Raw genomic sequence first — 57,671 nt, 5'->3', positions numbered from 1 at the left:
ACGATACGGGTTCTCGATAAAGTTGAACACCCGACGCACTTCGTTGGTAATGCGCGAATCGGCGGTCAGCAAAGAATAGTCAGTATACAGGCGCGCCGTTTTTTCATTGAAGTTCCCGGTACCGATGTGGGCGTAGCGCACCACCTCGTCACCTTCTTTACGCGAGATAAGGAACAGCTTGGCGTGAATTTTCAGGCCCGGCGCGGAGAAAATGACGTGAACACCCGCTTCGGTCAGACGCTTGGCCCAATGAATGTTGGCTTCTTCATCAAAGCGCGCCTGCAATTCCACCACTACGGTGACTTTTTTACTGTTATGCGCTGCATGGATCATCGCGTCGATGATGCGCGAGTCTTTTGCCACACGGTAGATGTTGATCTTTATCGCCAACACGCTCGGGTCGAAAGAGGCCTGACGCAACAGCTCAAGAACATGTTCAAAGGTGTGATACGGGTAATACAGCAGCACATCGCGCTCGCGGATTGCATCAAATCCGTTGCGAAACTTCTCGTTGTCGAACCAGATATGGCGTAAACGAGGAAGTGGTTTGTTCACCAGGTTAGCTTTGCCAACGTTGGGGAAGTTAATAAAGTCTTTGAAGTTATGGTAGCGCCCGCCGGGAACAATTGAGTCGTAGCGAGAAATCGTCAGTTTTTCACGCAGCACCTCGACCAGCGCATTGGGCATGTCGCGCTGATAGACAAAACGTACAGGCTCTGCGGTCAGACGCTGTTTCAGGCTGGATGACATCAGCTCCATCAGGCTCGATTCCATCTCGTGCACCAAATCGTATTCGGCGTCGCGGGTCATTTTCATCGAATAAGCGTTTAGCGCATCGTAATCAAAGAACCCTTTGAAAATGTCGTCCAGGCAGTAGCGTAAGATGTTGTCCAGCAGGATCATCGGTTTGCGACGCCGCGGGGTTTCCGGCGGCAGATTCACAAAGCGTGGAACCTTGTCGGAAGGGATTTCCAGCAGCGCGTAGCGGATCGAATCACCGCGAATAATTTCTACCGCCAGATAGGTGTAGTCATCTTTCAGGAACTGAACTAAATCCGTCTCGCGGTTAATCAGGATCGGCGTAATATGCTGGCGAAGATATTGCTTAAAGTAATGGCGTAACCAGCTCTGTTGATTAACCGATAGCTGACGTTCGTTGATTAAGAAAATCTGGTTGCGCGCCATCTCCAGCAGCAACTCGTTGTACAGGCCGTCGAATTCCTGATCGGCTTTTAATACGCGGGCCTGGATTTTGCCTAACAGATGGCGGGAGTGAGAGTTTGAACCCTGTTCTTCGCTAATAATGATTCGGCGCTTCAGTTCGGCAAAACGAACCTTGTAAAACTCGTCGAGGTTATTGGAATAGATGCCTAAGAAACGCATCCGTTCGATCAACGGGTTTGACTTATCAGCAGCTTCCTGGAGTACACGTTCATTGAACGCTAACCAACTGAGTTCTTTCTCGATGTATAGCTTTTCCTGACCCATTACCACTTTTACTCCGTTTCATTCACGGGACACTACCGATTTATTATGGCGAGCATTGCTCTCAGATGTCCAACTGTGCCAGAAAAATATGACAATAAACCGTCTGATAGCAAAGAGAAAGGGGGAGCGTAGATGAATACCGGAGATGTTAACCGGAAAAGGTAATCATGCCTGTAGACCGGATGGTGAGATCCGGCTTACAGGCTGGTTTTTATTATTCGTCGGCGGCGTAGCCTTGTGGCGGCAGACGAACGCCGTCCAGCCATGCTGCGTTATCACGCATCTTCAGGCGACCATCGGTAAACCAGCTTACTACCAGTGGGTAAATGGTATGTTCCTGGGCCTGGACCCGGGCCGTGACATCATCTTCGCTGTCGCCTTCAAATACCGGAACCTTGGCCTGGAGAATAACCGGTCCGCCGTCCAGTTCATCGGTGACAAAATGGACGGAAGTTCCATGCTCTTCATCACCGTTTTCCAGAACCTGACGGTGCGTGTGCAGGCCGGGATATTTCGGCAATAAAGACGGATGGATATTCAGCAATCGCTCAGAATAGTGAGCGACAAACGCCGGGCTGAGAATGCGCATATAACCGGCCAACACGACGACATCGGGCGCATAGGCGTCAATCTCTTGAATCAGCTGGCGGTCGAATGCTTCGCGACTGGCAAACTGGGCGGCTTCCAGCGAGTGCGCCGGAATATTCGCTTCGCGTGCGCGCTCAAGGCCGAACGCATCGGCCTTGTTACTGAATACTGCACGTATGGTGCCATTGATTTTTTTCTGTTCGCAGGCGTCTATTATCGCCTGCAAATTGCTTCCGTTGCCGGAAATGAGCACCACAATGTTTTTCATTCAATGACCACACGCTGTTCGGAATCAGAAGCTTTGATGATACCGATTTTCCATGCGTTTTCACCTTTCTCATTGAGCAAAGCAAGGGCTTTGTCCACTTCCGGAGCTGGCAGGGCGATTACCATACCTACGCCGCAGTTAAAGGTGCGATACATCTCATGCTGGCTGACGTTACCCGCCGTTTGCAGCCAGTTGAAAACAGCTGGCCACTGCCATGACGATTCGTCGATCACCGCCTGCGTGTTGTCCGGAAGAACGCGTGGAATATTTTCCCAGAAGCCGCCGCCGGTCAGGTGGGCGATGGCATGCACATCAACCTTCTCAATCAGTTCCAGAATGGATTTTACGTAAATGCGGGTCGGGGCCAGCAAGTGATCGGCCAGCGACTTGCCTTCAAGCTCGGTGGTTTCCGGGTCACAACCGCTGACTTCAACAATTTTACGCACCAGAGAGTAACCGTTGGAGTGCGGGCCGCTGGAGCCGAGCGCAATCAATACGTCGCCGTCAGCCACTTTTGAACCGTCGATAATCTCTGATTTCTCGACGACGCCAACGCAGAAGCCTGCCACGTCGTAATCTTCGCCGTGGTACATCCCCGGCATTTCAGCCGTTTCCCCGCCAACCAGCGCGCAGCCAGACTGCAGACAACCTTCGGCAATACCGTTAATGACGCTGGCTGCGGTATCCACATCCAGTTTGCCGGTCGCATAGTAGTCGAGGAAAAACAGCGGCTCAGCGCCCTGAACGACGAGGTCGTTGACGCACATTGCGACGAGGTCAATACCGATAGTGTCGTGGCGTTTCAGATCCATCGCCAGACGCAGTTTTGTGCCAACGCCATCAGTGCCGGAAACCAGTACTGGTTCACGATATTTTTGCGGCAATGCGCACAGCGCACCGAAGCCACCCAGACCACCCATAACTTCCGGACGACGAGTTTTCTTTACTACGCCTTTGATTCGATCAACCAGAGCATTACCTGCATCAATATCAACACCGGCATCTTTGTAGCTAAGAGAGGTTTTATCGGTCACTGCCTGCTTCCCCACATGTTTACTTGCAGTAAAAGTTAAATTCGGCGCAATTCTAACAGGGAAAGCAAACGTTTGCGAGCCTGCTCTGCATCAAGTTTTATCTGCTGATTTTTTCAGCATTTTACAATCATTTATCTATTTGTTTGAACTGCGCCACGAAAATGAAACCGGGTACAGTCTTGTGCTTGAAACCTGCCAGCCGAATGCACAGTATCGTACTGAAACCGGTTTCTGTTTTCTGTTGCGGACCTCATCTACAGCGTTTTGCGCAGAGTCATCACGATAGGGGAAGGGTATGTCAGGATTTAAAGCAGATTTCATGTGGGGTGGTGCCGTAGCCGCTCATCAACTGGAAGGTGGCTGGCAGGCGGGTGGAAAAGGCGTCAGCGTTGCCGATGTCATGACGGCGGGGGCGCACGGCGTGGCGCGAGAAATCACCGACGGTGTGATCGCCGGTAAAAACTACCCTAACCATGACGCCATCGATTTTTATCATCGCTATAAAGACGACATTAAGCTGTTTGCCGAAATGGGATTTAAATGTTTTCGCACCTCTATCGCCTGGACGCGTATTTTCCCCTTAGGCGACGAAGCGCAACCCAATGAAGCTGGCCTGCAGTTCTATGATGACCTGTTTGACGAATGCCTGAAATATGGCATTGAGCCGGTGATTACGTTGTCGCATTTCGAGATGCCTTACCATCTGGTGACGGAATATGGCGGCTGGCGCAACCGTAAGCTTATCGATTTCTTTGTCCGTTTTGCCAGGGTGGTTTTCACTCGTTACCAGCACAAAGTAAAGTACTGGATGACGTTTAATGAGATTAACAACCAGGCAAATTATCACGAAGATTTCGCGCCCTTTACTAACTCTGGTCTGAAATACCAGCCCGGTGAAGACCGCGAGCCGGTCATGTACCAGGCGGCGCACTATGAACTGGTGGCAAGCGCGTTGGCGGTAAAGGCCGCACGTGAGATTAACCCGGAATTGCAACTAGGGTGCATGATCGCCATGTGTCCTATCTATCCGCTGACCTGCGCGCCAGACGATATGATGATGGCGATGAACGCCATGCACCGCCGTTACTGGTTTACCGACGTCCATGTGCGCGGTAAATACCCGCAGCATCTTCTCAACTACTTTGCCCGACGCGGTTTTGAGCTGGATATCACCGAGGAAGACTGTCAGGCGTTGACCGAGGGCTGCGTGGATTACATCGGCTTTAGCTACTATATGTCTTTCGCGACGCAGGCAACGGCGGACAACCCTGAGCTGGATTACGACGAGTCGAAAAGCCTGGTTTCCAACCCGTACGTACAGAAGTCGGACTGGGGCTGGCAGATTGATCCCGTCGGTCTGCGCTATTCGCTGAACTGGTTCTGGGATCATTATCAGTTGCCGCTATTTATTGTGGAGAATGGATTTGGCGCCATCGACGTGCGTGAGAACGATGGTGCGGTGAACGACCAGTACCGTATCGACTACCTTGCCGCTCACATACGTGAGATGAAAAAAGCGGTGGTGGAAGATGGCGTGGATTTGATGGGATATACCCCGTGGGGCTGTATTGATTTAGTCTCGGCCGGGACGGGGGAAATGAAAAAACGCTACGGGTTTATCTACGTTGATAAAAATAATGACGGTAGCGGGACATTAACTCGCTCTCCGAAAAAATCTTTTTCATGGTATCAAAACGTCATCCAGACCAATGCTGAATACCTTTAAAATTCATAGCATTGATAACAAGCCCCGCCATGAGTGCGGGGCTTGTTTTATACTCATCATCCAGACGTAAATGACTTTGGTTGATCCATATCAAGCGCATGCAGTGTTGCGACAGAGACTAAAAGCGGTATAATCCGGCGATTTTTTTGTGGTTGCCACTCGTCTGAGGAAAGGAGAAGAGTATGAAGATCGTGGAAGTCAAACACCCACTCGTCAAACACAAGCTGGGACTGATGCGTGAAAACGACATCAGCACTAAACGCTTTCGTGAACTCGCCTCGGAAGTTGGCAGCCTGCTGACTTATGAAGCAACCGCAGGTCTGGAAACCGAAAAGGTGACCATTGAAGGCTGGAATGGCCCGGTTGAAGTTGACCAAATTAAAGGTAAGAAAATCACCGTTGTGCCAATCCTGCGTGCGGGCCTGGGCATGATGGAAGGCGTTCTGGAAAACGTTCCAAGCGCGCGTATCAGCGTGGTCGGTATGTACCGCAATGAAGAGACGCTGGAGCCGGTTCCGTATTTCCAGAAGCTGGTTTCTAACATCGATGAGCGTATGGCGCTGATCGTTGACCCGATGCTGGCGACCGGCGGTTCCGTTATCGCTACCATCGACCTGCTGAAAAACGCAGGCTGCACCAGCATTAAGGTGCTGGTCCTGGTTGCGGCACCAGAAGGTATCGCGGCACTGGAAAAAGCGCACCCGGATGTTGAGCTGTACACAGCCTCCATCGATCAGGGACTGAACGAGCACGGATACATTATTCCGGGGCTTGGTGATGCCGGCGATAAGATTTTTGGTACCAAGTAAACGAATAAGTGAAAAAAAGCCGACTTTAAGAGTCGGCTTTTTTTTGAATATAACAACCCAATGCGAATAACAAACAACACTCAGAGGAAAACACTATGACGCGCCGTGCTATCGGGGTGAGTGAAAGACCGCCGCTTTTACAGACAATCCCGCTTAGTTTGCAGCACCTGTTCGCCATGTTTGGCGCAACGGTACTGGTGCCAGTCCTGTTCCACATCAACCCGGCTACCGTTTTGCTGTTTAATGGCATTGGTACGTTGCTGTATCTCTTTATTTGTAAAGGAAAAATCCCAGCCTATCTGGGGTCCAGCTTTGCATTTATTTCTCCGGTACTGCTGCTGCTGCCGTTAGGATATGAAGTGGCACTGGGTGGTTTCATTATGTGCGGCGTCCTGTTCTGCCTGGTTTCTTTCATCGTTAAGAAAGCAGGTACCGGCTGGCTGGATGTGATGTTCCCGCCTGCGGCGATGGGCGCAATCGTTGCCGTTATCGGTCTGGAGCTGGCTGGCGTCGCTGCGGGCATGGCGGGGTTACTGCCTGCTGAGGGGCAATTACCGGATTCAAAAACCATCATCATCTCGATGGTGACGCTGGCGGTTACGGTATTTGGCTCCGTACTGTTCCGCGGTTTTATGGCGATTATCCCGATTCTGATTGGGGTGCTGGCCGGTTATGCGCTCTCTTTCGTGATGGGCGTCGTGGACACTACGCCGATTGCGCAGGCCCACTGGTTCGCGCTGCCAACGTTCTATACGCCGCGCTTTGAATGGGTTGCCATTCTGACCATCCTGCCAGCAGCGCTGGTGGTCATCGCTGAACACGTCGGGCACCTGGTGGTAACGGCGAATATCGTGAAAAAAGATTTGATTCGCGACCCAGGCCTGCATCGTTCTATGTTTGCTAACGGTCTGTCTACGGTTATCTCCGGTTTCTTCGGCTCAACGCCGAACACCACGTACGGCGAAAATATTGGCGTAATGGCGATTACCCGCGTTTACAGTACCTGGGTTATCGGCGGCGCGGCGATTTTTGCCATTCTGCTCTCCAGCGTGGGTAAACTGGCGGCGGCGATCCAAATCATCCCACTGCCTGTCATGGGGGGCGTATCACTGCTGCTGTACGGCGTGATTGGCGCTTCCGGTATTCGCGTATTGATCGAGTCGAAAGTTGACTACAACAAAGCGCAAAACCTGATCCTGACCTCGGTTATTTTGATCATCGGCGTAAGTGGCGCGAAAGTTCACATTGGCGCCGCAGAGCTGAAAGGCATGGCGCTGGCGACCATTGTTGGCGTCTGCCTGAGCCTGATTTTCAAAGTTATCAGCCTGCTGCGCCCGGAAGAAGTCGTGCTTGACGCAGAAGATGCCGACAGTCCGCAACAGTAAATCTCTGACCGGGCGGCGGTGCTGCCCGGTTCTATCACGACGTATTTCTGTGTTAAACTCAACGCGATTTTATGAAATCCTGGGTTGAGGTATCTCTGAACACACCGGCACAGCTCTCTTTGCCACTTTATCTTCCTGACGACGAAACTTTTGCAAGTTTCTGGCCGGGGGATAACTCCTCTTTACTGGCTGCACTGCAAAACGTGCTGCGTCAGGAACATAGCGGGTATATTTATCTCTGGTCGCGCGAAGGCGCTGGCCGTAGTCATTTGCTGCATGCAGCCTGTGCGGAACTGTCCGCGCGCGGTGATGCAGTAGGTTACGTGCCGCTCGATAAACGCACCTGGTTTGTCCCTGAAGTGCTCGACGGGATGGAGCATTTATCGCTGGTATGCATCGATAACATCGAATGTGTGGCCGGGGATTCGCTGTGGGAAATGGCGATCTTTGATCTCTACAACCGCATCCTGGAGTCGGGGAAAACGCGCCTGCTGATCACCGGCGATCGCCCGCCAAGACAGCTGAATCTGGGGTTGCCGGATCTCGCCTCGCGCCTGGACTGGGGACAAATCTACAAGCTGCAGCCGCTTTCCGATGAAGATAAGCTGCAGGCGTTGCAATTACGCGCCAGACTTCGTGGATTTGAACTGCCGGAAGATGTGGGACGCTTTCTGCTTAAGCGTCTGGATCGGGAAATGCGTACGCTGTTTATGACGTTGGATCAGTTAGATCACGCATCGATCACCGCCCAGCGCAAACTCACCATTCCGTTCGTAAAAGAGATACTGAAGCTGTAAGCGCCGCAGCCGAAAAGACTGCGGCAGGTTGCAGGTTAACCGATGATTTCCAGTACCTGCTCTGGCGGACGACCAATCCGCGCCTGGCCTTTGGCGACCACAATTGGGCGCTCCATCAGTTTCGGGTTTTCCACCATTGCCTGAATTAGCGCATCTTCACTCAGATTTTTGTCCGCCAGGTTAAGCGATTTATAGAGATCCTCTTTCTGGCGCATCAGTTCACGTGCGCTGGACATGCTGAGCATCTGCAGCAGTTCACGCAGGGTTGCGGCATCAGCCGGCGTTTCCAGATACAACACCACCTCCGGGTCCACGCCGTTGGACTTCAGTAATTCCAGCGTTTCGCGGCTCTTGGAGCAGCGTGGGTTATGGTAGATTTTGATCGCGTCTGACATTTTTCTTCCTGTTACATTTTCGTGTACGGTTTAAAGCGCTCTTGCAACTGGCGTAGCTGGTCAATACGGGCATCGTATCTGGCCTGCTGCTGGCTACCCAGTTTCACCTGAGAGCTTGCGCTGCTGAGCATCGAAATCGCCTGATCCAGACGCCCTGCAAGGGCATACCCTTCGGCGCGCGCCGCCAGTTCCTGATCGCGGTTGTTCAGGTTGGCTTCCGTTTGCGCTAACAGATCCCAGCCGTTGGGATCGTCCTTATGGTTAAACGTATAGCGATTCAGGATGGTTGCCGCCTCTTTGGCTTGTCCTCCTTGTAAATACGCATTCGCCAGGTTGAGCTGCAGTACCGGGTTAGTGCGCAGGTCGCGGGCGTTTTTCAACCGATTAATAGCGTCGCTGGTTTTCTTCTGACCGAGATCGATATCCGTAGCCAGGTCGAGATACCAGGCATTGTTTGGATCTGCCGCCAGCAGCGGTTGCAGCGCTTTACGCGCCTCGTCGTATTTACTGGCTTCCATTGCCTGCAATGCCCGACCATACTGCGCCGCACGTTGCTCACGCACGTTGCCTTTCGACCAGTTACTCAGCAGGTCGTCGGTCAGTTGGTTGCGACCAGAATTGTACATGCCCAGGGTTCGCGCCTTAGCCAGATAAAAATCTTCTGATGACTGGACGACCACCGGGCGCATTTGGTTGGCGCGGTTACGGGCATCCGACAGACGGCTTTCTGGCAGGGGGTGGGTCAGCAAAATTTCCGGTGGACGCGAAGAGTAACGGGCCTGATCGAGCAGTTTTTCCAGAAACGTCGGCATGGCCTGGGGATCGAAACCCGAGCGTTGCAGCACCTGAATACCGATGCGGTCGGCTTCCTGTTCGTTTTGCTGCGTAAAGCTAATCATTCCCTGGCGCGTACCCGCCAGCGTACCGGTCAGCGCCGCCATACCCGCCTGGGGGCTGGCCATCGCTAATAAAATGGAGCCTAACGCACCGACCCACGTTAGCGGCGCGCTGCGTTTCTGATCTTCCATAGCACGCGCCAGGTGACGCTGCGTAACGTGGGAAATTTCGTGCGCCATAACCGATGCCAGCTGGCTTTCGTTATCGGAATAGCGGAATAACGCGGAGTGCAGGACAACGTTGCCGCCAAAGAAAGCAAAGGCGTTGATTTCATCGTTGTTAATCAAAAAGAAGGTGAAGGGCGTTTTTACCGAGTCGGCGTGCGAGACCAGACGCATCCCCAGCGCATTAATGTATTGGGTGAGCAACGGATCGTTAATTAATGGCGCACTGCCGCGCAGCTGGCGTACGTAATAATCGCCCATCTGCATTTCCTGTCCTATGGAAAGCGTGCTCCCTGCCGAGGTTCCCATATCAGGCAGGGTGTCCGCAGTATCAGCAAATGCGGGCGCGACCTGACCGATGGTCAGTGCGGCAATGAGGGTAGCAACCAGGTTTTTTTTCAACTGCCTGAACATAACCTCTGTCCTGTATTCTTTTTTGAGATAGCCATTTGACCAATGCCGTGAAGTATCGTTCACACTCCGCAAGCTTAGGGAGTGTAACTGCGAAACCTGACGATGAACACCCAGGAAAAATGTCTTTTCACTTTGCGTAATCAGCCATAAAAAGCGAAGTCTTTTTTGTGACATTTCGATACAATTCGGGATCGCAATCCCGCTATTGGGTTCATGGAAGGGTTTTATGCTCGAAATGTTGATGCAATGGTATCGCCGCCGCTTTAGCGACCCCGAAGCCATCGCCTTGCTGATTATTCTGGTTGCCGGTTTTGGCATCCTGTTCTTCTTTAGCGGTCTTCTGGCGCCGCTGTTGGTCGCCATTGTGCTGGCTTACCTGCTTGAATGGCCGACCGTACGGCTGGAACATATAGGTTGTTCACGGCGTTGGGCAACATCGATCGTGCTGGTGGTGTTTGTCGGTATTTTGCTGCTGATGGCGTTTGTGGTGATGCCCGTTGCATGGCAGCAGGGGATCTACCTGATCCGCGATATGCCCGGCATGCTCAATAAATTGTCTGATTTTGCCGCCACCTTGCCACGACGTTATCCGGCGCTGATGGATGCGGGCATTATTGATGCGATGGCGGAGAATATGCGCTCGCGAATGCTCACCATGGGTGATTCGGTGGTGAAATATTCGCTGGCCTCACTGGTCGGTTTGCTGACGCTGGCGGTTTACCTGGTTCTCGTCCCATTGATGGTGTTCTTTCTGATCAAAGATAAAGGACAGATGCTGAACGCCGTGCGCCGGGTGCTGCCGCGTAATCGCGGGCTGGCGGGGCAGGTATGGAAAGAGATGAATCAGCAAATCACCAACTATATCCGCGGAAAGGTGCTGGAAATGGTGGTGGTCGGCGTGGCGACCTGGCTAGGCTTTCTACTGTTTGGTCTCAACTATTCGCTGCTACTGGCGGTGCTGGTAGGGTTCTCTGTGCTGATCCCGTATATCGGCGCTTTTGTCGTGACGATTCCGGTAGTCGGTGTGGCGCTGTTCCAGTTTGGCCTTGGCACCGAGTTCTGGAGCTGTTTTGCCGTGTACCTGATTATCCAGGCGTTGGACGGTAATCTGTTGGTGCCGGTGCTGTTCTCCGAGGCGGTAAATCTGCATCCGCTGGTGATTATTCTGTCGGTGGTGATCTTCGGCGGCCTGTGGGGATTCTGGGGCGTATTCTTTGCGATTCCTCTGGCAACGTTAATCAAAGCGGTAATGCATGCCTGGCCGGATGGTCAGGCCGTTGATGAACCCTAATCCGCATGCTCTGGCGATGCAATGTCGCCGGAGCTGAACTTGTCGGACCTCTATCCACACTTTCTGAATATTCTCCTCGGCTGTCGTTTTTCTCCGCATTTGTCTTTAACTTGACCTGCGTGATGTCTTTTAGTCACACAAGGAATAAGGCCAACTGGAGAACAAAATGGGTCACAACACACACACGCAGCAAAAGGTGGGATGGGGCGGTTATCTCGCTTTTTTTATTACGATTATTCTTTTTTCCGGCATGTTTGCGAAAAGTACCGAATGGTGGCGGGTCTTTGACTTCACCGTCCTCAACGGCGCATTTGGGCAGATTAATGCGGCGGGCGACACGGCAGTCTCTTTTCGCGGCGCGGGCGGTATGGGCGCCAAAGATGGCTTCTTATTCGCGCTTGAGCTTGCGCCTTCCGTCATTCTTTCGCTCGGGATAATTTCCGTCACTGAAGGGCTGGGAGGTTTACGTGCGGCGCAACAGCTGATGACGCCTGTCTTGCGCCCGTTACTCGGTATTCCAGGGATTTGTTCGCTGGCGTTGATTGCGAATTTGCAAAATACCGATGCCGCCGCCGGGATGACCAAAGAAATGGCGGAAGAGGGCATTATCACTGAACAGGAACGTGCCATTTTTGCCTGCTGGCAAACCAGCGGCAGCGCTTGTATTACCAACTATTTTTCCTCTGGCGCTGCGCTGTTTACGGTGGTTACCGTTCCGGTAATTACGCCGCTTGCGGTGATCCTTGTCTTCAAATTTGTGGGTGCGAACCTGCTGCGTTTATGGATTGCGCAGCTGGAAAATCGCCGTATGCAGCAGGAGGCGTGAGATGACAACGCAGGTACGTAAAAACGTCATGGATATGTTTATCGATGGCGCACGGCGCGGATTTACTATTGCAACGACCAGCCTGTTGCCTAACGTGGTGATGGCGTTTGTAATTATTCAGGCGCTGAAGGTGACAGGGCTGCTCGAAGTTGTCGGGCGGGTATGTGAGCCGGTTATGGCGCTGTGGGGCTTGCCGGGGGAATCTGCCACCGTGCTGCTGGCGGCGGTGATGAGTATGGGAGGCGGCGTCGGCGTTTGCGCCAGCCTGGTTGTCGCCGGTACGCTTTCGGGACATGATGCCACGGTATTGTTACCGGCTATCTACCTGATGGGCAATCCGGTGCAAAATGTGGGACGCTGTCTGGGGACCGCGGGGGTTCATCCCCGTTACTACCCGCTGATTATTGCGGTATGCGTAATTAATGCGCTGCTCTCTATTTGGGTTATGCAGGTTATTGCCTGACAAGGAAGGTTATGAATTGTTCCATTCTTAATTTGACGTTGTTCCAGCAGGGACACGTGTACGCGCCGGAAGATTTAGGGCGCCAGGACATACTGGTGTCCGGCAGCAAAATTGTTGCCATCGCGCCGTTGATTTCCCCTGAAGATTTTCCCGGCTGCACGTGCATCAATCTTGATGGCGCGATTGTGTGTCCGGGGTTTATCGATCAACACGTCCATCTGATTGGCGGCGGTGGAGAAGCGGGGCCGCACACCCGCACGCCGGAAGCGCGCTTGTCGCGGCTGGTTGAAGCTGGCGTCACCTCGGTGGTGGGATTACTGGGTACTGATGGTATTACCCGTCACCCGGAATCGCTGCTGGCGAAAACCCGCGCGCTGGAATTTGAAGGCATTAGCGCGTGGATGCTGACCGGGGCGTATTCTCTACCTTCCCCGACTATTACCGGCAGCATCGATCGCGACGTGGCGCTGATCGATAAAATTATTGGCGTGAAATGCGCGGTTTCGGACCACCGTTCTTCCGCTCCGGATTCTTCGGCGCTGGCAAACATGGCGGCGCAAGCTCGCGTGGGTGGATTGTTAGGACGAAAACCGGGAATCAGCGTCTTCCATATGGGCGACAGCCCGCGCATGCTGGAGCCGTTGTACCAGATCCTCGACTGTTGCGATGTGCCGATTACCAAACTGCTGCCGACCCACGTTAATCGTGCACAACCGTTGTTCCAGGCGGCGTTGGAGTATGCCCGCAAAGGCGGTTATATCGACATTACCAGCAGTATTGATGAGCCCGTCGACCCGGCCACGGCAATCGCCACGGCGCTTAGCCAGAACGTGCCGCTGTCGCGTATTACGCTGAGCTCAGACGGCAACGGCAGCCAGCCGGAATTTGATGAGTACGGTAACCTCACCGGCATCGGTGTCGCAGGGTTTGAATCGCTGGCAGAAACGGTGCGCCAGTTGGTGAAGGTTCATGCCATACCGCTGGAGCAGGCGCTGTGTCCGCTGACGCGCACGGTCGCAGAGTTTTTGGGACTGGAGCATAAGGGGCGTCTGGCGGTGGGATGTGATGCAGACATTCTGGTGCTCAACGACGCGCTGGAGGTTCATCACCTGTGGGCGAAGGGAAAAGCCTTGGTCAGGGAGAAAAAAGCCTGCGTAAAAGGGACGTTTGAATAAACGAGGTTGATGCCGGATAGCGGCGTAAATGCCTTATCCGGCCTGCGGGGTTGCGGGGAAACAGGCCTGATAAGACGCGTAGCGTCGCCATCAGGCTTTATCCGGCAAAACGTAAATCAAGCGTTCTCTTTCAGCCAGTTCATTACCACATCGTGGTGGTTACTGGTTTTGAAGTCATCAAACACATGCTCAATTTTCCCTTCAGCATCAATCAGGAAGCTGATGCGGTGGATGCCATCGTAGGTTTTGCCCATAAACGATTTCTCACCCCAGACGCCGAACTGCTCGCAAACCTGATGATCTTCGTCGGACAGGAGCGTGAAGTTAAGGACTTCTTTTTCCGCGAATCGGGAAAGCTTCTCTGGTTTATCGGTGCTGATTCCCAGCACTTCAACACCTGCTTTTTTTAACTCATCCATGTTATCGCGCAGGCCGCAGGCCTGAACGGTACAGCCGGGTGTCATGGCTTTTGGGTAAAAATAAACCAGAACACGCTGTCCCTGGAAGTCGGTTAAATTTACTTGTTCTCCGTCTTGATCCGGCAAGCTAAATTTCGGTGCGATATCACCGGCTTTCAGTGGGTTCATTACTTAACTCCATCCTGTTCATCATGCTGTGAGTAATTGACGACGTTAATACTGCCTTGCGCATTGAGTTCTGTACAGAGTGCTTTAAACGCATCTTCAATATTTGCCGCATCATGTGACGCAGGACTATGTGCGGTGATTTGAATAAACAGCTGTGCCGCCTTTCCGTTCTCAGCCGGTTGCGTGCGTGACACCAGTTCCGCAATATTCATTTGGTGGCTGTCAAACAGGGCGGTAAAGCGTTCAATCAAATGTGGAGAATCAGGGACATCGACTTGAACCCATACCGTCGCGGGCATCGCCGGACGGGGGCGCGCGGTCGTGCGCTTCATCACGATCAGTAAATCCAGCTCTGCACCTTTCAATGGTAAGGTTGATTCAATCAGGGTGATGGCATTCCAGGTGCCCGACAGCAACATGATAAACGTGAACTCGTCACCCAGCATGGCCAACCGGCTGTCTTCGATATTACAGCCGCAACTGCTGACATGACGCGTGATGGTGTTCACAATTCCTGGGCGGTCAGCACCCAGCGCAGTAATGACCAGATAGTGTTGCGATGACGATGTCAAACCTGTTCTTCCTTTGAGCGGTGAGGTAATCATAAGGAAAGCATAAAAAAAACATGCATACAACAATCAGAACGGCTCTGGTCGCTTGCTTTTATTGTCGTACCAAACGTACCATTGAGACACTTGTTTGCACAGAGGATGGCCCATGTTCACGGGAAGTATTGTCGCGCTTGTTACGCCGATGGATGAGAAAGGTAAAGTCTGCCGGTCGAGCCTGAAAAAACTGATTGATTATCATGTCGCCAGCGGCACCTCGGCGATCGTTTCGGTTGGCACCACCGGTGAGTCTGCCACCCTGAGTCATGATGAGCATGGCGATGTGGTGATGATGACCCTGGAGTTGGCCGACGGGCGTATTCCGGTAATAGCCGGAACCGGCGCCAATGCGACCGCGGAAGCCATTAGTCTGACGCAGCGTTTCAACGACAGTGGTGTTGTCGGCTGCCTGACGGTGACGCCTTACTACAACCGCCCAACCCAGGAAGGTTTGTTCCAGCATTTCAAAGCCATCGCTGAACATACTGACCTGCCGCAAATTCTGTATAATGTGCCGTCCCGTACCGGCTGCGATATGCTGCCGGAAACCGTTGGTCGCCTGGCGAAAGTAAAAAATATTATCGCTATTAAAGAGGCCACGGGGAACTTAAGTCGCGTTCACCAGATCAAAGAGCTGGTTTCAGACGACTTCATTCTGCTCAGCGGTGATGACGCAACCGGACTGGATTTTATGCAGCTCGGTGGTCATGGCGTGATTTCCGTAACGTCTAACGTTGCGGCGCGTGACATGGCTGAAATGTGCAAACTGGCGGCAGCCGGGCACTTTGCCGAGGCGCGGGTGATTAACCAACGTCTGATGCCGTTACACAACAAACTATTTGTCGAACCCAATCCTATCCCAGTGAAATGGGCGTGTAAGGAGTTGGGACTTGTGGCGACCGATACGCTACGTCTGCCGATGACGCCAATCACGGACAATGCTCGTGAAATCGTCAAAGCGGCGCTTAAGCATGCCGGTTTGCTGTAAAGTTTAGGGAGATTTGATGGCTTACTCAGTACAAAAGTCGCGCCTGGCCAAGGTTGCGGGTGTTTCGCTTGTTATGTTGCTCGCGGCCTGTAGTTCTGACTCGCGTTATAAGCGCCAGGTGAGCGGTGATGAATCCTATCTGGAGGCCGCACCGCTTGCTGAGCTTCACGCTCCAGCCGGAATGATTCTGCCGGTTATGTCGGGTGACTATAATATCCCGGTAACCAACGGCAGCGGTGCCGTGGGTAAAGCGCTGGACATTCGCCCACCGGCTCAGCCGTTAGCACTGGTCACCGGCGCTCGCACTCAGATCGCGGGTGATACGTCGACGTTGCTGGTGGAAAATGGTCGTGGCAACACGTTGTGGCCACAGGTCGTTAGCGTCATTCAGTCTAAAAACTACACGATCACCAAACGTGATGATGCCAGTCAGACTTTGACCACCGATTGGGTTAACTGGAACCGTCTGGATGAAGACGAGCAGTACCGTGGACGTTATCAAATCTCGGTTAAACCGCAGGGCTATCAGCAAGCGGTAACGGTGAAACTGATTAACCTCGAGCAGGCGGGTAAACCCGTAGCCGATGCGGCATCAATGCAGCGTTACAGCGCTGAGATGATGAACGTTATCTCTGCCGGTCTGGATAAGAACGCCACCGACGCCGCGAATGCCGCGCAAAACCGCTCGGCAGCCACTATGGATGTTCAGAGCGCCGCCGATGACACCGGTTTACCGATGCTGGTGGTACGTGGACCGTTCAACGTGGTATGGCAGCGTCTGCCGGCAGCGCTTGAGAAAGTGGGGATGAAAGTGACCGACAGCACCCGCTCTCAGGGCAGCATCGCCGTCACCTACAAACCACTGTCCGATAGCAACTGGCAGGAGTTGGGCGCAAGCGATCCGGGTCTGGTATCCGGCGACTACAAACTGCAGGTCGGTGATTTAGACAACCGCAGTAGTTTGCAGTTTATCGATCCGAAGGGGCATACCCTGACGCAAAGCCAGAATGACGCGCTGGTCGCCGTCTTCCAGGCCGCGTTCAGTAAGTAAAAATAAAGGGCTGGATAACTCCAGCCCTTTTTTTCTGATATGATACGCAAACGTGTGCGTCGGCAGAAAAACGCAATATTTATCGTTAATTCACACCCAGGAGTAATAAAGATGCAAAAGCAAGCTGAGTTGTATCGTGGTAAAGCGAAGACCGTATACAGCACGGAAAACCCGGACCTGTTGGTGCTCGAATTCCGCAATGATACGTCAGCAGGGGATGGCGCGCGCATTGAACAGTTTGACCGTAAAGGCATGGTGAACAACAAGTTCAACCATTTCATTATGACTAAACTGCAAGAAGCGGGCATTCCTACCCAGATGGAGCGACTGCTTTCCGATACTGAATGTCTGGTGAAAAAACTGGAGATGGTACCGGTTGAATGTGTGGTACGTAACCGCGCGGCAGGCTCACTGGTTAAGCGTTTAGGCGTTGAGGAAGGTATTGAACTGAATCCGCCGCTGTTTGATCTGTTCCTGAAAAACGATGCTATGCACGATCCAATGATTAACGATTCCTATTGCGAAACTTTTGGTTGGGTGAGCAAAGAGAATCTGGCGCGTATGAAAGAGCTGACCTACAAAGCCAACGACGTGCTGAAAAAGATGTTTGATGATGCGGGTCTGATTCTGGTCGACTTCAAACTTGAGTTCGGTTTGTATAAAGGTGAAGTGGTTCTGGGCGATGAGTTTTCACCGGACGGCAGTCGTCTGTGGGACAAAGAAACGCTGGATAAAATGGACAAAGATCGCTTCCGCCAGAGCCTGGGCGGGCTGATCGAAGCCTATGAAGCCGTCGCGCATCGTCTGGGTGTGAAGTTAGACTAATCCTCCCTCTGAGCCGGCGATCGCTCTCCGGCTCATCAATCCCGCTGATTTTGATTACTGTTTCTTATGGTAATCCTGTTCCGAACCGCCTACGATCATCATCATAATGAATAAAAAGTTGAGGTGATTATGCGCTGGCAAGGGCGTCGTGAAAGTGACAATGTGGAAGACAGACGAAACAGCTCCGGCGGTGGCCCCTCTATGGGCGGCCCTGGTTTTCGTTTGCCCAGTGGTAAAGGCGGCATCATCCTGCTGATCGTGGTGCTTGTCGCAGGTTATTATGGCGTGGATCTCACCGGATTAATGACCGGTCAGCCTGTTTCCCAACAGCAATCATCACACTCCATCAGCCCAAATGATGATGAAGCAGCGAAATTTACCTCGGTAATTTTGGCCACCACGGAAGATACCTGGGGACAGCAGTTTGAAAAAATGGGGCGGACCTACCAACAACCGAAGCTGGTGATGTATCGCGGAGCAACGCGAACCGGCTGCGGCGCGGGCCAGTCCGTGATGGGACCGTTTTATTGCCCGGCAGATGGCACGGTATATATCGACCTCTCATTCTATGATGACATGAAAAACAAACTGGGCGCCGATGGTGATTTTGCTCAGGGTTATGTTATCGCCCATGAAGTGGGTCACCATGTGCAGAAACTGCTGGGTATTGAACCGAAAGTTCGCCAGATGCAGCAAAATGCCTCACAGGCTGAGGTAAATCGTCTTTCCGTGCGTATGGAACTGCAGGCGGACTGCTTTGCCGGCGTCTGGGGCCACAGTATGCAGCAGCAGGGCGTGCTGGAGTCCGGTGACCTGGAAGAAGCGCTGAACGCCGCTCAGGCCATTGGCGACGATCGCCTGCAGCAGCAGGGACAAGGACGCGTTGTGCCGGACAGCTTTACCCATGGTACTTCCGAGCAGCGTTTTACCTGGTTCAAACGCGGTTTTGACAGCGGCGATCCGGGACAATGTAATACTTTTGGTAAAGGCATTTAAGATACAGAGGCAGGGATGTCTGATATCACGGCGCTGAGCGCGTTAACCGAACAGATGAGCCGCGAAGGGATCCGTCGTCTGCTGATTATCAGCGGCGAAGGGAACTGGTGTCAGGAGCGGGCATTAGCGCTACGCAACATGTTAACCGGCGACTGGCTATGGGTAGGGGCGCAAGCCCCTGCTGAGCCGAACTGCACGCCGCAGGCGCTGCAAACGTTACTAGGGCGCGAGTTCCGTCATGCGGTTTTTGACGCAGGGCAGGGATTTGACGCTGCGGCATTTGCCGCCTTAAGCGGAACGCTGATTGCCGGAAGCTGGCTGGTTTTGCTGACTCCACCCTGGCATAGCTGGCAGACCTATCCGGACGCGGATTCACTGCGCTGGGGCGACTGCGCTGAACCTATCTCAACACCGTACTTTGTTGAACACGTTAAACGGGTAATTTCCTGTGACGGGCAGGCTCTGCACTGGCAACAGCATCTGCCTGCATCCAGCCCAGGTTTTCCTGTTCGTGCAGACTGGCACGCGGCAACCGGTGAACCTCAGCCTGAACAGGCGCTGATTTTAGCGCAGTTGCTGGAGATGCCTCCCGGCGTGGTTACGGTCACTGCCGCACGTGGCCGGGGCAAATCCGCGCTGGCGGGGCAACTGATAGCACGTATCAACGGGACAGCGATCGTTACCGCGCCTGCCAAAGCGGCAACCGATGTGCTGGCGCAATTTGCCGCAGAGCGTTACCGCTTCATGGCCCCGGATGCGCTGTTAAGCAGTTCTGCAACCGCAGACTGGCTGATTGTAGATGAAGCCGCCGCGATCCCCGCGCCGCTGCTGCACCAACTGGTGGCGCGTTTTCCTCGTACACTGTTAACCACCACCGTTCAGGGCTACGAGGGGACTGGCAGAGGCTTCTTGCTGAAATTCTGCGCCTGCTTCCCCACTCTTCGACGCTATGAGTTGCAACAACCCGTACGCTGGGCGCAGGGATGTCCGCTGGAGCAAATCGTCAGCGATGCGCTGGTGTTTGGTGATGAAACGTTCACGCATACCCCATTGGGGGATTTGCACTTCTCGGCGTTTGAGCAACGCGCCTGGCATACAAACCCGGCGCTGCCGTTAGCGGTATATCAACTGCTTTCCGGGGCGCATTATCGCACCTCGCCACTGGACCTGCGGCGGATGATGGATGCGCCGGGGCAGCATTTCCTTCAGGCTTCGGCTGCTGACTCGGTGGCGGGAGCCGTCTGGCTGGTCGATGAGGGGGGATTAACTGCAGAATTAAGCCAGGCCGTCTGGGCCGGATATCGCCGACCAAGAGGCAATCTGGTTGCACAGTCACTGGCGGCGCATGGCGGTGACCCGTTGGCGGCGACGCTTGTCGGGCGACGGGTTAGCCGAATTGCGGTTCACCCCGCGCGCCAGCGAGAAGGTATCGGGCAGCAGTTGATTATGCAGGCCCTGCGTTATTCCATGCAGTGTGATTATCTGTCCGTCAGCTTTGGTTATACGGCTGAACTATGGCGTTTCTGGCAACGCTGCGGTTTTGTGCTGGTAAGGATGGGCAATCATCGGGAAGCCAGCAGCGGCTGTTACACCGCTATGGCGATACTTCCCATCAGCGAAGCGGGTAAACGCCTTGCCCGGCGGGAACACCAGCGCCTGCGCAGGGATGCGGAAATCCTTGCGCAGTGGAATGGAGAGCACATTCCGCTGACCCCGCTGAAAGAGGCTACGCTTAATGAGGATGACTGGGCTGAGCTGGCTGGGTTTGCCTTCGCGCATCGACCATTGCTGACATCGCTGGGCTGTCTGAGTCGTCTGCTTGAGCACAGCGAACTGCCTCTTCCGGCGCTTCGCGGGCGTTTACAGGCTAAACACAGCGACGCCGAATTATGCCAACGGCTGAAGATCTCAGGTCGCAAAGCGCTGCTGGCGGTTCAGCGCGCTGAGGCTGCGCAGGCCTTAAAACAGCTGGACGCTGAACGTGAACAGCGGCTACATAATCGCATTATGCAATGGCAATTTTTTCACTAACTTCTTCAATTTCCTGGCATGGTCATTGCGGTTAAGCGGCGTAGAATGATTCTCATCAGTTAAGGAGATCGCCATGAAACATGACCATTTTGTTGTTCAAAGTCCCGATAAACCCGCTCAACAGCTATTGTTGCTGTTTCATGGCGTCGGCGATAACCCGGTTGCCATGGGGGAAATTGGCTCCTGGTTTGCGCCGCTGTTTCCGGATGCGCTAATCGTTAGCATTGGCGGGGCAGAGCCTTACGGTACAACTTCTGGACGTCAGTGGTTTTCGGTGCAGGGCGTAACGGAAGAGAACCGTCAGGCGCGTATTGACGCGATTATGCCGGTGTTTATCGAAACAGTGCGTTACTGGCAGAAGCAAAGCGGCGTTTCACCGCAGGCTACCGCGCTGATTGGTTTTTCTCAGGGTTCTATTATGTCGCTTGAGAGCATCAAAGCCGAGCCGGGGCTGGCGTCGCGGGTCATTGCCTTCAATGGTCGCTATGCCACTTTACCGGAGACGGCAACCACTGCGACTACGGTGCACTTGATTCACGGCGGTGAAGACCGGGTGATTGAGTTATCTCACGCCGTTGCCGCGCAGGAGGCGTTAATTCGCGCCGGTGGGGATGTGACGCTGGATATCGTTGAAAATCTGGGGCACGCCATTGATGAACGCAGCATGCAGTTTGCGCTCGATCATTTGCGTTTTACCGTACCGAAGCACTACTTTGATGAAGCGCTGAGCGGTGGTAAGCCTCACGATGATGATGTGATTGAGATGATTTAACCTGTAGGCCGGATAAGGCGAAGCCGCCATCCGGCATGACAGTCAGTGATAGTGCCGGATAGCAATGTGATATGTGTTATCCGGCCTACAAATTATTTCTTCGGTTGATCCTTATTCGGCCAATCGTCGTCGTCATCCCATTTATCGTTAAAGTCACGATGCGGGGGAAGTTCCGGCTTATTCGCAAGAAATTTCTTGTGGTCGACGCGCTTGAGATCTTTAATCACGTTCAGCAGTACGCCTACCAAAAACACCAACACCAGAATCCACCAGTACTTTGCCAGCCAATCCATGCTCATTTCCTCTTACAGGAACACTCATCAGGCGACGAGTTGTTCCATGATACGTTGATACATTCGGGCAAGCAGCTGCAGGTCGGCGGCATTAACACATTCATTAATTTTATGAATAGTGGCGTTGACCGGCCCAAGTTCTACTACCTGCGCCCCCATGCGAGCAATAAAACGCCCGTCGGACGTCCCGCCTGTAGTCAGTAACTGCGGTTTAATCTCATTATAGTGCTCAATGGCGTTCACCACCGCATCAACCAGTTTACCGCGTTCTGTCAGGAAAGGCTGACCGGAAAGCCACCAGTCGACGGCATAACGGAGCTGATGTTTCTCCAACAGCGCGTGAACCCGTGCTTTAATCATCTCATCGGTCAGCTCAGTGCTGAAACGGAAGTTGAACTGGATAAACAGTTCGCCGGGGATAACGTTGTTGCTGCCGGTGCCTGCCTGAATATTGGCAATCTGCATGCTGGTCGCCGGGAAGAATTCGTTACCCTGATCCCACTCAATCGCCACCAGTTCGTTGAGCATTGGCGCCGCGCGGTGTACCGGGTTATCGGCCAGATGCGGATAGGCTACGTGGCCCTGCACACCGTGAATGGTTAGGTTGCAGGTCAGTGAACCACGACGTCCATTTTTCACCACGTCGCCAACGATCTCCGTACTGGACGGCTCGCCAACCAGACAATAATCCAGTCGCTCATTACGCGCCATCAGCGCTTCAACTACCTTCACGGTGCCGTTTTTAGCGCTGGCTTCCTCGTCGGACGTTATCAAAAACGCCAGACGACCCTGATGGTTTGGATGCTGGGCAACAAAACGCTCTGCGGCCACGACCATCGCCGCCAGCGAACCTTTCATATCCGCTGCGCCACGCCCGAACAACATGCCATCGCGAATGGTCGGTTCGAACGGGGGGTTAATCCAACGATCAACATCGCCGGCAGGCACTACGTCAGTGTGACCGGCAAATGCCAGAGTCTCACCTTTACCGCGCCATGCCCAAAAATTCTGTGTGTCACCAAAATCCATACGCTCAACGGTAAAACCTACCGCGCGCAGGCGTTCAATCATTAACGCCTGGCACCCGGCATCATCCGGGCTCAGGGAAGGACGGCGAATAAGCTGCTGTGTCAGCTCAATAACCGGGCACGACATAGACTACACCTCATTAAAAAACAGAGTATAACTGGATTCACTGAAACCAAGCAGCATAGGCTTACCCGGCGCGCAGAGCAATGGGCGTTTGATAATTGCTGGCATTTCAATCATCAACGCGGCGGCAGAGGAGGCATCTGTGATTTTACTGCGTGTGGCTTCATCCAGTTTACGCCAGGTGGTTCCACGCGTATTGAGCAATGGCTCCCAGCCTAATTCGCTAATAAAAGAGTGCAATAGCGCATTGTCCAGGCCGTCGACGCGATAATCATGAAAGCGGTATTCGACCCCATTGTCTTCGAGCCAGCGTCTGGCCTTTTTAATCGTGTCGCAATTCTTAATGCCGTAGAGGGTAATCATTTGAATCCTTATTGACATAAATTGAATATTTATTCTCGTATTCTATAACTATGAATAATACATATTGTCATCGAATCGTTATAGAAAAATATAACATTGTTGTTGAATGGTGAATAATGATTCCTGAAAGTTCCAAAACTCGCGGGAAACTGAAAATCAGAATTTGCCTGTTTGCATCAGCCTGTTTTTCCATCAGAATTGACAAAGTAGTAGATGATGTATGAATATTTCAAAATATTGCAGTAAGTCACATAAAATTTATGGGTTTAGCGCATAGTGATTACATATACCCCAGCACTGGAGGAAGTAATCACAACCATCGGTTAAATTGCCTTCTTTTAAAGATGATGATTTCGTAGAATGCCCATAATAATAAGAGAGGTTGTTATGATTGAACGTGAACTGGGGAACTGGAAAGACTTTATCGAAGTGATGCTTCGTAAATAATTTTCTGGAAGAAATTCATATCCTGCAAAGGATAAAAAAAGGCGACTCAACGTAAGTCGCCTTTTTTGTGTCCGATTATTCTGGGCGTGGCTTCAACGGGAAGCGTCTGCGCACCAGCACAAAGAACAGAGGAACGAAGTAAATCGCCAGGATAGTGGCTGAAATCATCCCGCCCATTACGCCCGTCCCCACCGCATGTTGACCACCGGAACCTGCGCCACTGCTGATGGTCATCGGCAGCACCCCAAAGATAAACGCCAGCGACGTCATCAGAATTGGTCGTAAGCGTTGGCGACAGGCATGCAGGGTGGCGTCGAGCAAGTCGTGTCCTTTCTCGTTCATTTCATTGGCGAATTCAACAATCAATATCGCGTTCTTCGCCGAAAGGCCGATAACGGTGAGTAACCCGACCTGGAAGTACACGTCGTTTTCCAGGCCGCGCATCCAGGTGGCGAGCAGCGCGCCAATGACCCCCAGCGGCACCACCAGCATGACGGAGAAGGGAACCGACCAGCTTTCGTACAGAGCCGCCAGACACAGGAATACCACCAACAGAGAAATGGCGTACAGGGCGGGAGCCTGAGAACCCGACAGCCGTTCCTGATAGGACATCGCAGTCCATTCGAGGCCGAATCCGGTCGGTAACTGGCGCACCAGCGATTCCATTATGTCCATTGCCGTACCGGTACTGACGCCCGGCGCGGCTTCGCCGACAATCTCGACGGCAGAGTAGCCGTTATAGCGTTCCAGACGCGGTGAACCCGTTTCCCAGCGCGACGTGGCAAAGGCCGAGAAAGGCACCATGCCGCCGCTATTGTTGCGGACATACCACAGGTTGATGTCGTCCGGAAGCATGCGATATTTTGCCGCCGCCTGCACGTAAACCTTCTTCACGCGCCCCCGGTCCATAAAGTCATTGACGTAGCTGGAGCCCCAGGCCGTTTGCAATGTGTCGTTGATATCATCAATGGAAACGCCCAGTGCCTGGGCTTTGCGCTGATCGATATCAATTTGCAACTGCGGGCTGTCGTCCAGACCATTATGACGAACGCGGGTCAGGGAGGCGTCTTTCCCGGCCAGTTCGATAAGCTTGTCTCGCGCGGCCATTAACGCATCATGGCCCGCACCGGCGTGATCCTGCAGCTCCATATCGAAACCGGCAGAGCTTCCGAGGCCGCTGATAGCTGGAGGGCTGCTGGCGAAGACGCGGGCTTCTTTAATCTTGTTAAAGGCTTTGGTCGCACGTTCAATGATGGCGAAAGAGGTTCCGGTCGTGGTGTCGCGCTCATCCCAGTCTTTTAAGCGGACAAACATACGTGCCACGTTTTGACCGTTCCCGCCAGGGCCGGAGCCGACCGTGGAAAAGACTGACGTAATGTTGTCTTTCTCATGGGTGAAGTAATACTTCTCCACCTCCTCAACCACTTTCAATGTTTGTTGCTGCGTGGAGCCGCTGGGCAACTGCACCGAGGTTGTAAACATGCCGCGGTCTTCCAGGGGCAGGAAGGAGGTTGGCAGGCGCAGAAACAGGAAAACCATACCGCCAAGCAGCAGGCCGTAGATCAGTATCCAGCGCAGGCTGCGGTGCAGGATCCTGGCGACGCCTTTTTCATAGCGTTCGGCGTTGCGATTAAACATGCGGTTAAACCAGCCAAAGAAACCGGTTTGCCCGTGATGTTCGCCCTTATGCAGCGGTTTGAGCAGGGTGGCGCACAGGGCAGGGGTGAGGATCATCGCCACCAGAACAGACAGCACCATCGCGGAGACGATGGTTATCGAGAACTGGCGGTAAATAGCCCCGGTGGTGCCGCCGAAGAAGGCCATTGGGATAAACACCGCCGACAGTACCATCGCGATACCGACCAGCGCGCCCTGGATTTGACCCATCGATTTCCGCGTCGCTTCCCGCGGCGAAAGGCCTTCCTCGCTCATTATACGCTCGACGTTTTCCACCACCACAATGGCGTCATCGACCAGCAGACCGATCGCCAGCACCATTGCAAACATCGTCAGGGTGTTAACGCTGTAGCCAAAGGCGTAAAGCACCGAGAAGGTGCCCATCAGGACCACGGGAACGGCGATGGTAGGAATCAGCGTGGCGCGGAAGTTTTGCAGGAACAGGTACATCACGAGGAATACCAGCGCGATCGCTTCCAGCAGCGTTTTCACCACGTCGATAATTGAGGCTTTGACAAAGGAGGTGGTTTCATACGCTACCTTGTACTCCAGCCCGTGCGGAAAATACTGCGAAAGCTCGTTCAGGCGGTCGATAACCAGCTCCGCCGTTGCCATTTCATTAGCGCCGGAGGCCAGTTTTACCCCCAGACCGGAAGCCGGGTTGCCGTTGAAGCGGCTGAGGTAGTCATACTTTTCCGCGCCCATTTCGACCGTCGCCACATCGCCCAGTTTAACTTCTGAGCCATCCTGGTTGACGCGTAGCGTAATCGCGCGGAATTCATCCGGAGTCTGCAGCAACGACTGGGCGTTGATTGTTGCATTTAGCGCCTGCTTGTCCACCGAAGGTGTACCGCCAAGCTGTCCGACGGCAATCTGCGCATTCTGTGACTCGATAGCGTCGGTCACATCTTTGGCGGTCATTTGAAAGCTGTTGAGTTTGGCCGGGTCGAGCCAGATTCGCATGGAATATTGTGAACCGTAAGCATCAATATCGCCCACGCCGTTTATACGGCTGAGCGGATCCTGGATATTACTGGCGACGTAGTCAGCGATGTCCTGCTTATCCATTGAGCCATCGGTGGAGACGAAGGCGATGGTCAGAATATTGGTGTCCCCGGTCTTACGCACCGTGACTCCCTGATCCTGTACCGCCTGCGGAAGCTTACGCATCGCCGACTGTAGCTGGTTTTGCACCTGCTGGACGGCCTCGTCAGGATCGGTTCCGGCGACGAAGCTCAGCGTAACCGATGCCTGGCCTGTCCCACTGCTCTGCGATGACATATACATCAGATTATCGAGACCGGTCATGTTCTGCTCGATAACCTGGGTGACGGTGTTTTCCAGCGTTTGTGCGGATGCGCCAGGGTAGTTCGCGGTTATCCGCACGTTTGGCGGCGCCAGATCGGGATATTGCTCAACGGGCAGCGAAAAAATAGCCAGGGCTCCTGTCAGGCACAACAGGATAGCTAACACCCAGGCAAAAATGGGGCGATCGATGAAAAAATTCGCCATTAAAAGGGGACCTCGTGTTTCTGCGTATCGTTATGGGTATGACTTGCTTCACTTTAGCGGCAAGGTACGGGTCAAACGTGGAGAAAAAAAGAAGATAATGTAAATTATCATGCCCGTTTACAGCATACCTTTTGTGCCAACGCCGTCAGGCCTGGATCCAGCCCCGACGGCACTTTGCGGTTCTTTACGTTAGTTCACCGTCGGATTCTGCCGAACGAAAACTGATACTCACCAGCGTACCCCCTCCGGAGGGTTGAGAGAAGGTCAGCGTGCCGCTCAGCCTTTCCGCCCGCTCGCGCATAATATTTAACCCATAGTGCCCCGTAGGCTCATGCGGCTCGCCAATGCCGATGCCGTTATCGCGGATATAAACCGTATGATTACCATCGGGTGCTGTTACGCAACTGACGGCAATTTCGGTTGCGTTGGCATGCTTAATCGCGTTCAACACCGCTTCACGGACGATCTGCAGCAGATGCACCTGCATTTGCGCGTCCAGCGCCAGCGTCGGCAATCGGCAATCCAGCGTCAGTTTAGCCGAGGTCTGATTTTGCAGCGTTTCCAGCATTTCATGCAGGGCGGAGGGAAGATCGGCCTGCTGTAAAGTCAGGCGGAAGGTGGTGAGCAGTTCGCGCAACTGGCGGTAGGCATCGTTCAGCGCCTGGGAGAAATCCGCCATAATGCTTTGCGCCGGAGCGTTATCTTCCGGGATCGAGCGCTTCAACAGCGTGAGCTGAATACGTAAATAAGAGAGCACCTGCGCCAGCGAGTCGTGCAGCTCGCGTGCAATCGTCGCCCGCTCCTCCATTAACAACAACTGCTGGAAATGTTTTTGCGCCTGGTTGAAGTACAACCCGCGTCCCAGCATTGAGGAGACGCTGTTGAGCAGCGGAGTGGAAGCGTTGACGTTGGGACTTTGCCAGTGCAGTTCCCCGTAAACGGTTTCCTGCATGGTGACCGGCAGGATCTGCATTGGTAACTCGGGACTTTTAGTCCCTTCGCTTATCCGCCAGTTATCGCCGACGGTGAGTTCCAGGAAATACGCGGCGTCATGCTCGCGGACAATCTGTAAAATATGGCGGAAACAGTGTACGTCAATCTGACTGGTATTTAGCGCCTGGGAGCACTGATATAACACTTCCAAACGGCGGTTGGCTTCGTGGAGATCGTGGGTCTTCTCAGCGACCGAAGCTTCCAGCGAGCGGTACAGTTTGTGTAATTCACTCGACATCTGGCTGAAGGTTTTACCCAGCAACCCAAGTTCGTTGGGCAAACCGGTATCCAGCGGCGGGATATCAAACTGCCCGTGTTCGATGTGCTGGCTGGCCATCACCAGCTTATTCAGCGGACGCACCACCTGCTGGCGAATTCGCCGCAAGGTAAAGAAGACGAGAGTGAATATGCCGATCCCACCCGCCAGTGAAATTCCAAAAACCAGCATCACTTTGCGTTCGGCATAATGCTGCAGCGCCAGCACAAAGAGATCGATTTGATCGACATAGCTATTGATATTGGTCTGGTACCATTTTAAATCGCCATCAATCAGACGGGCGTTCATTTCCAGCCAGTTAGCATGCAGACGTCCATAGCGGATTTTTACCGCTTGTGGCACATACCACGCGTTCAGGTTCTGAAGCGACGGTGAGTTTAGCGCCTGCTGAAAAAGCTGGCGATGAGCGTTGAGCTGTGGGCTTTGGCTTTGTAGATCGTAACCCAGACGATAACTTTGCATGCGCAATGAGCCAGCAACGTTGATGGCTTCGGCATCGCGCAAGCTGCTGGTCAGCGTGAGCAACGCAATACCCGTTGAGAGAATCGACAACAGCACGATGTAAAAAAAAGCTTTAGCCAGACTGGCCGAGACCGGACGCTTTACCGTCACTTGTGCATCCTCACACAATACACGTCGCGCCTTAAAACAGCCTGAACGATGCAGTGTATTTGATAAATGTTAATAAAACGCCATGAAACTGGATGGTAACTGAAACACAATTTCATATGCGATGAAATAAATTGATCTGCCACAGGTTCTGGATAAATAGTTGTGCTTCCTGGGCAAATGAACATTGCCGCTTCCTTCCGTGTCGGTTAATAACACTCTTATAAAGAATAAGGTTTTTGCAACCAAAAAAGAAGGAAGCCATGAATCGTTTTATTATGGTCAATAGCCAGCAGTGCCTGGGATGCCATGCCTGTGAGGTCGCCTGCGTCATGGCTCACAACGACGAGCAGCATGTCCTGAGCCAGAGGCATTTCCAGCCCCGAATTACCGTTATTAAACATCAGCAGCAGCGTAGCGCAGTGACCTGCCACCACTGTGAAGATGCGCCCTGCGCCAGAAGTTGCCCGAACGGGGCAATCAGCCAGGATAACGACAGCGTGCAGGTGAATCCGCAAAAGTGCATTGGCTGTAAATCGTGCGTTGTAGCCTGTCCTTTCGGCACGATGCAGATCGTACTCACTCCCGTAGCCAAAGGGAAGGTGAAAGCCACCGCGCACAAATGTGATTTGTGTCAGGGACGCGAACAGGGACCTGCCTGCGTCGAGAACTGTCCGGCACAGGCGTTACAGCTGGTGACGGAAAATTCGCTTACCGGCCTGTCAAAAGCGCGCAGGCTGCGTACCGCCAGTCTGGAAAGCCAGCCATGGCATGCCAGCGCTACCGATTTTGTTCCACATGTCATCACCAAACGTGAGCAAATGCAGGCGACGCCTGCGCGGGGCGAGCCGGATAAGCTGGCGATTGAGGCCCGTAAAACCAGCTTTGAAGAGATCTATTTGCCGTTTCGTACGGCGCAGGCGGAACGGGAAGCATCCCGCTGCCTGAAATGCGGCGACCACAGTATTTGCGAATGGACCTGCCCACTGCATAACCATATTCCTCAGTGGATTGAACTGGTCAAAGCCGGGAACATCGATGCGGCGGTTGAGCTTTCTCACCAGACTAACTGCCTGCCGGAAGTGACCGGGCGCGTGTGTCCACAGGACCGGCTTTGCGAAGGAGCATGCACGGTACGTAGCGAACAGGGCGCGGTGACTATCGGTAATATTGAGCGTTACATCTCCGATCGTGCCCTGAGCAAAGGATGGCGACCGGACTTAAGCCACGTGCAGAAAGTGGACAAGCGGGTTGCTATCATCGGCGCAGGCCCGGCGGGTCTGGCCTGCGCCGATGTGCTGGCGCGCAGCGGTATCAGCGCCACCGTGTACGATCGCCATCCTGAAATCGGCGGTTTGCTGACGTTCGGCATTCCGGCCTTCAAGCTGGACAAATCGCTGCTGGCGCGCCGCCGTGAAATCTTCAGCGCCATGGGTATTCATTTCGAACTGAACTGTGAAGTAGGTAAGGATGTCGCGCTTGAAACGCTGCTGGAGGATTACGATGCCGTGTTCGTGGGCGTAGGAACCTATCGTTCCATGAAGGCGGATCTGCCGAATGAAGACGCGCCTGGCGTATATGATGCGCTGCCGTTCCTGATCGCCAACACTAAGCAGGTGATGGGGCTGGAAGAGCTGCCTGACGAGCCGTATATCGACACTGCCGGACTAAACGTGGTTGTACTGGGCGGAGGCGATACGGCAATGGACTGCGTGCGTACCGCATTGCGCCATGGCGCAAGCCAGGTGACCTGCGCCTATCGTCGTGATGAAGCCAATATGCCCGGTTCGAAAAAAGAGGTGAAGAACGCTCGGGAAGAAGGAGCAAACTTCGAGTTTAACGTCCAGCCGGTTGAGCTGGTGTTGCATGCCGATGGGCGAGTCAGCGGCGTGCGTTTTTTACGTACACAGCTTGGCGAGCCGGATGCGCAGGGCCGCCGACGCCCGGTTCCCATCGCCGGGAGTGAGTTTGTCATGCCCGCAGATGCGGTGATCATGGCGTTTGGCTTTCACCCGCACGGCATGCCGTGGCTGGAGGCGCATGGCGTTAAGGTCGATAACTGGGGGCGCATTGCTGCCGATGTTGAAAGCGCATACCGATATCAAACCAGTAATCCGAAAATCTTTGCCGGTGGCGACGCGGTACGCGGTGCGGACCTGGTGGTGACGGCGATGGCCGAAGGGCGGCATGCTGCCCAGGGGATAGTCGACTGGCTGGGCGTAAAATCAGTCAAATCTCATTAATCGGCGAGTAGGCCGGATAAAACGCGTTAGCGTTGCCATCCGGCAATGTGCCGCATGCATACCTGATGGCGCTTTGCTTATCAGGCCTACATTGTTCCAAGACAAACCCGGTTTCACGGCGTAGTATTATTTCTCACTTCTTGCTGTGGAGCCGGTATGTCGCAAAAAATTACCCTCATCAAAGATAAAGTCCTCTCCGATAACTACTTCATCCTGCGCAATATCACCTATGACCTGACCCGTAGCACTGGGGAGGTGATTCGTCATAAGCGCGAGGTTTACGATCGCGGTAACGGCGCCACTATCCTGCTGTATAACCCGGAGAAGAAAACGGTGGTGTTAATCCGCCAGTTTCGTGTCGCCACCTGGGTCAACGGTAACGAAGATGGTCAACTGATTGAAACCTGCGCCGGGCTGCTGGATAACGACGAACCGGAAGCGTGCATTCGCAAAGAAGCTATTGAAGAGACCGGCTTTGAAGTGGGTGAAGTACGTAAGCTGTTTGAGTTATATATGTCGCCGGGCGGCGTGACGGAGATAATCCACTTCTTCATCGCGCAATACAGTGACAGCCAGCGAGCAAACGCCGGCGGCGGTGTGGAAGATGAAGATATTGAGGTTCTGGAACTGCCGTTCACACAGGCGCTGGAAATGATTAAAACGGGTGAGATCCGTGACGGTAAAACGGTGCTTTTACTGAACTATTTGCAGTCGTCGCATCTCATGGATTAATGCGCGGAATTTATATTTCTTTACAAATTTTCGGCCAATCCGACGATTCTTATTGAGCCACATCAGTCGCGCAAGGAAGATACCGCTTAGGCTGTGTGTTTTGACTTCGGGGTTGTACCGTCCATGCGCTATCGCGTTATTTTGCTTTTCCTGCTCGGGTTGCTACCCGTCCGTTTGCTGTGGGCTGCACCCGCTCAGCAAGCGTTTTCTGACTGGCAGGTAACGTGCAATAACCAAAACTTTTGCGTGGCGCGCAATACCGGTGAACATCACGGCCTGGTCATGACCTTAAGCCGCAGTGCCGGGGCGCATACCGACGCCGTGTTGCGTATTGAACTGGGTGGGTTGGAAACATCCACTGTCAAAGAGAGCGATATTGCGCCGCGTCTGCTCCTGGATGGCGCGCCGCTCTCGCTTCGCGGCGAACACTGGCGTATTACTCCCCGGCAACTGATGACCGACGATCCGGCGACCATCAGCGCCTTTTTACAAACCGTACAGGACGCGAAGGCGATAACCCTGCAAAAAGGGTCGCAAACCCTGTCACTGGATGGGCTAAAAGCCGCGCTGCTGTTTATCGACGCCCAACAAAAACGGGTCGGTAGCGAAACCGCATGGATCGAAAAAGGCGACGAGCCTCCGCTCAGCGTTCCTCCGGCTCCCGCACTGAAAGGCGTGGCGGTCATTAATCCAACGCCAACGCCTCTCACACAGCAGGAGCGCAGTGAACTGCTGGACTACGGTAACTGGCGGATCAACGGTATTCGCTGCTCGATCGATCCGCTGCGGCGCGAGATGCGCGTTACGGCCCTGACGGATGATAAAGCGCTGCTGATGATTGGCTGTGAGGCCGGGGCGTATAACACCATCGATCTGGCGTGGGTGGTTTCACGCACTAACCCTATGACTTCACGCGCGGTACGCCTGAGCCTGCCTTTTAAAACGGATGCGGAAAGTCGCGATATGGAGTTGACCAACGCCACGTTTGACGAGAAGTCGCGGGAGCTGGTAACCCTCGCCAAAGGACGAGGGATGGCAGATTGCGGTATCCAGACCCGCTGGCGCTATGATGGACAGCGGTTTCGCCTGGTGCGCTACGCCCAGGAGCCTAGCTGTGATAACTGGCATGGGCCAGATGCCTGGCCCACGCTGTGGATCACGCGTTAAGCACTTTGTGCGCTTTGTCGACGATGTTATCCACCGTAAAGCCGAAGAATGGGAACAACTTGTCCGCCGGTGCTGACTCCCCATAACCCGTCATGCCGACAATCGCCCCTTTCAGTCCAACATATTTGTACCAGTAGTCGGCAATGCCAGCCTCTACCGCCACGCGCGCGCTGACGTTTGCCGGCAAGACCGACTCCCGGTACGCCTCATCCTGGGCGTCGAAGATATCGGTTGAGGGCAGAGAAACCACCCGCACGTTACGACCTTCGCCGGTCAGTTTTTCCGCCGCCAGCAGCGTGATTTCCATTTCTGAACCGGTAGCAATGAGAATAACATCCGGCTTACCACCGCCATCCTTCAGCACATAGCCACCGCGGGCAATTTGCTGTACCTGCTCAGGCGTGCGTTCAACCTGCGCCAGATTCTGCCTCGAGAGGATCAGCGCCGTTGGCCCGTCATGGCGTTCGACCGCCAGCTTCCAGCCTACCGCCGCCTCAACCTGATCGCACGGCCGCCAGGTGCTGAAATTAGGCGTCAGACGCAGGCTGGCGAGCTGTTCAACGGCCTGGTGCGTAGGACCATCTTCCCCCAGACCAATCGAGTCGTGGGTATAAACCATAATTTGTCGGGCTTTCATCAGCGCCGCCATGCGCGCAGCATTACGGGCGTATTCAACAAACATCAGGAACGTTGCGGTGTACGGTACGAAGCCCCCGTGGTGTGCGATACCGTTGGCAATCGCGGTCATGCCAAATTCCCGCACGCCGTAGTGAATGTAATTTCCTGCATGATCCTCTTTAAGAGAAGTGGAGCCTTTCCAGATAGTCAGATTGCTGGGCGCCAGATCCGCAGAGCCGCCAAGCAGCTCAGGTAGTATCGGCCCGTAGGCGTTAAGGGTATTTTGCGAGGCCTTACGGGTGGCGATTTTGGCCGGATTGGCCTGCAGCTCGGTAATATATTTCTGCGTTGTTGCTTCCCACTCCTTCGGCAGTCCGCCGCTCATCCGGCGGGTAAACTCTGCCGCTAGCTCCGGATGCGCTTGTCGATACCCCGCGAATTTCTCATTCCAGCCCTGTTGCGCTTTTTCGCCTTTCTCGCGTGCGTCCCACGCCCGGTAAATCTCTTTGGGGATTTCAAAAGCAGGATGATGCCATCCCAGCTTCTGCCGGGTCAGCGCCACTTCTTCTTCGCCCAGCGCTGCGCCGTGCGCTTCCTCTTTCCCGGCTTTGTTCGGTGAACCAAAACCAATTACCGTGCGGCAGATAATCAGCGACGGCTTATCGGTAACAGACTGCGCTTCCTGAATCGCTTTTTTCACCGCCTCAGGGTCATGACCGTCAATCTCATGCACCACATGCCAGTGATAGGCCTCAAAGCGTTTCGCGGTATCGTCGGTAAACCAGCCGTCGGTTTCGCCATCAATCGAGATGCCGTTGTGATCGTAAAAGCCAATGAGTTTACCCAGTCCCAGGGTGCCCGCCAGCGAGCACGCTTCGTGAGAAATGCCCTCCATCAGACAGCCATCGCCCATGAATACGTAGGTAAAATGGCTGACAATTTCATGATCCGGCTGGTTAAACTGCGCTGCCAGCGTGCGTTCGGCAATTGCCATCCCGACTGCGTTGGCTAAACCCTGGCCCAGCGGGCCGGTGGTGGTTTCCACTCCCGGCGTGTAGCCAATTTCCGGGTGTCCTGGCGTCTTCGAATGGAGCTGGCGGAAATTCTTTAACTCGTCGAGCGGCAGGTCATAGCCGGAAAGATGCAGCAGGCTGTAAAGCAGCATTGAGGCGTGGCCATTAGACAAAATAAACCGGTCACGATCGTACCAGGTAGGATCGGTCGGGTTATGGCGCAGAAAATCGTTCCATAGCACTTCAGCGATATCGGCCATCCCCATTGGTGCTCCAGGGTGGCCGGAGTTAGCTTTTTGGACGGCATCCATACTTAGCGCACGAATGGCATTGGCAAGCTCTTTACGGGTCATAGGAAATACTCCTTGAAAAGTAAAGTGTTAGATGCGTGTTGTGATTCACACTTTTGGGAAAATTGCGGGCGTTGTCAGCAAAAAGCATAGCAGACAAGCATGGTATTGCTGGATTAAGCAGGTAACATGGCTGTTATAAATTGATAACAAATTCTTTCTTTGAATGGTGAGAGTTTGGGGACCTTCAAAGTTTGTGCCGTTGACTGGGGTGATAATGTGCGGCTCAGTAGAATGGTTACCCGCGCCACTTTTTTTGATAGATACGTGAAAGGAACAACAAGATGGATGACCAGTTAAAACAAAGCGCCCTCGATTTCCACGAGTTTCCGGTACCCGGTAAAATCCAGGTTTCTCCGACCAAGCCTCTGGCAACGCAGCGCGATCTGGCGCTGGCCTACTCGCCGGGCGTGGCTGCACCGTGTCTGGAAATTGAGAAAGACCCGCTGGCCGCCTACAAATATACCGCGCGCGGCAACCTGGTTGCGGTTATTTCCAACGGTACAGCGGTGCTGGGCCTCGGCAACATTGGCGCGCTGGCCGGTAAGCCGGTAATGGAAGGCAAAGGCGTTCTGTTTAAGAAATTCGCCGGGATTGATGTTTTCGACATCGAAGTGGATGAACTCGATCCGGATAAATTTATCAATGTGGTTGCGGCCCTGGAACCCACGTTTGGCGGCATTAACCTCGAAGATATTAAAGCCCCGGAGTGCTTCTACATTGAGCAAAAACTGCGCGAGCGCATGAATATTCCGGTCTTCCACGATGATCAACACGGTACGGCAATCATCAGTACTGCCGCTATTCTGAACGGTCTGCGGGTGGTTGAGAAAAATATCTCTGACGTGCGCATGGTGGTGTCTGGCGCAGGCGCAGCGGCGATTGCCTGTATGAATCTGCTGGTGGCGCTCGGGATGCAGAAGCACAATATTGTGGTCTGCGACTCCAAAGGCGTGATTTACAAAGACCGCGAACCGAACATGGCGGAAACCAAAGCGGCTTATGCGGTGGTAGATGACGGTAAGCGTACGCTGGATGATGTGATTGACGGCGCAGATATTTTCCTCGGTTGCTCCGGTCCGAAAGTGCTGACCCAGGAAATGGTTAAGAAGATGGCGCGTGCGCCAATGATCCTGGCGCTCGCCAACCCGGAACCGGAAATCCTGCCGCCGCTGGCAAAAGAGGTGCGTTCCGACGCCATCATTTGCACCGGTCGTTCTGACTACCCGAACCAGGTTAACAACGTCCTGTGCTTCCCGTTCATCTTCCGCGGCGCGCTGGATGTCGGCGCTACCGCCATCAACGAAGAGATGAAACTGGCTGCGGTACATGCCATTGCTGAGTTGGCGCACGCCGAACAGAGCGAAGTGGTGGCCTCTGCTTATGGCGATCAGGACCTGAGCTTCGGCCCGGAATACATCATTCCGAAACCTTTCGACCCGCGTCTGATCGTCAAAATAGCCCCTGCGGTGGCGAAGGCTGCGATGGACTCCGGTGTGGCAACGCGTCCGATTGCCGACTTTGATGCGTACATCGATAAGCTGAGCGAATTCGTCTACAAAACCAACTTGTTTATGAAGCCGATTTTCTCCCTGGCACGCAAAGCGCCGAAGCGCGTGGTGCTGACGGAAGGGGAAGAGGCGCGTGTGCTGCATGCCACCCAGGAGCTGATCACGTTAGGTCTGGCGAAGCCGATCCTGATCGGTCGTCCGAGCGTTATCGAAATGCGTATCCAGAAACTGGGTTTGCAGATCAAAGCGGGCGTCGATTTTGAAATCGTCAACAACGAGTCCGATCCGCGCTTCAAAGAGTACTGGAGCGAGTACTATCAGATTATGAAACGCCGTGGGATTACCCAGGAGCAGGCGCAGCGCGCGGTGATTGCCAATACTACGGTGATCGGCGCGATCATGGTGCAGCGCGGCGAAGCGGATGCGATGATCTGCGGTACGATTGGCGACTACCATGAACACTTCAGCGTGGTGAAAGAGGTGTTTGGTCATCGCGATGGCGTGCATACTGCCGGGGCGATGAACGCCTTGCTGCTGCCAAGCGGTAACACCTTTATCGCCGATACCTACGTCAACGATGACCCTACGCCGGAGCAACTGGCTGAAATCGCCGTGATGGCGGCAGAAACCGTACGTCGCTTTGGTATCGAACCGAGGGTGGCGCTGCTGTCCCACTCCAACTTTGGTTCATCTGACTGTCCATCGGCCAGCAAAATGCGCGATGCGCTGGAGCTGATTAAGGCGCGTGCGCCAGAGTTGATGATTGACGGCGAAATGCACGGCGACGCCGCGCTGGTGGAAAGCATCCGTAATGACCGTATGCCGGACAGTCCGCTGAAAGGCTCAGCGAATATTCTGGTGATGCCGAATATGGAAGCTGCCCGTATTAGTTACAACTTACTACGCGTTTCCAGTTCTGAAGGCGTTACGGTTGGCCCCGTGCTGATGGGGGTTGCAAAACCGGTTCACGTATTAACGCCGATCGCCTCTGTTCGTCGTATCGTTAATATGGTGGCGCTGGCGGTCGTAGAAGCCCAAACGCAGCCGCTGTAATTTCACTTTAATTTATTTCCGGCGCGGGTTTCTCTCGCGCCTTTTTATTTTCCCTTTCTTAGTGATCCACTTCACCTTTTAAACCTGGTTGCCGAATTTTGTTATTTACTCTGACAAAAAATTGCCACGATGAGGGCAGTTTTAGAGGAGGCGGTGAGCAATGGAAAAAGAACGCATTATTCAGGAATTTGTGCCGGGGAAACAGGTCACGCTGGCGCATCTCATTGCGCACCCCGGCGAAGAACTGGCGAAAAAGATCGGCGTTCCCGAAGCGGGTGCCATCGGCATCATGACGCTGACGCCAGGTGAAACCGCGATGATTGCCGGTGATTTAGCCATGAAGGCGGCAGATGTACATATCGGCTTTCTCGATAGATTCAGCGGTGCGCTGGTTATCTACGGCTCAGTAGGCGCGGTAGAGGAAGCGTTATTACAGACGGTAAGCGGTCTGGGTCGGTTATTAAATTTCACTTTGTGCAATCTGACAAAAAGTTAATCAGAGGCGGCGATGAAACGTATTGCGTTTGTCGGTACGGTGGGGGCGGGGAAAACAACGCTCTTTAATGCGCTACAGGGGAATTATTCCCTCGCCAGAAAAACTCAGGCCGTGGAGTTTAATGAAAATGGCGATATCGACACGCCAGGGGAATATTTCAGCCATCCGCGCTGGTATCACGCCTTAATTACCACGCTGCAGGATGTCGATACGTTGATTTATATACACGCGGCAAATGATAAAGAAAGTCGCTTACCTGCCGGGCTGTTGGATATCGGCGCCAGTAAACGACAAATCGCCGTTATCAGCAAAACGGACATGCCGGATGCCGACGTCGCCGCAACGCGACAACTACTTCGCGGGATGGGGTTTCAGGAGCCGATTTTTGAGCTCAATAGCCATGACCCGCGCAGCGTGCAGCACCTGGTGGATTATCTGACTGAGCTCAGCCAAAAGGAGGAAAGGGCAGGTGAAAAAACTCATCACAGCTAACGATATTCGTGCGGCCCACGCACGCGGCGAACAGGAAATGTCGGTTGTTCTGCGCGCCAGCATCATCACCCCGGAGGCGCGCGAAGTTGCGGAGCTGCTGGGCGTCACCATCAGCGAATGCGATGAATCCGCGCCAACTGCAGCCGCTGCTGCACCGGCGGCGGTGGATGATGGCAAAACGGAAAGCCAACGTATTCGCGAAACCATCATTGCGCAGTTACCGGAAGGGCAGTTTACCGAAAGCCTGGTCGCCCAACTGATGGATAAAGTCATGAAGGAGAAACAGTCGCTGGAGCAAGGCGGAATGCAGCCGAGCTTTAACTCGGTAACCGGCAAAGGCGGTGTCAAAGTCATCGACGGCAGCAGCGTGAAGTTTGGTCGTTTTGACGGCGCACAGCCGCACTGCGTAGGTTTAACCGACCTGGTGACCGACCAGGATGGTAGCAGTATGGCAGCCGGGTTCATGCAGTGGGATAACGCTTTTTTCCCATGGACGCTGAACTACGACGAAATCGACATGATTCTGGAAGGCGAGCTGCACGTTCGTCACGAAGGCGAAACCATGATTGCTAAAGCCGGGGATGTGATGTTTATCCCGAAAGGTTCCAGTATCGAATTTGGCACGCCATCAACGGTGAAGTTTCTGTATGTGGCCTGGCCTGCGAACTGGCAGTCCTGCTAAGGCGGATGTATGAAGGATTTCATTACCGAAGCATGGCTCAGAGCGAATCATACGCTCAGCGAAGGGGCTGAAATTCATCTCCCCGCTGACGCTCGCCTGACGCCGTCTGCCCGGGAATTACTGGAAAGCCGACATCTGCGCATTAAGTTTATTGACGAGCAGGGTAGCTTGTTTATTGATGACGAAGAACAGCAGCCGCAGCCGGTGCATGGCTTAACCAGCAGCGATACGCATCCGCAGGCCAGCTGCGAACTGTGTCATCAACCGGTGGTGAAGAAACCAGACACGCTGACGCATCTGACGGCGGACAAGATGGTCGCCAAAAGCGATCCGCGCCTGGGATTTCGCGCCGCGCTGGACAGCACCATCGCGCTGGCCGTGTGGTTGCAGATAGAGCTGGCGCAACCGTGGCAGCCGTGGCTGGCGGATATCCGTTCGCGCCTGGGCAACATTATGCGCGCCGACGCTATGGATGAGCCGCTGGCAGCACAAGCTATCGTCGGTTTAAGTGACGAAGATTTACACCGGCTTTCGCATCAGCCGCTGCGCTATCTGGACCACGACCATCTGGTGCCTGAGGCCAGCCACGGACGTGATTGCGCGTTGCTTAATCTGCTACGTACTAAAGTCCGAGAAACGGAGACGGTGGCGGCCCAGGTTTTCATCACTCGTAGTTTTGAAGTTATGCGACCGGACATCATGCAGGCGCTCAACCGCCTTTCCAGTACGGTCTACGTGATGATGATTCTGAGCGTGGCGAAGCATCCGCTAACGGTTAGCCAAATTCAACAGCGACTGGGGGAGAAGCCATGATCATTGAACGTGCTCGTCAACTCGCCCAGCGCTCACCTGCACGGGTGGTGTTCCCGGATGCGCTGGATGTTCGGGTGCTGAAGGCTGCTAATTACCTGCACCAGCATGGTCTGGCACATCCCATTCTCGTCGCCAGCCCGTTTGCGCTGCGTCAGTTTGCCCTCAGTCATCGGGTGGCAATGGATGGCATTCAGGTTATCGATCCGCAAAGCAACCTGCCAATGCGCGAAGAATTTGCGCTGCGCTGGCTGGCCCGCGCGGGAGATAAAACGCCTGCGGATGCGCTGGAAAAACTCAACGATCCGCTGATGTTCGCCGCGGCAATGGTCAGCGCGGGCAAAGCAGACGTCTGTATTGCGGGCAATCTGTCATCGACGGCAAACGTGCTGCGCGCCGGGTTACGCATTATTGGGCTACAACCGGGCTGTAAAACGCTGTCGTCAATCTTCCTGATGCTGCCGCAGTACCTCGGGCCGTCATTAGGGTTTGCCGATTGCAGCGTCGTGCCGCAGCCCACCGCCGCACAGCTTGCGGATATTGCGATTGCCAGCGCGCAGACATGGCAGGCGATCACAGGTGAAGAGCCGCGCGTGGCCATGCTGTCGTTTTCAAGTAATGGCAGCGCTCGCCATCCCAACGTCGCTAACGTGCAGCAGGCGACCGAGATCGTCCGTGAGCGTGCTCCACAGCTTATTGTGGATGGGGAACTGCAATTTGATGCCGCCTTTGTTCCGGAGGTCGCCGCGCAAAAAGCGCCCGCCAGTCCGTTAAAGGGCAATGCCAATGTGATGGTCTTCCCGTCGCTGGAGGCAGGCAATATTGGCTACAAAATCGCTCAGCGTCTGGGAGGGTATCGCGCAGTTGGTCCGTTGATTCAAGGGCTGGCCGCACCGCTTCATGACCTTTCTCGCGGCTGTAGCGTACAGGAAATTATCGAACTGGCGTTGGTGGCAGCAGTGCCGCGCCAGACTGACGTGAGTCGTGAAAACGCCTCGCACACACTGGTTAATACACAAAATCATTCGCGCAGCGTCGAGGCGGCAAGTGCGGGAACCTCAGGAGCTTACTTAAGTAAGTGACTGAGGTGAGCAAACGCAGCCAACAAAGAGGCTGTGTGAAGGATGAAGTGTATGTATAGGTCCCGTTCTGGACCCCTTAATGAGAGGAAAACACAATGGAAGCATTAGGAATGATTGAAACCCGGGGCCTGGTTGCACTGATTGAGGCTTCTGACGCAATGGTTAAAGCGGCACGCGTGAAACTGGTTGGCGTGAAGCAGATCGGTGGCGGTCTGGTCACTGCCATGGTCCGTGGCGACGTAGCGGCATGTAAAGCGGCAACGGATGCTGGTGCTGCAGCTGCACAGCGTATTGGTGAGCTGGTTTCCGTACACGTGATCCCGCGTCCACACGGCGATCTGGAAGAAGTGTTCCCGATCAGCTTTAAAGGCGACAGCAACGACATGTAAGTCGTCCATGTGACGCCACAGACTTCATTGCTGGCGTCACCCTCTCTCCTTTTCACATTACCTTCTGCGGAGGGTAGGGGGAGGTTTTACCTGAAATATGCCACGGAGGCGCGTATGAAACTGGCAATCGTCACAGGACAAATTGTTTGTACCGTACGCCATCAGGGGCTCGCGCACGACAAGTTGCTGATGGTGGAAATGATTGACGCCCAGGGAAATCCCGACGGGCAATGTGCTGTTGCGATCGACAGCATCGGGGCGGGAACCGGAGAGTGGGTGCTGCTGGTCAGCGGAAGCTCAGCCCGTCAGGCGCACCGGAATGAATCATCACCTGTCGATCTGTGCGTGATTGGCATTGTCGATGAAGTGGTGGCAGGTGGTCAGGTGATCTTCCATAAATAAGGCAGAAAATCATGAATCAACAGGATATTGAACAGGTCGTGAAAGCGGTGCTGCTGAAAATGAAAGACAGCAGCCAACCGGTCAGTGCCGTTCAAGAAATGGGCGTTTTTGCCTCCCTGGATGACGCAGTGGCGGCAGCAAAACTGGCCCAGCAGGGGCTGAAAAGCGTTGCCATGCGCCAACTGGCTATCACGGCTCTACGTGAGGCGGGCGAAAAGCACGCCAGAGAATTAGCGGAACTTGCCGTCACAGAAACCGGCATGGGACGCGTTGAAGATAAATTTGCCAAAAACGTGGCGCAGGCGCGCGGCACGCCGGGGGTGGAATGCCTGTCTCCACAGGTCCTGACCGGCGATAACGGCCTGACGCTGATTGAGAATGCGCCGTGGGGCGTGGTGGCCTCGGTGACGCCGTCCACCAACCCGGCCGCTACCGTCATTAACAATGCCATCAGCCTGATTGCCGCTGGCAACAGCGTGGTCTTCGCACCGCATCCGGCGGCGAAAAAAGTCTCTCAGCGCGCTATCACTCTGCTTAACCAGGCGGTGGTTGCCGCAGGCGGTCCGGCAAACCTGCTGGTTACCGTTGCCAACCCGGATATCGAAACCGCCCAACGTCTGTTTAAGTACCCAGGTATCGGCCTGCTGGTCGTGACCGGCGGTGAAGCCGTAGTGGATGCCGCGCGTAAGCACACCAACAAACGTCTGATTGCCGCCGGCGCAGGTAATCCGCCGGTGGTGGTTGATGAAACGGCCGACCTGGCGCGCGCGGCGCAGTCGATCGTTAAAGGCGCTTCGTTTGACAACAACATCATCTGCGCCGACGAAAAAGTGCTGATCGTGGTCGATAGCGTCGCTGATGAACTGATGCGTCTGATGGAAAGCCAGCATGCGGTGAAACTGACTGCGGCTCAGGCCGACCAGTTGCAGCCGGTGCTGCTGAAAAATATCGATGAGCGCGGTAAAGGCACGGTCAGTCGTGACTGGGTAGGCCGCGATGCAGGAAAAATCGCTGCGGCGATTGGTCTGAACGTACCGGATCAAACCCGGCTGTTATTCGTCGAAACCTCAGCGACGCATCCGTTTGCCGTCACCGAACTGATGATGCCGGTTCTGCCGGTTGTGCGGGTCGCCAACGTTGATGAAGCCATCGAACTGGCGGTCAAGCTTGAAGGCGGCTGCCACCATACAGCGGCGATGCACTCGCGCAATATCGACAACATGAACCGTATGGCAAACGCCATTGATACCAGCATTTTCGTCAAGAACGGACCGTGTATAGCCGGTCTTGGGCTCGGCGGCGAAGGCTGGACCACGATGACCATTACCACGCCAACCGGGGAAGGGGTGACCAGCGCGCGTACGTTTGTGCGTCTGCGTCGCTGCGTGTTGGTGGACGCCTTCAGAATTGTATAAGGAGTAAAAGAGATGGCGCACGACGAACAACGTTGGCTGACACCCAGGCTGCTCAAAGCGGCAACGCTATGTAACCAGACGCCTGCTGCGAGCGATTCACCGCTGTGGCTGGGCGTGGATTTGGGAACGTGTGATGTGGTGTCGATGGTTGTCGACAGCGACGGGCAGCCGGTTGCGGTTTGCCTGGACTGGGCCGATGTCGTGCGCGATGGCATCGTCTGGGATTTCTTCGGTGCGGTGACCATCGTTCGTCGCCATCTCGATACGCTCGAACAACAGCTGGGTTGCCGTTTTACCCATGCGGCAACCTCGTTTCCACCGGGAACGGACCCGCGAATTTCGATCAACGTGCTGGAGTCTGCCGGGCTTGAAGTAAGTCATGTGCTCGACGAACCGACCGCCGTGGCGGACCTGTTGCAGCTCGATAACGCTGGCGTGGTGGATATCGGTGGCGGCACCACCGGGATAGCCATTGTGAAGCAGGGCAAAGTGACTTATTCCGCCGATGAAGCGACCGGTGGGCACCATATTTCTCTGACGCTGGCCGGGAACCGCCGCATCCAGTTGGAGGAAGCCGAGCAGTACAAGCGCAGCAACGGCAAAGAAATCTGGCCAGTGGTTAAGCCGGTCTACGAAAAGATGGCGGAGATCGTGGCTCACCATATAGCAGGACAGGGCATCGCTGACTTGTGGTTGGCCGGTGGCTCCTGTATGCAGCCGGGCGTTGATGAACTGTTTCGTAAGCGTTTCCCGGAACTGCAGGTGCATTTACCCCAGCACAGCCTGTTTATGACCCCGCTGGCGATTGCAAATAGCGGAAAAGAAAAAGCGGAAGGAATCTATGCAAGCTGAATTGCAGACCGCGCTCTTTCAGGCATTCGATACCCTGAATCTGCAACGCGTAAAAACGTTTAGCGTTCCACCGGTTACGTTATGTGGACTGGGAGCGCTCAGTACCTGCGGACAGGAAGCACAAACGCGCGGACTGACGCATATGTTCGTCATGGTTGACAGCTTCCTGCATCAGGCAGGGATGACCGCCGCACTGGAGCGTAGTCTGGCGATGAAGGGCGTGGCGATGACGCTGTGGCCATGTCCGGTGGGCGAGCCGTGCATTACGGACGTCTGCGCAGCGGTCGCGCAATTGCGTGAATCGAAGTGCGATGGCGTAGTGGCCTTCGGCGGCGGTTCCGTACTGGATGCCGCAAAGGCAGTGGCGTTGCTGGTGACCAACCCCACCCAGACGCTGGCTGACATGGACGAGCGCAGCACGTTACGCCCACGTCTGCCGCTGATTGCCGTACCGACTACCGCCGGAACGGGCTCAGAAACCACTAACGTCACGGTGATTATCGACGCCGCGACTGGACTCAAACAAGTGCTGGCCCACGCAACACTGATGCCGGATGTGGCGATCCTTGACGCCGCGCTGACGGAAGGTGTGCCCGCACACGTCACGGCGATGACCGGGATCGATGCGCTGACGCACGCTGTTGAAGCGTATAGCGCTCTGAACGCGACGCCGTTTACCGACAGCCTGGCGATTGGCGCGATTGCGATGATCGGTAAATCGCTGCCGAAGGCCGTCGGCTACGGTCAGGATCTGGCGGCGCGGGAAAGTATGCTGCTGGCTTCCTGTATGGCCGGGATGGCGTTTTCCAGTGCGGGGCTGGGTCTGTGTCACGCGATGGCGCACCAGCCGGGCGCTGCGCTGCACATCCCGCATGGACAGGCTAACGCCATGCTGCTGCCGACGGTAATGGGGTTCAACCGCCTGGTGTGTCGTGAGCGCTTCAGCCATATCGGACGGGCGTTAACCAACAAGAAGTCGGACGATCGCGATGCCATCAACGCTGTCAGCGAGCTGATTAGCGAAGTGGGCCAAACCAAACGACTCTCCGACGTGGGAGCAAAACCCGAGCATTACAGCGCATGGGCTCACGCCGCGCTGGAGGATATTTGTATTCGCAGTAACCCACGCACCGCCACGCAGGCACAGATTATCGACCTGTACGCGGCTGCCGGGTAATGCCTGTAGGCCGGATAAGGTGCTCGCACCGCCATCCGGCAATAACACGGCGTTAATGCCGGAGGCGACGTAAACGTCTTATCCGGCCTACAAATCACAAATGACAGGGAGTAGGGGCTATGGGAATTAACGAAATCATCATGTACATCATGATGTTCTTTATGCTGATTGCCGCCGTGGACAGGATCCTGTCGCAGTTCGGCGGTTCGGCGCGCTTCCTCGGTAAGTTCGGTAAGAGTATTGAGGGGTCGGGCGGCCAGTTTGAAGAAGGTTTTATGGCGATGGGCGCGCTGGGCCTGGCGATGGTCGGTATGACCGCTCTGGCGCCGGTACTGGCGCATGTGCTCGGGCCGGTGATTATTCCGCTGTACGAAATGCTTGGCGCGAACCCGTCGATGTTTGCCGGAACGCTGCTGGCGTGCGATATGGGCGGCTTCTTCCTGGCGAAAGAACTGGCGGGCGGCGACGTTGCGGCGTGGCTGTACTCAGGCCTGATCCTCGGGGCGATGATGGGGCCGACGCTGGTGTTCTCCATTCCGGTTGCGCTGGGGATTATTGAACCATCTGACCGTCGTTATCTGGCGCTGGGTGTGCTGGCCGGTATCGTCACCATTCCGATTGGTTGTATTGCGGGTGGTTTGATAGCGATGTACTCCGGCGTCGAAATCAACGGGCAGCCGGTGGAGTTCACCTTCGCGCTGATCCTGATGAATATGATCCCGGTGCTGATCGTGGCCGTGCTGGTGGCGTTGGGACTGAAATTCATCCCGGAAAAAATGATCAACGGTTTTCAGATCTTCGCGAAATTCCTCGTGGCGCTGATCACCATCGGCCTGGCGGCAGCGGTAATTAAGTTCCTGCTCGGCTGGGAGCTGATCCCGGGTCTTGATCCCATCTTCATGGCACCGGGCGACAAGCCGGGTGAAGTGATGCGCGCCATCGAAGTTATCGGGTCTATCTCTTGCGTACTGCTCGGTGCGTACCCAATGGTTCTGCTGCTGACCCGCTGGTTTGAAAAACCGCTGATGAGCGTCGGTAATCTGTTAAAAATCAATAATATTGCGGCTGCAGGCATGGTCGCGACGCTGGCGAACAACATCCCAATGTTCGGCATGATGAAGAATATGGATACCCGCGGCAAAGTGATCAACTGCGCCTTTGCGGTCTCCGCGGCCTTTGCATTGGGTGACCACTTAGGCTTCGCCGCTGCCAACATGAACGCGATGATCTTCCCGATGATTGTCGGCAAGTTGATTGGCGGCGTGACGGCGATTGGTGTGGCTATGCTGTTGGTACCGAAAGATGAAGATGTGCCAGCAGAAGTAGAAACCAACCCGGAGGCGCAATCGTGAATACTCGCCAGCTACTGAGCGTCGGTATCGATATCGGCACCACCACCACTCAGGTGATCTTCTCGCGCCTTGAGCTGGTTAACCGTGCGGCAGTGTCGCAGGTGCCGCGCTACGAATTCATCAAACGCGAAATTAGCTGGCAAAGCCCGGTTTTCTTTACCCCCGTTGATAAGCAGGGCGGGTTGAAAGAGGCCGAACTTAAGGCGCTGATCCTCGCCCAGTATCAGGCAGCGGGTATCAAGCCTGAGGCCGTCGATTCCGGTGCGATCATCATTACTGGAGAAAGTGCCAAAACCCGCAATGCGCGACCGGCGGTGATGGCGCTCTCCCAGTCGCTGGGGGACTTCGTGGTTGCCAGCGCCGGTCCGCATCTGGAATCGGTGATTGCCGGTCACGGCGCGGGGGCTCAAACCCTGTCAGAGCAGAAGTTGTGCCGCGTACTGAATATCGACATCGGTGGCGGTACGTCGAACTACGTCTTGTTCGATGCCGGAAAGGTCAGCGGTTCGGCTTGCCTGAACGTCGGCGGACGATTGCTGGAAACTGATGGCCAGGGGCGAGTGGTGCATGCGCATCAGCCGGGGCAAATGATTGTTGATGACGTATTTGGCCCTGGTACCGACGCTCGTTCGCTTAACGCCACGCAACTGGTTCAGGTGGCGCGACGGATGGCGGCGCTGATTGTGGAAGTGATTGACGGCACGCTTTCACCGCTGGCGCAGGCACTGATGCAAACCGGTCTGCTGCCTGCGGGCGTGAAACCGGAAGTGATTACGTTGTCCGGCGGGGTGGGCGAGTGCTACCGCAACCAACCTGCCGATCCGTTCTGTTTTTCCGACATCGGGCCGCTGCTCGCCACGGCGCTGCATGAACATCCGCGCCTGCGTGAGATGAACGTGCAGTTTCCGGCGCAAACCGTGCGTGCCACGGTGATTGGCGCCGGGGCGCATACGCTGTCGCTTTCGGGCAGCACTATCTGGCTGGAAGGTGTGGCGCTTCCGCTGCGCAATCTGCCGGTGGCGATTCCGGTTGATGAGGCTGATTTGGTAGCCGCCTGGCAGCAAGCGCTGATGCAACTCGATCTGGATCCGCAAACGGACGCCTACGTGCTGGCGCTGCCCAGTTCGCTGCCGGTGCGCTACGCCGCGCTGTTAACGGTTATTGATGCGCTGCTGGCTTTTGTCGCGCGCTATCCGAATCCGCATCCCCTGCTGGTGGTAGCCGAGCAGGATTTTGGTAAAGCCCTGGGCATGCTGTTACGCCCACAGTTACAGCAACACCCGCTGGCGGTCATCGATGAGGTGGTTGTCCGGGCGGGGGACTATATCGACATTGGTACGCCTCTTTTTGGCGGATCGGTTGTGCCGGTGACGGTGAAATCACTCGCATTTCCTTCCTGAGGGAACGACTTATGAAACTAAAGACCACATTGTTCGGCAATGTTTATCAGTTTAAGGATGTTAAAGAGGTGCTGGCAAAAGCCAACGAACTGCGTTCGGGGGATGTGCTGGCAGGGGTAGCTGCAACCAGTTCACAGGAGCGCGTGGCGGCCAAGCAGGTGCTGTCGGAAATGACGGTGGCGGATATCCGCAATAACCCGGTGATTTCCTATGAAGAAGACTGCGTGACGCGTCTGATTCAGGATGACGTCAACGAAACGGCCTATAACCGCATCAAAAACTGGAGCATCAGCGAACTGCGCGAGTACGTGCTGAGCGATGAAACCTCCGTGGATGACATTGCGTTTATGCGCAAAGGGTTAACGTCAGAAGTGGTCGCAGGCGTGGCAAAAATTTGCTCCAACGCGGATCTGATCTACGGCGGTAAGAAAATGCCGGTGATCAAAAAGGCCAACACTACCATTGGTTTGCCGGGCACCTTTAGCTGCCGTTTGCAGCCGAACGATACCCGTGATGACGTGCAGAGTATTGCCGCGCAAATCTACGAAGGGCTGTCATTCGGCGCGGGGGATGCGGTGATCGGCGTTAACCCGGTAACGGATGACGTGGAAAACTTAAGCCGCGTACTGGATACCGTGTACGGCGTCATCGACAAATTCAACATTCCGACCCAGGGCTGCGTACTGGCGCACGTTACCACCCAGATCGAAGCGATTCGCCGCGGCGCGCCGGGCGGGCTGATTTTCCAGAGTATCTGCGGCAGCGAGAAAGGCTTAAAAGAGTTCGGCGTTGAGCTGGCTATGCTGGATGAAGCACGTGCAGTGGGGGCTGAGTTTAACCGCATCGCCGGGGAAAACTGCCTGTACTTCGAAACCGGGCAAGGGTCTGCGCTCTCTGCTGGCGCTAACTTTGGTGCCGATCAGGTGACGATGGAAGCACGTAACTACGGGCTGGCGCGCCACTACGATCCGTTCCTGGTGAACACCGTGGTGGGCTTTATCGGGCCGGAATATCTGTACAACGACCGTCAGATTATTCGCGCGGGTCTGGAAGACCATTTTATGGGCAAGCTGAGCGGCATCTCAATGGGCTGTGACTGCTGCTACACCAACCATGCTGATGCTGACCAGAACCTCAACGAAAACCTGATGATTTTGCTCGCCACCGCTGGCTGCAACTACATCATGGGCATGCCGCTCGGTGACGACATCATGCTCAACTATCAGACCACCGCGTTTCACGATACCGCCACCGTCCGTCAGTTGCTGAATTTACGGCCGTCGCCGGAGTTTGAACGCTGGCTGGAAACCATGGGCATTATGGCAAACGGTCGCCTGACCAAACGGGCGGGCGATCCGTCACTGTTCTTTTGATGACGCGGGGATGACACATGATGGATCAAAAGCAGATTGAAGAAATTGTACGTAGCGTGATGGCATCAATGGGGGAGTCGCAGCCGCAGGCTCAGGCTCAGACGCCGTCAGCACAAGCAAAATGCAGCACCACGCAGTGCGCCGCGCCGACTGGTGAAAGCTGTGCGATGGATTTAGGCTCCGCCGAAGCCAAAGCGTGGATTGGCGTTGAGGATCCGCATCGTGCAGATGTGTTGACCGAACTGCGTCGTAGCACCGCAGCGCGCGTATGTACCGGCCGTGCCGGTCCTCGCCCGCGTACTCAGGCGTTGTTGCGTTTCCTTGCCGACCATTCGCGTTCGAAAGATACGGTCTTAAAAGAAGTGCCGGAAGAGTGGGTAAAAGCTCAGGGGCTGCTGGAAGTGCGCTCGGAAATCAGTGACAAAAATCTGTATCTGACGCGTCCGGATCTGGGGCGTCGTCTGAGTGCGGAAGCCATTGAAGCGCTGAAATCACAGTGTGTAATGAATCCGGATGTACAGGTAATTATCTCTGATGGCCTGTCGACTGATGCTATCACCGCCAACTACGAAGAGATCCTGCCGCCGCTGTTGTCGGGCTTAAAACAGGCCGGATTGAAGGTTGGGACGCCATTCTTTGTTCGCTATGGTCGCGTGAAAATCGAAGATCAGATCGGCGAACTGCTGGGCGCGAAAGCGGTGATCCTGCTGGTTGGGGAACGTCCGGGCCTTGGCCAGTCTGAAAGCCTTTCCTGCTACGCCGTCTATTCGCCGCGTGTGGCGACGACCGTTGAAGCTGACCGTACCTGTATCTCGAACATTCACCAGGGCGGTACGCCACCGGTTGAAGCGGCGGCGGTGATTGTGGATTTGGCCAAGCGCATGCTGGAGCAAAAAGCATCCGGCATCAATATGACCCGTTAAGGAGGCATCATGCCAGCATTAGATTTGATTAGACCTTCAGTCACCGCAATGCGCGTGATTGCCTCGATAAATGACGGTTTTGCCCGTGAACTTAAATTACCGCCACATATACGTAGCCTCGGACTCATCACAGCAGATTCTGATGACGTGGCGTATATTGCTGCAGACGAAGCGACAAAACAGGCAATGGTCGAAGTGGTTTATGGCCGCTCGCTGTATGCCGGCGCGGCGCACAGTCCCTCTCCAACCTCGGGCGAAGTACTGATTATGCTCGGAGGGCCAAACCCGGCCGAAGTTCGCGCAGGTCTGGACGCGATGGTGGCCAATATTGAAAGCGGCGCGGCGTTCCAGTGGGCGAATGACGCAGAAGATACCGCTTTCCTGGCGCACGTGGTTTCGCGTACCGGGTCGTATCTTTCGGCTACCGCAGGATGCCGACTTGGCGATCCGATGGCGTATCTGGTGGCGCCGCCGCTGGAAGCGACATTTGGCATTGATGCTGCGCTGAAATCTGCCGATGTACAACTGGTGACCTACGTCCCACCGCCGTCAGAAACTAACTACTCGGCCGCGTTTTTGACCGGGAGCCAGGCCGCTTGTAAAGCTGCATGTAACGCCTTTGCCGATGCCGTTCTGGATATTGCCCGTAATCCAGTCCAGCGCGCGTAAGAGAGGTTGTGATGATCAATGCACTGGGATTACTGGAAGTGGATGGCATGGTGGCTGCCGTGGATGCGGCAGATGCCATGCTGAAAGCCGCGAATGTGCGTCTGCTTAGCCACGAAGTGCTCGATCCTGGCCGGTTGACGCTGGTGGTGGAAGGCGATCTGGCGGCGTGCCGCGCAGCGCTTGATGCCGGCAGCGCCGCCGCAGCGCGTACGGGCCGTGTTATCAGCCGTAAGGAAATAGGCCGGCCGGACGATGACACCCAGTGGCTGATCGGCGGTTTTAAGCGCCAGCCGAAGAAACCAGAACAGAAGCCAGAAGTGAAAGCAGACGTAAAGGCAGAGAAGACGCAGGACGCCCCGTTGACGCCTGAGTCCTCTGAGCAACTTCTGACGCTGTTGGCATCGGTCCGTCAAGGAATGACGGCAGGGGAAGTGGCTGCCCATTTTGGCTGGTCACTTGATGAAGCCAGAAGGGCGCTGGAACAGCTCTTTTCTGGCGGAGCGTTGCGTAAACGCAGTAGTCGCTATCGCTTAAAAAACTAACCTGTCGGAGGGCCGGGGGCTTCGTTGAAGCTTCCGGCTTAAAAGATCATGAAAAAGAAACGTACTGCAAACCTGCACCATCTTTATCATGAAGCATTACCCGAAGACGTTAAACTTACGCCGAAAGTGGAGGTGGACAACGTTCACCAACGGCGAACAACGGATGTGTATGAGCATGCGCTGACGATTACCGCATGGCAGCAGATCTACGACCAGCTGCATCCGGGAAAATTTCATGGCGAGTTCACGGAAATCCTGCTCGACGATATTCAGGTGTTCCGTGAATACACCGGACTGGCACTACGTCAGTCGTGTCTTGTCTGGCCGAACTCCTTCTGGTTTGGTATTCCGGCCACGCGCGGCGAACAGGGATTTATTGGCACCCAGTGTCTCGGTAACGCTGAAATTGCCACCCGACCTGGCGGGACGGAATTTGAACTGAGTACACCGGATGACTACACCATTTTGGGTGTCGTAATTTCGCAAGAGGCGATTGCCCGCCAGGCCAACTTCCTCCACAACCCGGAAAGGGTGCTGCATATGCTGCGTAACCAGTCGGCGCTGGAGGTAAAAGAGCAACATAAAGCTGCGCTATGGGGCTTTGTGCAGCAGGCGCTGGCGACATTTAGCGAGAATCCGGAAAACCTCCATCAACCTGCGGTACGCAAAGTGCTGGGCGATAACCTGTTGCTGGCGATGGGCACAATGCTGGAAGAAGCGCAGCCGATAATCACGGCCGAGAGCATCAGCCATCAGAGCTATCGTCGCCTGCTGTCGCGTGCGCGCGAGTATGTGCTGGAAAATATGTCAGAGCCGCTGACGGTACTCGACTTGTGTAATCAACTTCACGTCAGCCGTCGGACGCTGCAAAACGCTTTTCATACGATACTCGGAATTGGTCCGAACGCATGGTTAAAACGTATTCGTTTGAACGCCGTGCGTCGCGAGCTGATAAGCCCATGGTCGCAAAGCGCGACGGTAAAAGATGCCGCCATGCAGTGGGGATTCTGGCATTTGGGGCAGTTTGCCACCGACTACCAGCAATTGTTTGCGGAGAAACCGTCGTTAACGCTACATCAGCGTATGCGCCAGTGGGCGTGATGACACTATTGTGCCGGATGCGACGCTTTGCGTCTTATCCGGCCTACGGGGCTGTGCCGTTGTAGTTGTAAGCCTGAAAAGCGTAGGGCCATCAGGCAATTACACCCAGTCGCGGACCTGTATAAACTCGCTAAGGGCGGCTTCCGGGCTGTTCGTTTCCGGCTGCCAGTCATACTCCCAGCGCACCAGCGGCGGCATCGACATCAGAATCGATTCCGTACGCCCGCCGGTCTGTAAACCAAATAACGTGCCGCGATCCCACACCAGATTAAATTCCACATAGCGCCCGCGACGATAGAGCTGGAAATCGCGCTCGCGCTCGCTCCAGCTCATCGCTTTGCGGCGTTCGACGATCGGTAGATACGCCTCGGTGTAACCTTGTCCTACCGCCTGCATAAAGGCGAAACAGTGGTCGAAATCCGGCGTATTCAAATCGTCAAAAAACAACCCGCCGATGCCACGCTGTTCGTTACGATGCTTGAGGAAGAAGTAGTCGTCGCACCACTTCTTGTAACGGGGATAAACGTCATCACCGAACGGTTGGCACAGATCCCGCGCCGTGCGGTGCCAGTGAACTGCATCCTCATCAAAGCCGTAGTAGGGCGTTAAGTCAAAGCCGCCGCCAAACCACCAGACCGGATCAGCGCCCGGTTTTTCCGCGATAAAAAACCGTACATTGGCATGACTGGTCGGAATGTAGGGATTCTGCGGATGCACCACCAGTGAGACGCCCATGGCTTCAAAGCTGCGCCCGGCAAGCTCCGGGCGATGCGCGGTAGCCGAGGCCGGCATTGCCTCGCCGTGGACATGGGAGAAGTTAACGCCCGCTTGCTCGAAAATACCGCCGTTACGTAGCACCCGACTGCGACCGCCGCCGCCCGCTTCGCGCTGCCAGTTATCTTCAACAAACTCAGCGCCATCTACGGCGGATAACTGCTGGCAAATATTATCCTGCAGGCTGAGCAGGAACTGTTTTACGCGCTGTGCATCGGGCTTCATGGTTAACGTTTCTTCGAGTGTGCTTTCTGGTTATCAAACCAGTGGAAATAGCTGATGATGCCATTGGCGATAGCGGTGGCGATTTTCTGGCGAAATGCCGCCGTACCCAGCAGACGTTCTTCTTCCGGGTTGGTAATGAACGAGGTTTCGACCAGTACCGACGGAATTGATGGTGATTTTAACACCACGAAGGCGGCCTGTTCGGTGCTGCGACTGTGCAGACGGTGTACCGGCTTGATCTTCTTAAGAATATGCGAACCTAACGTCAGGCTGTTTTTAATGGTGTCAGTTTGCACCAGATCGAACAGCACCTGCTGCAGCAAATGGTCTTTGTCGGTGGCCTTCTTTCCGGCCACTTCATCGGCCCGGTTCTCACGATCGGACAGATACTTCGCCATGGCGCTACTGGCGCCGCGATTGGATAACGCAAAGACTGAAGCACCTGCCGCGCTTGGGTTGGTAAATCCGTCGGCGTGGATCGACATGAACAGATCGGCACCATGTTTATGGGCGATCTCGACGCGATCGTAAAGCGGAATAAACGTATCGCCGGAGCGGGTCAGGCGTGCATCAATCCCCTGGTTGCGTAGAATCGAGCGCACGTTTTTGGCAATTGCCAGTACCACATGCTTTTCCTTCGAGCCATTGCGACCAATTGCGCCGGTATCAATTCCTCCGTGACCCGGATCAAGAACAACAACGCGCTTAGCGCCGGATTTTTTCGCTTTCGGTTTGCTGTGGCCATTGCTGGTCTTAAGCGCTTCTTCTTTAGCGATGGCTTGCGACATGCCTGACAGCGTCAGGGCGGCCAGCCCGGCTTTCAACACCTGGCGGCGCGATGTGAGTGTTTTTAGTGGTTTAAAAGTGCTCATACGGCCTGAGTTGTAAAAAAAAGGTTCTAAACGTTATATCGTATCGCGTTGTCCGTTGCGACGGATCGGGATAAGAATTGTTTTACTTTTCATTTCAATACGTGACAATTCCGTATTATGCCATTTTTTCCGCCGCTTCGCGTCAGATATTGGCTAAATCAGCCGTTCGCGCCATAATCGCTTTTTAACGTCCTGAAAAGGTAACCAATACCATGGAAATACGCGTTTTTCGCCAGGAAGATTTCGAAGAGGTGATCACCCTCTGGGAGCGCTGTGATTTGCTGCGTCCATGGAACGACCCTGAAATGGACATCGAACGTAAAGTAAATCATGACGTCAGTTTGTTCCTGGTTGCTGAAGTGAACGGCGAGGTGGTCGGTACGGTGATGGGCGGATACGACGGACATCGCGGCTCGGCCTATTACCTGGGCGTGCATCCTGAGTTTCGCGGCCGCGGCATCGCCAATGCGCTACTGAACCGGCTGGAGAAAAAGCTCATTGCCCGCGGTTGTCCGGAGATTCAAATCATGGTGCGTGACGATAACGACGTTGTACAGGGCATGTATGAGCGTCTGGGTTATGAGCATGCGGATGTACTCAATCTGGGTAAGCGCTTGATCGAAGATGAAGAGTACTGAGTTTCATCCGGCCGACTATGACGGTCATGGGCGTCTGCGCCTGCCTTTTCTGTTCTGGTGCGTACTGCTGTTGCAGGCGCGCACCTGGGTTCTGTTCGTGATTGCCGGTTCTTCACGTGAACAAGGCAACACGTTGCTGAATCTGTTTTATCCCGATCATGACGCATTCTGGTTGGGATTGCTTCCCGGCGTTCCCGCGGTGCTGGCGTTTTTAATCAGCGGGCGACGCTTTGCGTTTCCGGTGATATGGCGCTGGCTGCGCGGATTACTGATCCTCGCTCAGTTGGTGCTGTTGTGCTGGCAGCCGGCGATGTGGCTGGCAGGCGATCCGGTCAACGGCGTCGGGCTGGCGCTGCTGGTGGCGGATATTGTCGCGCTGATCTGGCTATTAACCAATCAACGCCTGCGCGCCTGTTTTTCCTTTGAGAAAGAATGACGGCACTTTTCTTTGAAACCGGACTCCAAGCAACGTTGATAAATAAGGAAGGAAGTGAAATGAAATCACTGCGTTTGACTTTATGCGCGATGCCGCTGCTACTGACCGGGTGTTCAACGTTGTCGTCGGTAAACTGGTCTGCCGCCAATCCGTGGAACTGGTTTGGTTCTTCAACGCAGGTCACTGAGCAGGGCGTCGGCGCGTTAACGGGCGCGACGCCGTTGGATGAAAAAGCCATTGCTGATGCGCTGGACGGTGATTACCGCCTGCGTAGCGGGATGAAGACCGATAACGGTAATGTGGTGCGCTTCTATGAAGCGATGAAAGATGACAAGCTGGCGATGGTCATCAATGGCAGCCAGGGAACCATCAGCAGAATTGATGTATTGGACAGCGCTATCTCGTCCTCCGCGGGTGTTGAAATGGGTACACCGTTTAGTGACCTTTATACTAAAGCTTTCGGTAATTGTCAGAAAGCAACCGGAGATGACAGCGCGGGCGTAGAGTGTAAAGCTGAAGGAAGTCAACATATTAGCTATGTCTTTTCCGGTGAGTGGAGCGGGCCTGAAGGCTTAATGCCGTCTGACGACACGTTGAAAGCATGGAAAGTAAGCAAAATTATCTGGCGGCGTTAATTTGCGTCTGAACAAATCAGCTTGTTAAAAAAACAGGTAGAATAGCGCCCAACAATGCCACGATGTCGTGGCATCTTTTTTTCAGGAGGAACAATGTCTCAGGTTCAGAGTGGCATTTTGCCAGAACATTGCCGTGCGGCGATTTGGATTGAAGCCAATGTTAAAGGCGACGTTGAGGCCCTGCGAGCGGCCAGCAAAATCTTCGCCGATAAGCTGGCGACCTTCGAAGCTAAGTTCCCGGACGCGCATCTGGGCGCGGTTGTCGCTTTCGGCAACAATACCTGGCGTACGCTGAGCGGCGGCGTTGGCGCAGAAGAGTTAAAAGACTTTATCCCTTACGGTAAAGGCCTGGCGCCAGCCACCCAGTATGATGTGCTGATCCATATTCTCTCTTTGCGTCATGATGTGAATTTCTCCGTCGCGCAGGCGGCAATGGAAGCATTTGGCGACTGTATTGAAGTCAAAGAAGAGATCCACGGTTTCCGTTGGGTTGAAGAACGCGATCTCAGCGGCTTTGTTGACGGTACGGAAAACCCGGCAGGCGAAGAAACGCGCCGTGAAGTTGCCGTTATCAAAGATGGCGTGGATGCTGGCGGCAGCTATGTGTTTGTGCAGCGTTGGGAACATAACCTGAAGCAGCTTAATCGCATGAGTATCCATGACCAGGAAATGATGATTGGTCGTACTAAAGAAGCCAACGAAGAGATCGACGGTGATGACCGTCCGGTCACCTCTCACCTGAGCCGTGTCGATCTGAAGGAAGACGGTAAAGGACTGAAAATTGTGCGCCAGAGCCTGCCATACGGCACCGCCAGCGGTACGCACGGTCTTTACTTCTGCGCCTATTGCGCCCGCCTGCACAACATTGAACAACAGCTGTTGAGCATGTTTGGCGACACAGACGGTAAGCGCGACGCGATGCTGCGTTTCACCAAACCAGTGACCGGCGGCTATTACTTTGCCCCATCGCTGGATCGTTTATTGAGCCTGTAATTTTTGTGCCAGATGGCGGCGTCAGCGCCATCTGGTAAAAAATAGCTATCCCCCAAGCCACACAACATCTGCCATGTCGATAATGCACCCGCATTGATGCTCTCCCTGGAGAATCTCTCCCCAAGTTCAGTGCTATTAACCTGCCAGTTTATTCGTATAACAACAGTATTAAATGCCACTATTTAGAGTCAATAAGCTATTAATAACAATTTATTACTTTAAAAATTCTGAATATATCTGAAATAAAACATGATTTAAATGTGATAAAGATCTGATTTTTTTTGCGTGATTCATAAAAAATAAACCCGCCAATAAGTGTAATTAATTACTATATAAATTGATTTAATGGCTTC

Annotated in this window: 54 protein-coding genes and 1 pseudogene (1 of these 55 only partly in view); 40 read left to right on the top strand and 15 right to left on the bottom strand. The window is 54.4% G+C overall.

Annotation, left to right across the window (positions count from 1 at the left end; genetic code table 11):
* The 3 genes from ppk1 to purM all read right to left on the bottom strand — a co-directional run.
* A protein-coding gene (gene ppk1, locus OGV77_RS22320; RefSeq protein WP_043017172.1) for a polyphosphate kinase 1 crosses the window boundary here: on the bottom strand, nt 1-1,488 show its 5' portion. Its footprint begins 579 nt before the window's first position; only the first 1,488 of its 2,067 coding nucleotides appear in the window; its start codon is at nt 1,486-1,488; its stop codon lies off the left edge, out of view.
* A gap of 214 nt (nt 1,489-1,702) precedes the next feature.
* A complete protein-coding gene (gene purN, locus OGV77_RS22315) occupies nt 1,703-2,344 on the bottom strand; it encodes a phosphoribosylglycinamide formyltransferase (RefSeq protein WP_075145831.1) in 642 nt (213 codons plus the stop codon).
* On the bottom strand, nt 2,341-3,378 hold the full coding sequence (purM, locus tag OGV77_RS22310; protein ID WP_003838485.1) for a phosphoribosylformylglycinamidine cyclo-ligase: 1,038 nt from the start codon (nt 3,376-3,378) through the stop codon (nt 2,341-2,343). The genes purN and purM overlap by 4 nt, the downstream gene beginning before the upstream one ends.
* 295 nt (nt 3,379-3,673) lie before the next feature.
* Here purM and OGV77_RS22305 point away from each other — a divergent pair, with 295 nt between their 5' ends.
* The 4 genes from OGV77_RS22305 to OGV77_RS22290 all read left to right on the top strand — a co-directional run bounded on the left by OGV77_RS22305 (nt 3,674) and on the right by OGV77_RS22290 (nt 8,095).
* Nucleotides 3,674-5,104 (top strand): 6-phospho-beta-glucosidase, encoded by a 1,431-nt coding sequence (locus OGV77_RS22305; protein ID WP_087050914.1) that lies wholly within the window; start codon nt 3,674-3,676, stop codon nt 5,102-5,104.
* Nucleotides 5,105-5,286: 182 nt separating this feature from the next.
* Nucleotides 5,287-5,913: a uracil phosphoribosyltransferase gene (gene upp / locus OGV77_RS22300; protein ID WP_003835110.1), complete on the top strand. Its 627-nt coding sequence runs from the start codon at nt 5,287-5,289 to the stop codon at nt 5,911-5,913.
* Nucleotides 5,914-6,008: 95 nt separating this feature from the next.
* Nucleotides 6,009-7,298: a uracil permease gene (gene uraA / locus OGV77_RS22295; RefSeq protein WP_087050913.1), complete on the top strand. Its 1,290-nt coding sequence runs from the start codon at nt 6,009-6,011 to the stop codon at nt 7,296-7,298.
* Nucleotides 7,299-7,393: 95 nt separating this feature from the next.
* On the top strand, nt 7,394-8,095 hold the full coding sequence (locus OGV77_RS22290; protein ID WP_211924219.1) for a DnaA inactivator Hda: 702 nt from the start codon (nt 7,394-7,396) through the stop codon (nt 8,093-8,095).
* 35 nt (nt 8,096-8,130) lie between these two features.
* Here OGV77_RS22290 and arsC read toward each other — a convergent pair whose 3' ends face one another.
* A complete protein-coding gene (gene arsC, locus OGV77_RS22285; RefSeq protein ID WP_047409559.1) occupies nt 8,131-8,490 on the bottom strand; it encodes an arsenate reductase (glutaredoxin) in 360 nt (119 codons plus the stop codon).
* Nucleotides 8,491-8,501: 11 nt separating this feature from the next.
* The gene (gene bepA, locus OGV77_RS22280) at nt 8,502-9,965 is read right to left on the bottom strand and encodes a beta-barrel assembly-enhancing protease (protein ID WP_043017169.1); all 1,464 of its coding nucleotides are present in this window, start codon (nt 9,963-9,965) and stop codon (nt 8,502-8,504) included.
* A gap of 226 nt (nt 9,966-10,191) precedes the next feature.
* On the opposite strand from bepA, the gene OGV77_RS22275 reads away from it, so the two are divergent.
* The 4 genes from OGV77_RS22275 to iadA all read left to right on the top strand — a co-directional run bounded on the left by OGV77_RS22275 (nt 10,192) and on the right by iadA (nt 13,720).
* Entirely contained in the window at nt 10,192-11,256 is a 1,065-nt protein-coding gene (locus OGV77_RS22275; RefSeq protein WP_006683504.1) for an AI-2E family transporter, read from the top strand.
* A 166-nt stretch (nt 11,257-11,422) separates the two neighbouring features.
* Nucleotides 11,423-12,082 carry a nucleoside recognition domain-containing protein gene (locus OGV77_RS22270; protein WP_047409568.1) on the top strand — a complete coding sequence of 220 codons (660 nt, stop codon included), beginning with the start codon at nt 11,423-11,425 and terminating at the stop codon, nt 12,080-12,082.
* A 1-nt stretch (nt 12,083) separates the two neighbouring features.
* Nucleotides 12,084-12,545, top strand: coding sequence for a YjiG family protein (locus tag OGV77_RS22265; RefSeq protein WP_003835099.1), 462 nt, complete (start codon nt 12,084-12,086; stop codon nt 12,543-12,545).
* An 11-nt stretch (nt 12,546-12,556) separates the two neighbouring features.
* The gene (gene iadA, locus OGV77_RS22260) at nt 12,557-13,720 is read left to right on the top strand and encodes a beta-aspartyl-peptidase (RefSeq protein WP_286502977.1); all 1,164 of its coding nucleotides are present in this window, start codon (nt 12,557-12,559) and stop codon (nt 13,718-13,720) included.
* 116 nt (nt 13,721-13,836) lie between these two features.
* Here the strand turns inward: iadA and bcp are convergent, their stop codons facing one another.
* Complete coding sequence (gene bcp, locus OGV77_RS22255) at nt 13,837-14,307, bottom strand: thioredoxin-dependent thiol peroxidase (RefSeq protein ID WP_003835095.1); 471 nt, start codon at nt 14,305-14,307, stop codon at nt 13,837-13,839.
* Nucleotides 14,307-14,879, bottom strand: a complete 573-nt coding sequence (locus OGV77_RS22250) for a glycine cleavage system transcriptional repressor (protein WP_043017165.1) — start codon at nt 14,877-14,879, stop codon at nt 14,307-14,309. Before OGV77_RS22250 ends, bcp begins: the two co-directional genes overlap by 1 nt.
* Nucleotides 14,880-15,024: 145 nt before the next feature.
* Here OGV77_RS22250 and dapA point away from each other — a divergent pair, with 145 nt between their 5' ends.
* From dapA to ypfH, 6 genes are all read left to right on the top strand, one after another.
* Complete coding sequence (gene dapA / locus OGV77_RS22245) at nt 15,025-15,903, top strand: 4-hydroxy-tetrahydrodipicolinate synthase (RefSeq protein WP_006683510.1); 879 nt, start codon at nt 15,025-15,027, stop codon at nt 15,901-15,903.
* A gap of 16 nt (nt 15,904-15,919) precedes the next feature.
* Nucleotides 15,920-16,954: an outer membrane protein assembly factor BamC gene (bamC, locus tag OGV77_RS22240; protein ID WP_043017164.1), complete on the top strand. Its 1,035-nt coding sequence runs from the start codon at nt 15,920-15,922 to the stop codon at nt 16,952-16,954.
* A 111-nt stretch (nt 16,955-17,065) separates the two neighbouring features.
* Nucleotides 17,066-17,779 (top strand): phosphoribosylaminoimidazolesuccinocarboxamide synthase, encoded by a 714-nt coding sequence (purC, locus tag OGV77_RS22235; RefSeq protein ID WP_003835086.1) that lies wholly within the window; start codon nt 17,066-17,068, stop codon nt 17,777-17,779.
* Between the two features lie 129 nt (nt 17,780-17,908).
* The gene (gene ypfJ, locus OGV77_RS22230; RefSeq protein ID WP_005121887.1) at nt 17,909-18,775 is read left to right on the top strand and encodes a KPN_02809 family neutral zinc metallopeptidase; all 867 of its coding nucleotides are present in this window, start codon (nt 17,909-17,911) and stop codon (nt 18,773-18,775) included.
* Between the two features lie 15 nt (nt 18,776-18,790).
* The gene (locus OGV77_RS22225) at nt 18,791-20,806 is read left to right on the top strand and encodes a tRNA(Met) cytidine acetyltransferase TmcA (RefSeq protein ID WP_087050910.1); all 2,016 of its coding nucleotides are present in this window, start codon (nt 18,791-18,793) and stop codon (nt 20,804-20,806) included.
* Nucleotides 20,807-20,879: 73 nt separating this feature from the next.
* The gene (ypfH, locus tag OGV77_RS22220) at nt 20,880-21,578 is read left to right on the top strand and encodes an esterase (RefSeq protein WP_047409580.1); all 699 of its coding nucleotides are present in this window, start codon (nt 20,880-20,882) and stop codon (nt 21,576-21,578) included.
* Between the two features lie 92 nt (nt 21,579-21,670).
* On the opposite strand, the gene OGV77_RS22215 is transcribed toward ypfH, so the two are convergent.
* Genes OGV77_RS22215 through OGV77_RS22205 form a run of 3 tightly spaced genes read right to left on the bottom strand, consistent with a single transcriptional unit; the run spans nt 21,671 to nt 23,386 of the window.
* Entirely contained in the window at nt 21,671-21,871 is a 201-nt protein-coding gene (locus OGV77_RS22215) for a YpfN family protein (RefSeq protein ID WP_003835080.1), read from the bottom strand.
* Nucleotides 21,872-21,898: 27 nt separating this feature from the next.
* Nucleotides 21,899-23,026, bottom strand: coding sequence for a succinyl-diaminopimelate desuccinylase (gene dapE / locus OGV77_RS22210; RefSeq protein ID WP_286502976.1), 1,128 nt, complete (start codon nt 23,024-23,026; stop codon nt 21,899-21,901).
* A 3-nt stretch (nt 23,027-23,029) separates the two neighbouring features.
* Nucleotides 23,030-23,386, bottom strand: a complete 357-nt coding sequence (locus OGV77_RS22205; protein WP_047409584.1) for an ArsC family reductase — start codon at nt 23,384-23,386, stop codon at nt 23,030-23,032.
* 387 nt (nt 23,387-23,773) lie between these two features.
* Between OGV77_RS22205 and ypfM the strand changes: the two genes are divergently transcribed.
* Complete coding sequence (gene ypfM / locus OGV77_RS22200) at nt 23,774-23,833, top strand: protein YpfM (protein WP_001386977.1); 60 nt, start codon at nt 23,774-23,776, stop codon at nt 23,831-23,833.
* 75 nt (nt 23,834-23,908) lie between these two features.
* Here the strand turns inward: ypfM and acrD are convergent, their stop codons facing one another.
* Both acrD and narQ read right to left on the bottom strand, forming a co-directional pair.
* The gene (gene acrD / locus OGV77_RS22195) at nt 23,909-27,022 is read right to left on the bottom strand and encodes a multidrug efflux RND transporter permease AcrD (RefSeq protein ID WP_043017160.1); all 3,114 of its coding nucleotides are present in this window, start codon (nt 27,020-27,022) and stop codon (nt 23,909-23,911) included.
* Nucleotides 27,023-27,206: 184 nt separating this feature from the next.
* Nucleotides 27,207-28,904: a nitrate/nitrite two-component system sensor histidine kinase NarQ gene (gene narQ, locus OGV77_RS22190; RefSeq protein ID WP_087050909.1), complete on the bottom strand. Its 1,698-nt coding sequence runs from the start codon at nt 28,902-28,904 to the stop codon at nt 27,207-27,209.
* Nucleotides 28,905-29,164: 260 nt separating this feature from the next.
* Between narQ and aegA the strand changes: the two genes are divergently transcribed.
* The 3 genes from aegA (at nt 29,165) to OGV77_RS22175 (ending at nt 33,043) form a co-directional block, all read left to right on the top strand.
* Nucleotides 29,165-31,144, top strand: a complete 1,980-nt coding sequence (gene aegA, locus OGV77_RS22185; RefSeq protein WP_087050908.1) for a formate-dependent uric acid utilization protein AegA — start codon at nt 29,165-29,167, stop codon at nt 31,142-31,144.
* 156 nt (nt 31,145-31,300) lie between these two features.
* On the top strand, nt 31,301-31,876 hold the full coding sequence (gene nudK / locus OGV77_RS22180) for a GDP-mannose pyrophosphatase NudK (protein ID WP_003838513.1): 576 nt from the start codon (nt 31,301-31,303) through the stop codon (nt 31,874-31,876).
* Nucleotides 31,877-31,999: 123 nt separating this feature from the next.
* Nucleotides 32,000-33,043, top strand: coding sequence for a DUF1176 domain-containing protein (locus OGV77_RS22175; protein WP_043017965.1), 1,044 nt, complete (start codon nt 32,000-32,002; stop codon nt 33,041-33,043).
* Here the strand turns inward: OGV77_RS22175 and tkt are convergent.
* A complete protein-coding gene (gene tkt, locus OGV77_RS22170) occupies nt 33,033-35,027 on the bottom strand; it encodes a transketolase (RefSeq protein WP_047409594.1) in 1,995 nt (664 codons plus the stop codon). The genes OGV77_RS22175 and tkt overlap by 11 nt on opposite strands.
* Nucleotides 35,028-35,308: 281 nt before the next feature.
* Here tkt and maeB point away from each other — a divergent pair, with 281 nt between their 5' ends.
* The 18 genes and pseudogenes from maeB (at nt 35,309) to eutR (ending at nt 52,745) form a co-directional block, all read left to right on the top strand.
* Nucleotides 35,309-37,588: an NADP-dependent oxaloacetate-decarboxylating malate dehydrogenase gene (gene maeB / locus OGV77_RS22165; protein ID WP_043017155.1), complete on the top strand. Its 2,280-nt coding sequence runs from the start codon at nt 35,309-35,311 to the stop codon at nt 37,586-37,588.
* 160 nt (nt 37,589-37,748) lie between these two features.
* Nucleotides 37,749-38,084, top strand: coding sequence for an ethanolamine utilization microcompartment protein EutS (gene eutS, locus OGV77_RS22160; RefSeq protein WP_003037995.1), 336 nt, complete (start codon nt 37,749-37,751; stop codon nt 38,082-38,084).
* A 12-nt stretch (nt 38,085-38,096) separates the two neighbouring features.
* Nucleotides 38,097-38,576 carry an ethanolamine utilization acetate kinase EutP gene (gene eutP, locus OGV77_RS22155; protein WP_003037998.1) on the top strand — a complete coding sequence of 160 codons (480 nt, stop codon included), beginning with the start codon at nt 38,097-38,099 and terminating at the stop codon, nt 38,574-38,576.
* Nucleotides 38,554-39,258 carry an ethanolamine utilization acetate kinase EutQ gene (gene eutQ, locus OGV77_RS22150; protein WP_043017154.1) on the top strand — a complete coding sequence of 235 codons (705 nt, stop codon included), beginning with the start codon at nt 38,554-38,556 and terminating at the stop codon, nt 39,256-39,258. The genes eutP and eutQ overlap by 23 nt, the downstream gene beginning before the upstream one ends.
* A 9-nt stretch (nt 39,259-39,267) precedes the next feature.
* Nucleotides 39,268-40,071, top strand: a complete 804-nt coding sequence (gene eutT, locus OGV77_RS22145) for an ethanolamine utilization cob(I)yrinic acid a,c-diamide adenosyltransferase EutT (protein ID WP_043017153.1) — start codon at nt 39,268-39,270, stop codon at nt 40,069-40,071.
* Nucleotides 40,068-41,078: pseudogene (pta, locus tag OGV77_RS22140) on the top strand (phosphate acetyltransferase); the annotation flags it as partial. The gene eutT and the pseudogene pta, both read left to right, overlap by 4 nt.
* 167 nt (nt 41,079-41,245) lie before the next feature.
* Entirely contained in the window at nt 41,246-41,539 is a 294-nt protein-coding gene (eutM, locus tag OGV77_RS22135) for an ethanolamine utilization microcompartment protein EutM (protein WP_003835054.1), read from the top strand.
* A 114-nt stretch (nt 41,540-41,653) separates the two neighbouring features.
* Nucleotides 41,654-41,941 carry an ethanolamine utilization microcompartment protein EutN gene (eutN, locus tag OGV77_RS22130; protein WP_003038011.1) on the top strand — a complete coding sequence of 96 codons (288 nt, stop codon included), beginning with the start codon at nt 41,654-41,656 and terminating at the stop codon, nt 41,939-41,941.
* Nucleotides 41,942-41,952: 11 nt separating this feature from the next.
* Nucleotides 41,953-43,356 (top strand): aldehyde dehydrogenase family protein, encoded by a 1,404-nt coding sequence (locus OGV77_RS22125; RefSeq protein WP_043017152.1) that lies wholly within the window; start codon nt 41,953-41,955, stop codon nt 43,354-43,356.
* Between the two features lie 12 nt (nt 43,357-43,368).
* The gene (gene eutJ / locus OGV77_RS22120; protein ID WP_047409608.1) at nt 43,369-44,208 is read left to right on the top strand and encodes an ethanolamine utilization protein EutJ; all 840 of its coding nucleotides are present in this window, start codon (nt 43,369-43,371) and stop codon (nt 44,206-44,208) included.
* Nucleotides 44,198-45,385 (top strand): ethanolamine utilization ethanol dehydrogenase EutG, encoded by a 1,188-nt coding sequence (gene eutG / locus OGV77_RS22115; protein WP_043017150.1) that lies wholly within the window; start codon nt 44,198-44,200, stop codon nt 45,383-45,385. The genes eutJ and eutG overlap by 11 nt, the downstream gene beginning before the upstream one ends.
* A gap of 119 nt (nt 45,386-45,504) precedes the next feature.
* Nucleotides 45,505-46,737 (top strand): ethanolamine utilization protein EutH, encoded by a 1,233-nt coding sequence (eutH, locus tag OGV77_RS22110; RefSeq protein WP_043017149.1) that lies wholly within the window; start codon nt 45,505-45,507, stop codon nt 46,735-46,737.
* Complete coding sequence (gene eutA / locus OGV77_RS22105; RefSeq protein WP_047409611.1) at nt 46,734-48,137, top strand: ethanolamine ammonia-lyase reactivating factor EutA; 1,404 nt, start codon at nt 46,734-46,736, stop codon at nt 48,135-48,137. The genes eutH and eutA overlap by 4 nt, the downstream gene beginning before the upstream one ends.
* 11 nt (nt 48,138-48,148) lie before the next feature.
* A complete protein-coding gene (gene eutB, locus OGV77_RS22100) occupies nt 48,149-49,510 on the top strand; it encodes an ethanolamine ammonia-lyase subunit alpha (RefSeq protein WP_005121914.1) in 1,362 nt (453 codons plus the stop codon).
* Between the two features lie 20 nt (nt 49,511-49,530).
* Nucleotides 49,531-50,433: an ethanolamine ammonia-lyase subunit EutC gene (gene eutC / locus OGV77_RS22095; RefSeq protein WP_043017963.1), complete on the top strand. Its 903-nt coding sequence runs from the start codon at nt 49,531-49,533 to the stop codon at nt 50,431-50,433.
* Nucleotides 50,434-50,442: 9 nt separating this feature from the next.
* The gene (gene eutL, locus OGV77_RS22090) at nt 50,443-51,102 is read left to right on the top strand and encodes an ethanolamine utilization microcompartment protein EutL (RefSeq protein WP_047409614.1); all 660 of its coding nucleotides are present in this window, start codon (nt 50,443-50,445) and stop codon (nt 51,100-51,102) included.
* A gap of 11 nt (nt 51,103-51,113) precedes the next feature.
* Nucleotides 51,114-51,644 carry an ethanolamine utilization microcompartment protein EutK gene (eutK, locus tag OGV77_RS22085; protein WP_087050907.1) on the top strand — a complete coding sequence of 177 codons (531 nt, stop codon included), beginning with the start codon at nt 51,114-51,116 and terminating at the stop codon, nt 51,642-51,644.
* Nucleotides 51,645-51,692: 48 nt separating this feature from the next.
* The gene (eutR, locus tag OGV77_RS22080; RefSeq protein ID WP_043017145.1) at nt 51,693-52,745 is read left to right on the top strand and encodes an HTH-type transcriptional regulator EutR; all 1,053 of its coding nucleotides are present in this window, start codon (nt 51,693-51,695) and stop codon (nt 52,743-52,745) included.
* Between the two features lie 99 nt (nt 52,746-52,844).
* On the opposite strand, the gene hemF is transcribed toward eutR, so the two are convergent.
* Nucleotides 52,845-53,744, bottom strand: coding sequence for an oxygen-dependent coproporphyrinogen oxidase (gene hemF / locus OGV77_RS22075; protein ID WP_075145842.1), 900 nt, complete (start codon nt 53,742-53,744; stop codon nt 52,845-52,847).
* 2 nt (nt 53,745-53,746) lie between these two features.
* On the bottom strand, nt 53,747-54,616 hold the full coding sequence (gene amiA / locus OGV77_RS22070) for an N-acetylmuramoyl-L-alanine amidase AmiA (RefSeq protein ID WP_003038046.1): 870 nt from the start codon (nt 54,614-54,616) through the stop codon (nt 53,747-53,749).
* Nucleotides 54,617-54,828: 212 nt separating this feature from the next.
* Between amiA and OGV77_RS22065 the strand changes: the two genes are divergently transcribed.
* From OGV77_RS22065 to yfeX, 4 genes are all read left to right on the top strand, one after another.
* On the top strand, nt 54,829-55,254 hold the full coding sequence (locus OGV77_RS22065) for a GNAT family acetyltransferase (RefSeq protein ID WP_286502975.1): 426 nt from the start codon (nt 54,829-54,831) through the stop codon (nt 55,252-55,254).
* Nucleotides 55,241-55,690 (top strand): DUF2919 domain-containing protein, encoded by a 450-nt coding sequence (locus tag OGV77_RS22060; RefSeq protein WP_043017143.1) that lies wholly within the window; start codon nt 55,241-55,243, stop codon nt 55,688-55,690. Before OGV77_RS22065 ends, OGV77_RS22060 begins: the two co-directional genes overlap by 14 nt.
* Nucleotides 55,691-55,749: 59 nt before the next feature.
* On the top strand, nt 55,750-56,325 hold the full coding sequence (locus OGV77_RS22055; protein WP_043017142.1) for an RpoE-regulated lipoprotein: 576 nt from the start codon (nt 55,750-55,752) through the stop codon (nt 56,323-56,325).
* Between the two features lie 93 nt (nt 56,326-56,418).
* On the top strand, nt 56,419-57,318 hold the full coding sequence (gene yfeX / locus OGV77_RS22050) for a porphyrinogen peroxidase (RefSeq protein ID WP_047409623.1): 900 nt from the start codon (nt 56,419-56,421) through the stop codon (nt 57,316-57,318).
* The last annotated feature ends 353 nt before the right edge of the window (nt 57,319-57,671 follow it).

The sequence above is a fragment of the Citrobacter sp. Ce129 genome (assembly GCF_030334545.1).
Classification (GTDB): domain Bacteria; phylum Pseudomonadota; class Gammaproteobacteria; order Enterobacterales; family Enterobacteriaceae; genus Citrobacter; species Citrobacter europaeus.
This window is presented reverse-complemented; position numbering and strand designations above follow the sequence as displayed.

Bases quoted from the DNA above. Each gene is read 5' to 3' on its own strand.
- eutH (WP_043017149.1), top strand. From the start codon at position 45,505: ATGGGAATTAACGAAATCATCATGTACATCATGATGTTCTTTATGCTG.
- eutG (WP_043017150.1), top strand. From the start codon at position 44,198: ATGCAAGCTGAATTGCAGACCGCGCTCTTTCAGGCATTCGATACCCTG.
- eutT (WP_043017153.1), top strand. From the start codon at position 39,268: ATGAAGGATTTCATTACCGAAGCATGGCTCAGAGCGAATCATACGCTC.
- OGV77_RS22175 (WP_043017965.1), top strand. From the start codon at position 32,000: ATGCGCTATCGCGTTATTTTGCTTTTCCTGCTCGGGTTGCTACCCGTC.
- eutB (WP_005121914.1), top strand. From the start codon at position 48,149: ATGAAACTAAAGACCACATTGTTCGGCAATGTTTATCAGTTTAAGGAT.
- bamC (WP_043017164.1), top strand. From the start codon at position 15,920: ATGGCTTACTCAGTACAAAAGTCGCGCCTGGCCAAGGTTGCGGGTGTT.
- OGV77_RS22270 (WP_047409568.1), top strand. From the start codon at position 11,423: ATGGGTCACAACACACACACGCAGCAAAAGGTGGGATGGGGCGGTTAT.
- OGV77_RS22205 (WP_047409584.1), bottom strand. From the start codon at position 23,386: ATGATTACCCTCTACGGCATTAAGAATTGCGACACGATTAAAAAGGCC.
- eutP (WP_003037998.1), top strand. From the start codon at position 38,097: ATGAAACGTATTGCGTTTGTCGGTACGGTGGGGGCGGGGAAAACAACG.
- arsC (WP_047409559.1), bottom strand. From the start codon at position 8,490: ATGTCAGACGCGATCAAAATCTACCATAACCCACGCTGCTCCAAGAGC.
- eutN (WP_003038011.1), top strand. From the start codon at position 41,654: ATGAAACTGGCAATCGTCACAGGACAAATTGTTTGTACCGTACGCCAT.
- OGV77_RS22275 (WP_006683504.1), top strand. From the start codon at position 10,192: ATGCTCGAAATGTTGATGCAATGGTATCGCCGCCGCTTTAGCGACCCC.
- eutR (WP_043017145.1), top strand. From the start codon at position 51,693: ATGAAAAAGAAACGTACTGCAAACCTGCACCATCTTTATCATGAAGCA.
- OGV77_RS22265 (WP_003835099.1), top strand. From the start codon at position 12,084: ATGACAACGCAGGTACGTAAAAACGTCATGGATATGTTTATCGATGGC.
- OGV77_RS22305 (WP_087050914.1), top strand. From the start codon at position 3,674: ATGTCAGGATTTAAAGCAGATTTCATGTGGGGTGGTGCCGTAGCCGCT.
- dapE (WP_286502976.1), bottom strand. From the start codon at position 23,026: ATGTCGTGCCCGGTTATTGAGCTGACACAGCAGCTTATTCGCCGTCCT.
- OGV77_RS22225 (WP_087050910.1), top strand. From the start codon at position 18,791: ATGTCTGATATCACGGCGCTGAGCGCGTTAACCGAACAGATGAGCCGC.
- tkt (WP_047409594.1), bottom strand. From the start codon at position 35,027: ATGACCCGTAAAGAGCTTGCCAATGCCATTCGTGCGCTAAGTATGGAT.
- eutL (WP_047409614.1), top strand. From the start codon at position 50,443: ATGCCAGCATTAGATTTGATTAGACCTTCAGTCACCGCAATGCGCGTG.
- OGV77_RS22125 (WP_043017152.1), top strand. From the start codon at position 41,953: ATGAATCAACAGGATATTGAACAGGTCGTGAAAGCGGTGCTGCTGAAA.
- aegA (WP_087050908.1), top strand. From the start codon at position 29,165: ATGAATCGTTTTATTATGGTCAATAGCCAGCAGTGCCTGGGATGCCAT.
- bepA (WP_043017169.1), bottom strand. From the start codon at position 9,965: ATGTTCAGGCAGTTGAAAAAAAACCTGGTTGCTACCCTCATTGCCGCA.
- bcp (WP_003835095.1), bottom strand. From the start codon at position 14,307: ATGAACCCACTGAAAGCCGGTGATATCGCACCGAAATTTAGCTTGCCG.
- hemF (WP_075145842.1), bottom strand. From the start codon at position 53,744: ATGAAGCCCGATGCACAGCGCGTAAAACAGTTCCTGCTCAGCCTGCAG.
- purC (WP_003835086.1), top strand. From the start codon at position 17,066: ATGCAAAAGCAAGCTGAGTTGTATCGTGGTAAAGCGAAGACCGTATAC.
- amiA (WP_003038046.1), bottom strand. From the start codon at position 54,616: ATGAGCACTTTTAAACCACTAAAAACACTCACATCGCGCCGCCAGGTG.
- eutC (WP_043017963.1), top strand. From the start codon at position 49,531: ATGGATCAAAAGCAGATTGAAGAAATTGTACGTAGCGTGATGGCATCA.
- upp (WP_003835110.1), top strand. From the start codon at position 5,287: ATGAAGATCGTGGAAGTCAAACACCCACTCGTCAAACACAAGCTGGGA.
- eutM (WP_003835054.1), top strand. From the start codon at position 41,246: ATGGAAGCATTAGGAATGATTGAAACCCGGGGCCTGGTTGCACTGATT.
- ypfJ (WP_005121887.1), top strand. From the start codon at position 17,909: ATGCGCTGGCAAGGGCGTCGTGAAAGTGACAATGTGGAAGACAGACGA.
- ypfH (WP_047409580.1), top strand. From the start codon at position 20,880: ATGAAACATGACCATTTTGTTGTTCAAAGTCCCGATAAACCCGCTCAA.
- nudK (WP_003838513.1), top strand. From the start codon at position 31,301: ATGTCGCAAAAAATTACCCTCATCAAAGATAAAGTCCTCTCCGATAAC.
- iadA (WP_286502977.1), top strand. From the start codon at position 12,557: ATGAATTGTTCCATTCTTAATTTGACGTTGTTCCAGCAGGGACACGTG.
- eutS (WP_003037995.1), top strand. From the start codon at position 37,749: ATGGAAAAAGAACGCATTATTCAGGAATTTGTGCCGGGGAAACAGGTC.
- dapA (WP_006683510.1), top strand. From the start codon at position 15,025: ATGTTCACGGGAAGTATTGTCGCGCTTGTTACGCCGATGGATGAGAAA.
- eutK (WP_087050907.1), top strand. From the start codon at position 51,114: ATGATCAATGCACTGGGATTACTGGAAGTGGATGGCATGGTGGCTGCC.
- OGV77_RS22215 (WP_003835080.1), bottom strand. From the start codon at position 21,871: ATGGATTGGCTGGCAAAGTACTGGTGGATTCTGGTGTTGGTGTTTTTG.
- OGV77_RS22060 (WP_043017143.1), top strand. From the start codon at position 55,241: ATGAAGAGTACTGAGTTTCATCCGGCCGACTATGACGGTCATGGGCGT.
- OGV77_RS22055 (WP_043017142.1), top strand. From the start codon at position 55,750: ATGAAATCACTGCGTTTGACTTTATGCGCGATGCCGCTGCTACTGACC.
- yfeX (WP_047409623.1), top strand. From the start codon at position 56,419: ATGTCTCAGGTTCAGAGTGGCATTTTGCCAGAACATTGCCGTGCGGCG.
- acrD (WP_043017160.1), bottom strand. From the start codon at position 27,022: ATGGCGAATTTTTTCATCGATCGCCCCATTTTTGCCTGGGTGTTAGCT.
- uraA (WP_087050913.1), top strand. From the start codon at position 6,009: ATGACGCGCCGTGCTATCGGGGTGAGTGAAAGACCGCCGCTTTTACAG.
- maeB (WP_043017155.1), top strand. From the start codon at position 35,309: ATGGATGACCAGTTAAAACAAAGCGCCCTCGATTTCCACGAGTTTCCG.
- OGV77_RS22065 (WP_286502975.1), top strand. From the start codon at position 54,829: ATGGAAATACGCGTTTTTCGCCAGGAAGATTTCGAAGAGGTGATCACC.
- purN (WP_075145831.1), bottom strand. From the start codon at position 2,344: ATGAAAAACATTGTGGTGCTCATTTCCGGCAACGGAAGCAATTTGCAG.
- eutJ (WP_047409608.1), top strand. From the start codon at position 43,369: ATGGCGCACGACGAACAACGTTGGCTGACACCCAGGCTGCTCAAAGCG.